Annotated in this window: 36 protein-coding genes; 8 read left to right on the forward strand and 28 right to left on the reverse strand. The window is 63.0% G+C overall.

Going from position 1 to position 41376, the window contains the following annotated elements:
* Positions 1-75: 75 nt before the first annotated feature.
* The 3 genes from AC25Y4_RS04465 to AC25Y4_RS04475 all read right to left on the reverse strand — a co-directional run bounded on the left by AC25Y4_RS04465 (position 76) and on the right by AC25Y4_RS04475 (position 3081).
* Complete coding sequence (locus AC25Y4_RS04465; protein ID WP_488119156.1) at positions 76-690, reverse strand: FMN-binding negative transcriptional regulator; 615 nt, start codon at positions 688-690, stop codon at positions 76-78.
* 63 nt (positions 691-753) lie between these two features.
* A complete protein-coding gene (locus AC25Y4_RS04470; protein ID WP_488119526.1) occupies positions 754-2352 on the reverse strand; it encodes an ABC-F family ATP-binding cassette domain-containing protein in 1599 nt (532 codons plus the stop codon).
* A gap of 93 nt (positions 2353-2445) precedes the next feature.
* On the reverse strand, positions 2446-3081 hold the full coding sequence (locus AC25Y4_RS04475) for a TetR/AcrR family transcriptional regulator (RefSeq protein ID WP_488119527.1): 636 nt from the start codon (positions 3079-3081) through the stop codon (positions 2446-2448).
* A gap of 143 nt (positions 3082-3224) precedes the next feature.
* On the opposite strand from AC25Y4_RS04475, the gene AC25Y4_RS04480 reads away from it, so the two are divergent.
* The gene (locus AC25Y4_RS04480; RefSeq protein ID WP_488119157.1) at positions 3225-4415 is read left to right on the forward strand and encodes a flavin-containing monooxygenase; all 1191 of its coding nucleotides are present in this window, start codon (positions 3225-3227) and stop codon (positions 4413-4415) included.
* A 32-nt stretch (positions 4416-4447) separates the two neighbouring features.
* Here the strand turns inward: AC25Y4_RS04480 and AC25Y4_RS04485 are convergent, their stop codons facing one another.
* From AC25Y4_RS04485 to sufB, 6 genes are all read right to left on the reverse strand, one after another.
* Positions 4448-5656, reverse strand: a complete 1209-nt coding sequence (locus AC25Y4_RS04485) for a lipase family protein (protein ID WP_488119158.1) — start codon at positions 5654-5656, stop codon at positions 4448-4450.
* Positions 5657-5793: 137 nt separating this feature from the next.
* On the reverse strand, positions 5794-6123 hold the full coding sequence (locus AC25Y4_RS04490; protein WP_488119159.1) for a metal-sulfur cluster assembly factor: 330 nt from the start codon (positions 6121-6123) through the stop codon (positions 5794-5796).
* 4 nt (positions 6124-6127) lie between these two features.
* Entirely contained in the window at positions 6128-6892 is a 765-nt protein-coding gene (gene sufC / locus AC25Y4_RS04495) for a Fe-S cluster assembly ATPase SufC (RefSeq protein ID WP_488119160.1), read from the reverse strand.
* 76 nt (positions 6893-6968) lie between these two features.
* Positions 6969-7295 carry a non-heme iron oxygenase ferredoxin subunit gene (locus AC25Y4_RS04500; RefSeq protein WP_488119161.1) on the reverse strand — a complete coding sequence of 109 codons (327 nt, stop codon included), beginning with the start codon at positions 7293-7295 and terminating at the stop codon, positions 6969-6971.
* A 3-nt stretch (positions 7296-7298) separates the two neighbouring features.
* On the reverse strand, positions 7299-8510 hold the full coding sequence (gene sufD, locus AC25Y4_RS04505; RefSeq protein ID WP_488119162.1) for a Fe-S cluster assembly protein SufD: 1212 nt from the start codon (positions 8508-8510) through the stop codon (positions 7299-7301).
* Positions 8511-9929 carry a Fe-S cluster assembly protein SufB gene (gene sufB / locus AC25Y4_RS04510; RefSeq protein ID WP_488119163.1) on the reverse strand — a complete coding sequence of 473 codons (1419 nt, stop codon included), beginning with the start codon at positions 9927-9929 and terminating at the stop codon, positions 8511-8513.
* A 264-nt stretch (positions 9930-10193) separates the two neighbouring features.
* On the opposite strand from sufB, the gene AC25Y4_RS04515 reads away from it, so the two are divergent.
* Positions 10194-11132, forward strand: coding sequence for a COX15/CtaA family protein (locus tag AC25Y4_RS04515; protein ID WP_488119164.1), 939 nt, complete (start codon positions 10194-10196; stop codon positions 11130-11132).
* Here the strand turns inward: AC25Y4_RS04515 and AC25Y4_RS04520 are convergent.
* Positions 11129-11674, reverse strand: a complete 546-nt coding sequence (locus AC25Y4_RS04520; protein WP_488119165.1) for a dihydrofolate reductase family protein — start codon at positions 11672-11674, stop codon at positions 11129-11131. The genes AC25Y4_RS04515 and AC25Y4_RS04520 overlap by 4 nt on opposite strands.
* A 32-nt stretch (positions 11675-11706) precedes the next feature.
* Positions 11707-12627, reverse strand: coding sequence for a heme o synthase (locus tag AC25Y4_RS04525; protein WP_488119166.1), 921 nt, complete (start codon positions 12625-12627; stop codon positions 11707-11709).
* Positions 12628-12920: 293 nt separating this feature from the next.
* On the opposite strand from AC25Y4_RS04525, the gene tkt reads away from it, so the two are divergent.
* The 6 genes from tkt (at position 12921) to pgl (ending at position 21107) form a co-directional block, all read left to right on the forward strand.
* A complete protein-coding gene (gene tkt, locus AC25Y4_RS04530) occupies positions 12921-15014 on the forward strand; it encodes a transketolase (RefSeq protein ID WP_488119167.1) in 2094 nt (697 codons plus the stop codon).
* A gap of 66 nt (positions 15015-15080) precedes the next feature.
* Positions 15081-16193 (forward strand): transaldolase, encoded by a 1113-nt coding sequence (gene tal, locus AC25Y4_RS04535; RefSeq protein ID WP_488119168.1) that lies wholly within the window; start codon positions 15081-15083, stop codon positions 16191-16193.
* Positions 16190-17797, forward strand: a complete 1608-nt coding sequence (locus AC25Y4_RS04540; protein WP_488119169.1) for a glucose-6-phosphate isomerase — start codon at positions 16190-16192, stop codon at positions 17795-17797. The genes tal and AC25Y4_RS04540 overlap by 4 nt, the downstream gene beginning before the upstream one ends.
* A 34-nt stretch (positions 17798-17831) precedes the next feature.
* Entirely contained in the window at positions 17832-19373 is a 1542-nt protein-coding gene (gene zwf, locus AC25Y4_RS04545) for a glucose-6-phosphate dehydrogenase (protein ID WP_488119170.1), read from the forward strand.
* On the forward strand, positions 19370-20335 hold the full coding sequence (locus tag AC25Y4_RS04550) for a glucose-6-phosphate dehydrogenase assembly protein OpcA (protein WP_488119171.1): 966 nt from the start codon (positions 19370-19372) through the stop codon (positions 20333-20335). Before zwf ends, AC25Y4_RS04550 begins: the two co-directional genes overlap by 4 nt.
* A gap of 1 nt (position 20336) precedes the next feature.
* Positions 20337-21107 (forward strand): 6-phosphogluconolactonase, encoded by a 771-nt coding sequence (gene pgl, locus AC25Y4_RS04555; protein WP_488119172.1) that lies wholly within the window; start codon positions 20337-20339, stop codon positions 21105-21107.
* Positions 21108-21174: 67 nt separating this feature from the next.
* Here the strand turns inward: pgl and AC25Y4_RS04560 are convergent, their stop codons facing one another.
* The 17 genes from AC25Y4_RS04560 to AC25Y4_RS04640 form a co-directional block, all read right to left on the reverse strand.
* Entirely contained in the window at positions 21175-21543 is a 369-nt protein-coding gene (locus AC25Y4_RS04560) for an RNA polymerase-binding protein RbpA (protein WP_488119173.1), read from the reverse strand.
* Positions 21544-21605: 62 nt separating this feature from the next.
* Positions 21606-21857, reverse strand: a complete 252-nt coding sequence (gene secG / locus AC25Y4_RS04565; protein ID WP_488119174.1) for a preprotein translocase subunit SecG — start codon at positions 21855-21857, stop codon at positions 21606-21608.
* A gap of 111 nt (positions 21858-21968) precedes the next feature.
* Positions 21969-22769 carry a triose-phosphate isomerase gene (gene tpiA, locus AC25Y4_RS04570; protein WP_488119175.1) on the reverse strand — a complete coding sequence of 267 codons (801 nt, stop codon included), beginning with the start codon at positions 22767-22769 and terminating at the stop codon, positions 21969-21971.
* Positions 22763-23974 carry a phosphoglycerate kinase gene (locus AC25Y4_RS04575; RefSeq protein ID WP_488119176.1) on the reverse strand — a complete coding sequence of 404 codons (1212 nt, stop codon included), beginning with the start codon at positions 23972-23974 and terminating at the stop codon, positions 22763-22765. The genes tpiA and AC25Y4_RS04575 overlap by 7 nt, the downstream gene beginning before the upstream one ends.
* Positions 23975-23989: 15 nt before the next feature.
* The gene (gap, locus tag AC25Y4_RS04580) at positions 23990-24997 is read right to left on the reverse strand and encodes a type I glyceraldehyde-3-phosphate dehydrogenase (protein ID WP_488119177.1); all 1008 of its coding nucleotides are present in this window, start codon (positions 24995-24997) and stop codon (positions 23990-23992) included.
* Positions 24998-25099: 102 nt separating this feature from the next.
* Entirely contained in the window at positions 25100-25726 is a 627-nt protein-coding gene (locus AC25Y4_RS04585) for a superoxide dismutase (protein WP_488119178.1), read from the reverse strand.
* 111 nt (positions 25727-25837) lie between these two features.
* Positions 25838-26818 (reverse strand): DNA-binding protein WhiA, encoded by a 981-nt coding sequence (whiA, locus tag AC25Y4_RS04590; protein ID WP_488119528.1) that lies wholly within the window; start codon positions 26816-26818, stop codon positions 25838-25840.
* A 40-nt stretch (positions 26819-26858) separates the two neighbouring features.
* Positions 26859-27734 (reverse strand): RNase adapter RapZ, encoded by an 876-nt coding sequence (gene rapZ / locus AC25Y4_RS04595; RefSeq protein WP_488119179.1) that lies wholly within the window; start codon positions 27732-27734, stop codon positions 26859-26861.
* Positions 27735-27817: 83 nt separating this feature from the next.
* On the reverse strand, positions 27818-29719 hold the full coding sequence (gene uvrC / locus AC25Y4_RS04600) for an excinuclease ABC subunit UvrC (protein WP_488119180.1): 1902 nt from the start codon (positions 29717-29719) through the stop codon (positions 27818-27820).
* A gap of 43 nt (positions 29720-29762) precedes the next feature.
* Positions 29763-32633: an excinuclease ABC subunit UvrA gene (gene uvrA / locus AC25Y4_RS04605; RefSeq protein ID WP_488119181.1), complete on the reverse strand. Its 2871-nt coding sequence runs from the start codon at positions 32631-32633 to the stop codon at positions 29763-29765.
* Between the two features lie 94 nt (positions 32634-32727).
* A complete protein-coding gene (gene uvrB, locus AC25Y4_RS04610) occupies positions 32728-34794 on the reverse strand; it encodes an excinuclease ABC subunit UvrB (RefSeq protein WP_488119182.1) in 2067 nt (688 codons plus the stop codon).
* A gap of 9 nt (positions 34795-34803) precedes the next feature.
* Positions 34804-35424 carry a dephospho-CoA kinase gene (gene coaE, locus AC25Y4_RS04615; protein ID WP_488119183.1) on the reverse strand — a complete coding sequence of 207 codons (621 nt, stop codon included), beginning with the start codon at positions 35422-35424 and terminating at the stop codon, positions 34804-34806.
* A 31-nt stretch (positions 35425-35455) separates the two neighbouring features.
* Positions 35456-36208, reverse strand: a complete 753-nt coding sequence (locus AC25Y4_RS04620) for a class I SAM-dependent methyltransferase (RefSeq protein ID WP_488119184.1) — start codon at positions 36206-36208, stop codon at positions 35456-35458.
* 157 nt (positions 36209-36365) lie between these two features.
* Positions 36366-37823 carry a 30S ribosomal protein S1 gene (gene rpsA / locus AC25Y4_RS04625; RefSeq protein ID WP_488119185.1) on the reverse strand — a complete coding sequence of 486 codons (1458 nt, stop codon included), beginning with the start codon at positions 37821-37823 and terminating at the stop codon, positions 36366-36368.
* Positions 37824-37957: 134 nt separating this feature from the next.
* Complete coding sequence (locus AC25Y4_RS04630; RefSeq protein ID WP_488119186.1) at positions 37958-38935, reverse strand: epimerase; 978 nt, start codon at positions 38933-38935, stop codon at positions 37958-37960.
* Positions 38932-39579, reverse strand: a complete 648-nt coding sequence (locus tag AC25Y4_RS04635; protein ID WP_488119187.1) for a DUF4166 domain-containing protein — start codon at positions 39577-39579, stop codon at positions 38932-38934. The genes AC25Y4_RS04630 and AC25Y4_RS04635 overlap by 4 nt, the downstream gene beginning before the upstream one ends.
* Before the next feature lie 17 nt (positions 39580-39596).
* On the reverse strand, positions 39597-41273 hold the full coding sequence (locus AC25Y4_RS04640; protein ID WP_488119188.1) for a DUF885 domain-containing protein: 1677 nt from the start codon (positions 41271-41273) through the stop codon (positions 39597-39599).
* Between the last annotated feature and the right edge of the window lie 103 nt (positions 41274-41376).

The raw sequence follows: 41376 nt of genomic DNA on the forward strand, positions 1-41376 counted from the left end.
CGGGCTTGCACCTGCTGATAACCTGCGCCGGTCATCCGCAGGCGCTGCCATCGGGTCAGTCTCAACAAAACGCGCTCACTTGTCGTGCACCCGGCGCATCTCCGCTGCGAGGTCGGGGTGAGCGTAGTTCTCGCCGTGTTCGAGCTCGGCAACAACATGGCCGACGATCTCGTCTGTCTTGTCCTGGCTGAGCTTTGCACGAGCCTCGAACCTGTCGACGAGCAGCCGGAACCCGACAGTGCCAGACACGATGCGGCGGCCGTACTCTTCGTTGTCCTCGAGCAGGTTGGGCTCTGGCAGCTTGTGTTCGAAGTGCTGCACGAGCGTGCTGAGCATCCGCCAGTTCTCCTCATCGCTCAGCACCTCTGGCGTGCCGTAGAGGTGCGCCGTGACGTGGTTCCACGTCGGCACAGCCGGCTTGCCGTCGTACCAGCCAGGCGACACGTAGCCGTGCGGGCCCTGGATGATGATCATGACCTCGTGCTCCCCCAGCTCAAGGGCGCGGTCGTCTGGACGACCGACATGACTGACGATGCTGATGCCGTCGCTATCCTCTTCCAGAATGACCGGATAATGCGACGCCACCAGTCCTTTTGCGGTACTGGAGACGATGGTTGCCCAGGGGTTCTCGCGGATCAACCGCTTGACTTCCTCAGGGTCTGTGACGATGTAGTCGGGGGTATAACGCATGGCGCCATCATGACAGAAAGGGCCGGGAATCAGATTCCCGGCCCTTCGTGTTGCTACACCCTGCTACGCAAGCGTGATCAGGTCGAGGTAGTCCTTGTTCCAGTGGTCTTCAACACCGTCAGGCAGGATGAGGACGCGCTCGGGGTTCAGCGCCTCGACGGCACCCTCGTCGTGGCTGACCAGGACAACAGCGCCGGCATAGTTCGCCAGGGCGTCGAGGATTTCCTCGCGGCTGGCTGGGTCGAGGTTGTTAGTCGGTTCGTCAAGCAGCAACACGTTGGCGCCGGAGACAACGATCATGGCCAGGGCGAGCCTGGTCTTCTCGCCACCAGACAGCACGCCGGCCAGCTTGTTGGAGTCATCACCGGTGAACAGGAACGAGCCGAGCACGCGCCTGGCTTCCATCTCAGTGATGTTGGGCGACGACGACACCATGTTCTGCAACACGGAGCGCTTGACGTCGATCGTCTCGTGCTCCTGGGCGTAGTAGCCGATACGCAGGCCGTGGCCGGGCAGGATCTCACCGGTGTCCGATTTGTCGACGCCGGCGAGCATGCGCAAGAGGGTGGTCTTTCCGGCACCGTTCAGGCCCAGGATGACGACCTTGGAGCCACGGTCGATCGCGAGGTCGACGGCCGTGAAGATCTCGAGGGAACCGTAGCTCTTCGACAGGTTGGTCGCCATAAGCGGCGTGCGCCCACAGGGAGCAGGCTCTGGGAAGCGCAGCTTGGCCACGCGGTCGACAGCGCGCACTTCTTCCAGTCCGGAGAGCATCTTCTCAGCGCGAGCAACCATCTGGTGCGCTGAGGCAGCCTTGCTGGCCTTGGCGCCGAACTTGGCAGCCTGCAGCTGCAGGGTCGAGGCCTTCTTTTCGACGTTCGTGCGCTCCTTGCGGCGACGCTCCTCGTCAGATGCACGCTGGCGCAGGTAGTGCTTCCAGCCCATGTTGTACACGTCGATGACGGTGCGGTTCGCGTCGAGGTAGAAGACGCGGTTGACCGACTCACCGACGAGCTCGATGTCGTGGCTGATCATGATGCATCCGCCGCGGTAGTTCTTGACGTATTCGCGCAACCAGACCACTGAATCGGCGTCGAGGTGGTTGGTGGGCTCATCGAGGATCATCGTCTCTGCGGCAGAGAACAGGATGCGTGCGAGTTCGATGCGTCGACGCTGTCCACCGGAGAGCGTCTTCAGCTGCTGGTCGAGGATGTGGTCTGGGAGGCTCAGGTTGCTGGCAATCGACGCAGCTTCCGCCTCGGCTGAGTAGCCACCGAGCGCGTTGAACTGGTCGGTCAATCGGGAGTACTTGCGCATGGCGGCTGAGCTGACAGATTCATCCGAATCGCCCATAAGCAGGCTCGACTCATGCATTCCGAGCGCGATCGTGCCGAGGCCACGCGCGTCGAGGATGCGCGTGCGGGCGAGCATCTCCGGGTCGCCTGAGCGCGGGTCCTGCGGCAGGTAGCCGATCTCACCGATGCGATCGATCTTGCCCTTGGTGGGCAGGGTCTCCCCCGCAAGCGTCTTGGTCAGTGTGGTCTTACCCGCACCGTTACGCCCGACCAGACCGATTTTGTCGCCTGCGGAGACGCGGAAATTCACGCCCTCCATGAGCACGCGTGCTCCAACTCGGATTTCGAGATCTTGCACACTGAGCACAGCAATAGTCCGTTCGAAGGTGATGGTGAGGTTCGGGTCCGACTGGACCAACTCTCTAGTATATTTCCTCGCGCGGCTGCCCGAGTACGCGCACTATGCCAACAGTGCCGTCAGGGACGTTCTGACCCACTGGCGATACGCATCCGCTGACCAGCCGATGTCGCCGACTAGAGACCGATAAATCTGCGGATGTCCGATGGACCAGAGCGCTGCAGCCGCCTCGTGGTCGCTCAGGCCGCTCCGCAACCCACGCAGCGCACGGAGGCGTGAGGCGGCTTCCCCATAGTTGTGCAGCCGCCGCGCAGAACGTCGCTGCTCCAGCTCTGCCACATCGGGGTCAACGGATGCCGCCTGGCTGATGACCTGGTTGATGCGAGCCGTGCGCTGGTTGACGTCAACGAACCAGTTGGTCATGATCGTCACCACGTCGGCCGGTGTGCGCGCCTCACTGACCCTCGCGCGCATGACATCCGGAACGAGGGCAGGAGCATCTGGACCAGCTGCGAGGTGGTCGAGCACCGCGGCCAGCAGCTCCGCTTTGCCGCCGATCGAGTTGTAAATGGTCTGCACCGCAACGTTCGCTTCCCGTGCGATAGCGGTGATGGATGTCGGGATGTACCCGCGCTCGAGCATCAGCGCACTGGCTGCCCTGACCACAGCATCCCTCGTCGCCGCGCTCTGCAGATCGCGCCTTGACGGTCGAGTCGGCCGGGATTCCGCGGTTGTCATCACTTGATTAGCATACCGTTCCAGTGAATGGAGTGGTATTCTAATCACTGATGACGCGGCACCGGACTGCTGTTGATGGCTGTCCCCTGAGCGCCGTGCCAGATACTGTGTGCCACGAATCGGTCCACCGGCTGGAGGGCATCATGCACGACGATCACGCACCGCGTCTGCTCCACACCATTATTATCGGCGGCGGCCAGGCAGGCCTCGCCGTTGCCCACGCACTACAGAGGCAGCTCGTCGCCGCGCGTGTTCATGCCAGCGACACGTCCATGCTGCCGACGGCGTGGATGCGCACAGAGGCGTCGCTGCTCCCCGCAGAGCCGCTCGTGCTCGAGGCGCGGGACAGGGTCGGCGACGTGTGGCGCGATCGATGGGACTCGCTGGCGCTCTTCACACCGGCCAGGCATGATGGCCTCCCCGGACTCAGGTTCCCCGCCCCACCAGACAGCCTGCCAGGCAAAGACGCTGTTGCGGCGTATCACCAGTCCTATGCGGATCGGTGGGGCCTGAATATTCGCACGGGCACCGTCGTGAGCAAGGTGACCATGACGCCCGAAGGGTGGCAGGTGAGCATTGCAGGACCAGCAGCTGGGCCGATCGCCGGTCCAGCGGAATTTGTCACAGAGAACGTCGTCGTCGCGACCGGCTCCCATACTGTTCCACACATTCCAGCACTAGCGGGTGAGCTGGATCCCTCGATCGCCCAACTGCACACAACGGATTATCGTCGACCGTCGCAGCTCCCGGACGGTCCTGTGTTGGTCATCGGCGCTGGAACCTCAGGCTCAGAGATCGCACGCGAGCTGGCCCACACACATCCGGTCACGCTGGCCGGTCGCCCGACACCCCATGTTCCCGAAGCAGCGCTGCGGTATGCGAGTGGCGCGTACTGGCGCTTCATCAACTCCGTGCTCACCCGCAGCACGCCCATTGGCCGTCGCGCCGCGGTCGGCTTCACCCAGAAGGGTGCCCCGCTGATTGGCATTTCAACACGTGATATCGATGCCGCCGGCGTGACCAGGGTCGGCAGGATCGAGAGAGTGGATGACGGCCGGCCCGTCACAGAGGACGGCCAGCGCCTGACTCCCACCACCGTGATCTGGGCGACGGGATATCGCCCTGACTTCCGCTTCATCGACGGGCTGCCGCTTCGCCAGGACGGTTGGCCAGACCAGGATCGCGGCGTGCTGCCCGACCTGCCTGGTCTCTACTTCGTGGGGATTCCGTTCCAGTACGCGTTGACCTCTGCGCTCATGGGCGGGGTCGGTCGCGACGCAGCCTATGTCGCTGACCACATCGTGCACCGATCCGGCGCACGGCTCACGGCATAGCCAGGCGGCCGGCATAGCAGGCAGGCAACACATCAGGGACAGGTCGAGGCTGGCGGCGCTCCAGCGCTGGCGGCCGCAAAGAACTCCACGACCGTCGTCACAGCATCAAGAGCAACCGTGCCGTGCGTGGCCTTCGGAATCGTGTCGTAGATCACATGCTCCCCCGACGCACACTCTGCAGCGACGAATGCTGCAGTGGCAGCGGGAAGAACGAGAGTGTCCTTCTCCCCCTGCGCGACGAGCAAGGGAACGCCAAGCGGTTTTCCCCCTGGAGTGTTCAGAGCGAGCAGCGTTGCCCACGGTTCGATTGAGGTCGGGTTCACCGTGGTGTAATTCCCCACCAGCTTCTCGGCATCGGCGTGCAGCCAGGGGTGCTGACTGATCAGGCACAGCTGCGCCATAGCCGGAGTCGCTTTCGCGCCGGCCTCCGTGAGAATCGACGTCAGCGAGAGGCCTGGATACTCAGCCGCGTATACAGAGACGTAGGCCGAGAATGCATAGGAGCCGATCGTGACGCCTGAGGCATCGCTGAGATGATCGGCGAATAGCTGAGCAAGGTTTGCCGCCGGTGCCGCGACAGCGACGGCTGTGAGGTTCAGCTCTGGAGCGTACGACGCCGCATCCTGCCCGGCGAAGAGCGCGGCCTGGCCACCCTGCGAGTGTCCCCACAGCAGAAGATCGGCTCCGGCGTGTGCGTCTGGAATAAGCCGAGCCGCGCGTGCCACGTCAAGCACGCTGTTCCCCTCACTTGTACCGATGAGGTATGAATCGGGGCCGGCCACCCCGAGGCCCGGGTAGTCGGTGGAGACAACGACGTACCCGGCCTTCACCATGGCACGTGCCCCTTCGACCAGGAGGAACGGATCAACGCCTCGTGACGGCGCACAATGCTCGGCCGCACCGGTCGTTGGATGCGCCCAGGACACGATTGCCCGGTCCGACACCGCGCCAGACACATCAGGGGCCAGCACCGTGCCGGAGACCACGATGTCAGACCCGTGAACATCCCGCGAGTGATAGAGCACGCGCCACGCCTTGGTGCCGTCAGGCGCACTCTCAATGGGTTCAGTGCGCACGATGTCGCCCGGTTCCCCTGGGGCTACAGGCTCAGCAAGTTCATAGAACGACGCATCGGTCAGCTGTTCTGCTTCGCCCTCGACGAGACGCCTGTCCGTCGATAACGAACAGGCAGACAGTGTGGCCAGCGCAAGCACGAGCACGACCATCACGCTGGGCGTCACACGTCGACGATGCCGCACAATTCCCCATTTCGCACAAAACGGCGTGTGCGCCGTTTCCACAAGTATGAAACTTATGGAAACGGCGCGCACGCCGAATTGGTGAAACAACGGACATCCGCCCGCTCACAGAACGAGTGTTAGATGGCGAACCCGAGGGCACGCATCATGTCACGGCCGTCATCGGTGATCTTTTCAGGACCCCACGGCGGCATCCACACCCAGTTGATGCGGAATTGATCGACAACGCCATCGAGCGCCTCAGCCGTCTGCTCTTCGAGCACATCGGTGAGAGGGCAGCCAGCGGAGGTCAGGGTCATGTGGATGATGAGAGCGTCGTTCTCGTCATCCCAACCAAGGTCATAGATCAGACCGAGGTCGACGACGTTGATGCCGAGCTCTGGATCCATGACGTCTTTGAGCGCTTCTTCGATTTCGTCGTAGCGCGTGGGACTGAGCGTTGAAACCATGCGACTAGCCTACGTTCGACGCTTCGAGATAGCGATCGTATCCCTCATCTTCAAGACGGTCGGCCAGCTCAGAGCCACCCTGCTCTGCGACGCGTCCGTTAACGAACACGTGCACGAAGTCCGGCTTGATGTAACGCAGGATGCGCGTGTAGTGCGTGATGAGGAGAATACCGAGGTCGGAGTTCTCCTTGGCACGGTTGACGCCCTCAGACACGATCTTCAGCGCGTCGACGTCGAGGCCAGAGTCGGTCTCGTCGAGCACGGCGAACTTCGGCTTCAGAAGCTCGAGCTGCAGAATCTCGTGACGCTTCTTCTCTCCACCGGAGAAGCCCTCGTTCACGTTGCGCTCTGCGAAGGACTTATCCATGCGCAGCTTGGTCATTGCCTCGCGGACTTCCTTGATCCAGCTGCGGATCGCGGGAGCTTCGCCGTCGATCGCGGTCTTCGCGGTGCGCAGGAAGTTGGTGACGGACACACCGGGGATCTCGACCGGGTACTGCATGGCCAGGAACAGACCGGCGCGTGCACGCTCGTCGACGGTCATCGTCAGCACCTCTGCGCCGTCGAGCAGGATGGATCCGCTCTCGACGTGGTACTTCGGGTGACCGGCGATCGTGTACGCCAGTGTTGACTTACCTGAGCCATTGGGGCCCATGATCGCGTGGATCTCGCCCTCGTTGATGGTGAGGTTGACGCCCCGCAGGATCTGCTTGGTGCCCTGGTCGGTCTCGACACTGACGTGCAGGTCTTTGATCTCAAGAACAGACATGAAATTCACTTTCTTCGTATAAAAATTGGCGTCTGGACGCCGGATGCTGTGCAGCGGACAGGTGCAGGTCTGGTTCTCAGACGGGAATGGTGACGGCGGGGTCGATGTAGACATCGCCGTCGACCAGCGACACCTGGTACACCGGCACCGGTTCGTAGGCTGGGAGCGTGATCGGCTTACCGGTGCGCAGCGAGAACTTGGACCCGTGGGCCCAGCACTCAAGGGTGTCGTCTTCGACGAAACCCTCAGACAGCGAGATATCACCGTGTGTGCACGTGTCACCGATGGCGAAGACGTCGCCGGCTGAGTCGCGGACGACCGCAATGGGCAGCCCGTCGATCTCGACCTTGACAGCTTCGTTCGGCGTCAGGTCGTCGAGGGCACAAATCTTGACGGATGCCATGATCTACTTCACATCCGTTCCGCGGAGTTCTGCTTCGATCGCCTTCTGCAAGCGCTCTTCGAGCGCCGGCGAACCGATCTGCTGCACGATTTCGGTGAGGAATCCACGCACGACCAGGCGCCGGGCCTCGTCCTCCGAGATTCCACGGGACTGCAGGTAAAACAACTGCTCGTCATCAAAACGGCCGGTCGCACTCGCGTGGCCAGCCCCGAGGATGTCGCCGGTTTCGATCTCGAGGTTCGGGATCGAGTCTGCGCGCGTGCCCTCGGTGAGAACCAGGTTGCGGTTCTGCTCGTAGCTGTCGGTGCCAGGAGCTGAATTGCCGATGAGCACATCGCCGATCCACACGGTGCGCGCACCGTCGCCCTGCAGCGCACCCTTGTACGTCACACGGCTGCGGCTGTGGGGTGCGTCGTGGTTGACGTACACCTGCTGCTCGAGGTGCTGGCCGGCATCCGCGAAGTAGAGGCCGAGCGCCTCGATGTCGGAGCCTGCGCCGGCGAGGTGAATCGACGGGTTGACCCGAACGATGCTGCCGCCGAGGGATACGACAACGTGCTTGAGCCTGGCGTCGCGGCCGACGGAGGCGAAGTGGTTCGCGAGCTGCACGGCCGCGCCATCCCACTCCTGGAGCGTGACGACGGTGAGGTTCGCCGATTCGCCGAGGATGATCTCGACGTTCTCCGTGAGGCGGGCAGATCCGGTGTTCTGCAGGATCACAACGGCCTGGCTGAACGGCTTGGCCTCGATGATCGTGTGGGCTGCACGAGGAGCGTCGCCAAGCTGGGCACGAGTGATCGTGATCTCCTTGGCCTCTTCACCGCTGACGGTGATGGCCATGGCCTGCTCGAAGTTGGTCCAGGCGTTGGCGGATGCGCGCTCTTCAGGGGTGCCGGCAGTGCCGATCCTGACGTCGTCGCGACCGACCCACTCAACGGAGATGCCGGGGGCATCCGTTGACTGGATCTGGTACGGCGAGCCGTCGAGGTCTCCCCCAGTGAGGTCGGTGAACTTGCCGACGGGAGAGAGCTTCCACACCGCTTCGCGGCCGGTGACGGCCTCGAAATCGGTGACGTTGACGCTCTTGAAGCGATCTGACCGTGTCTGAACGGGAACGAACCCGAACCGACCGTCTGAATGCTCTTTGATACCGTGCTGTTCGTTCGTGGGCATAGCTGTTGAAGCGCTTGATGCTGGCGCAGAGGCGGCGGTCATTTAGCCGACGGATCCTTCCATGCCCATTTCGATGAGCTTATTGAGTTCGAGGGCGTACTCCATCGGGAGCTCCCTGGCGATTGGTTCGATGAAGCCACGCACGATCATGGCCATGGCCTCGTCTTCAGGCATGCCGCGGCTCATCAGGTAGAAGAGCTGCTCTTCGCTGACCCGCGAGACCGTGGCCTCGTGGCCGAGCTGCACGTCGTCAACACGGATGTCGATGGCCGGGTACGTGTCTGAACGCGACTTGGTGTCGACCAGCAGCGCGTCGCAGCGCACGGTGTTCGCTGAGTGGTGCGCAGCGGCATCCACTCGCACCTCACCGCGGTATCCGGCGCGGCCGCCGCCACGGGCGATCGACTTGGAGACGATGGATGACTGCGTGTACGGAGCCATGTGGATCATCTTGGCGCCGGCATCCTGGTGCTGGCCGGGGCCGGCGAATGCGACGGACAGGGTCTCACCCTTGGCGTGCTCACCCATCAGGTAGATCGACGGGTACTTCATGGTGACCTTTGAGCCGATGTTGCCGTCGATCCACTCCATGGTCGCGCCTTCAGCAGCCGTCGCACGCTTGGTGACCAGGTTGTAGACGTTGTTCGACCAGTTCTGGATTGTCGTGTAGCGAACGCGGGCGTTCTTCTTCACGATGATCTCGACGACGGCGGAGTGCAGGGAGTCCGACTTGTAGATCGGGGCGGTGCAGCCCTCGATGTAGTGAACGTAGCTGCCCTCGTCGGCGATGATGAGCGTGCGCTCGAACTGGCCCATGTTCTCGGTGTTGATGCGGAAGTAGGCCTGAAGCGGGATCTCGACGTGCACGCCAGGCGGCACGTAGACGAAGGATCCGCCCGACCACACGGCCGTGTTGAGGGCGGCGAACTTGTTGTCGCCGGAGGGGATGACCGTGCCGAAGTACTCTTCGAAGAACTCCGGGTGCTCCTTGAGCGCCGTGTCGGTGTCCATGAAGATGACGCCCTGGGCTTCGAGTTCTTCGTTGATCTGGTGGTAGACAACCTCTGACTCGTACTGGGCTGCGACACCGGAGACGAGGCGCTGGCGCTCTGCCTCTGGGATGCCGAGTTTCTCGTACGTGTTCTTGATGTCGTCAGGAAGGTCGTCCCAGGTCTGGGCCTGCTTCTCCGTCGAGCGGACGAAATACTTGATGTTGTCGAAGTCAATCTCAGAGAGGTCTGCGCCCCACGTCGGCATTGGCTTGCGCTCAAAAAGCTGCAGGGCCTTCTGGCGGCGGTTCAGCATCCATTCTGGCTCGCTCTTCAGCGCCGAAATGTCGGCAACAACCTCCGGCGAAATTCCGCGCCGCGCAGATGCGCCAGCGGCGTCAGGGTCTGACCAACCGAATTCGTAGGTACCCAGCCCCTCAAGTTCGGGGCGGTCAAGCAGGACATCCGACATACTTACCTCTTCTCCTATCCACAACAACCCGGATATCAGTCCGGTCATTCCCGGACAGCACTCCAGAAGGAGACCCTGCGCGGGAACGGATTGTGTGGACGGCTACATTGCGTACCTAAGATGTTCATGGACTATTCGCGCGTGTTGCCCGCCGGGCACATCACTTGCACGATCCATGAAACACCTAATTCTACAGGTTGAATGTGGGTTTAGTAGTGGTCACACGGCGATTTCACAAGTCTTGACGAACAAGGAGTAAAACAGTTGAAGCGGATCTGGGCACTGGTACCCGATCGGGTTGATGTACGACTGCGTGTGATCGCGTGGGTGTACCTCGCCGCTCAGATCCTCTTGATCGGCACTGGCGGACTTGTACGACTGACCAGTTCTGGGCTCGGCTGCCCCACCTGGCCGAAGTGCACGGACGAATCGATCGTGAACACCCCTGAAATGGGCATCCACGGCATCATCGAGTTCGGAAACCGCCTGCTCGGCGTTGCACTCGGCCTGCTTGCGATTCTTGCGTTCATTGCCATCCTGCGCGTGCGGAAGTCTCGCCCCGACCTGTTCTGGCTCACCCTGCTCGCCGGCCTCGGCATCCCTGCACAGGCCGTCATCGGCGGCATCAGCGTACTGACGCAACTGAACCCGTACGTCGTCGGGCTGCACTTCGTCGTCTCTGCTGTGCTCGTCGGCCTCTGCACCACGTTCCTGCAGCGCACGTACACGACGCCCGGCCCACGTGCTGCCGCGGTCCCCCGCTGGTACCTGATCGTCACTCACATCACGAGCTTCGTGGTGGCCATCACCGTGCTCGTCGGCATCATGACGACCGGCTCAGGCCCGCACGCCGGTGATGCGGACGCTCCTCGCAACGGCCTGAACTCCGAGCTGATGCAGCACTTCCACGCCTGGCCCGCATACGCGACCTTCGTGCTCACCATCGTGCTCGTCGTCGCCGCGATCCGCTTGCAGCTCCCCACCAGGCTGTGGGCGATCCTGCTGCTGGCCATCGAGCTGGTCCAGATTGCCGTCGGACTCCTGCAGGCAAACCTTGGCCTCCCCGCCATGCTCGTCGGCACCCACATGGTACTGGCCAGCGCGCTCGTCGCTGCGATGGTGGCCGTGATCCTGAACCTGAAGCAGCCTGTCGCTTCCGTGCCGGACGCCACCTCAGAGCGCTTGGAGTCGGCCGCCCGCTAGCTGTGGCTGCCTGACAGGCTGTATGCGAGTTCCAGGGCGCCGTTCGACAGCGCCCTGGTCCGCTGCAGCGTGAGCGGACTCGTTGGGCCTGAGAGCGGCAGCAGGCGCTTTCCGGCGCCAAGCAGGATCGGAACGATGCTGAGCAGCAGCTCGTCGAGCAGGCCGGCATCCGCGAACTGCGCAGCGACGTTGCCGCCGCCCATCACCCAGACGTTCTTGCCGGCCGCCGCCTCGAGCGAGGCAGAGTGCACGGCCGTCACATCACCGTGGTGAAAGCGGATGTCGGCGCCGGGTACCGCAGGCAGCGTGCGTGACGTGAGCACCCACACTGGCAGCACGCCATATGCCCACGACTCGTCGGCACCAAGGAGGTATTCGTAGGTCGTGGCGCCCATAACGATCGCGCCGACCCAGCGCATGAAGTCGTCATAGCCGGCCTGAAAAGGCTCGAAGCCGAACTGCAGCAGCCACTCGATGCGGTCATTCTCGTCGGCGATGAAACCGTCAATCGTCGACGCGACGAAGTACTGAGTGATTCCCATGCCCGGACTCTAGCCCGGACTCACGGTGCTTTCTAGAAAGGCAGCAGTGGGTCGATGGCCACCGCGAGGAACACCAGCGTGAGGTAGGTGATCGAGCCGTGGAACACACGCATCGGTGAAACGTGCTCGTGACGAATGGCCAGGTTGTACAGGCGGTGCGTCTCGTAGATGAACCAGCCACCGCTCGCGAGAGCGACGACGGTGTAGACCACGCCCATCTGCGCGATCGGAGTCAGCAGCAACGAGCACGCGACAGTCGCCCATGCGTACAGGATGACCTGCAGTCCGACCTGGGTGCGCCCGCGGACGACGGCCAACATCGGCACGCCGGCTGCCTGGTAGTCGTCGCGGTACTTCATGGACAGCGGCCAGTAGTGCGGCGGGGTCCAGAGGAAGATGATCGCGAAGAGGATGAACGGCGGCCACGACAGATCGCCGGTCACGGCAGCCCAGCCGATGAGTACCGGCATGCAGCCGGCCACTCCGCCCCAGATGATGTTCTGCGCGGTGCGGCGCTTGAGGATAATCGTGTAGAAGACCACGTACAGCAGGATGGCGCCGAGTGACAGCGCTGCGGCCTGCCAATTTGTGAAGACAAGCAGCCACACGATGGATGCGATTCCGAGCACCCACGCGAAGACGAGTGCCTGGCGGTCGGTCAGCTCTCCCGTCACCAACGGACGATCTTTGGTCCGCTTCATGATGCGGTCGATATCGCGGTCGATGTAGCAGTTGAAGGCACCTGCAGACCCGGCACTCAGCGAACCACCGATGAGAGTGGCAAGCATGAGCCACAGGTTCGGGATGCCCCGCTCCGCCAGAATCATGGTGGGTGCGGTGACAACGAGTAGCAGTTCGACAACACGCGGCTTCGTCAGGGACAGATAGGCCTTGAAAGTCTGCCGGACGCTTGTCGATCCGCTTGTGGTCCGGGTCTCTACAGCGACGTCCATTGCTCCTCTTACGTATTGCATTTTCACTAATCCTAAGTCATCTCGGCACCTTGTGTGTGCGCTCCGAATTGCTCAAAGTGTCGCTGAGAGACGGCCGATTCTGACACGAACTTCTCAGGGTTCCCTATACTGAATGTGCTCGCCAATCAACGCGACTGGATCAATGCGCCCTTGTGAGCGCTCGGTTCAGCGCCGCTGAGATGCCGAAGATGTCTACCGGCGCGCTACACCTCTATTCGGAGCGCGGGTCATTGACCACCTGCCCTCTTTGTACTCAGAAGGGTCGATTTCAAGTGGCAGCATTGCAGTGGGATTCCATTGACAGCAAGGCAGTAGACACGGCGCGCATCCTTGCGGCAGACGCCGTGGAGAAGGTTGGAAATGGGCACCCTGGCACAGCCATGAGCCTCGCACCCGCCGCCTATCTGTTGTTCCAGAAGGTCATGCGGCGCGACCCGGCCGACAACGAGTGGATCGGTCGCGACCGCTTCATCCTCTCCGTCGGTCACAGCTCGCTGACCCAGTACGTACAGCTTTACTTCGGTGGCTACGGCCTCGAGCTCGACGACCTGAAGGCGCTCCGCACGTGGGGCTCCAAGACTCCGGGACACCCGGAGTACGGACACACCGATGGTGTCGAGATCACGACGGGCCCGCTGGGCCAGGGCCTGGCATCCGCTGTCGGCTTCGCATACGCCGCACGCTTCGAGCGTGGACTGTTCGACCCCGAAGCACCGGCGGGCACCAGCCCGTTCGATCACTTCACCTACGTCATCGCCGGTGATGGCGACCTGCAGGAAGGTGTCACCAGCGAGGCATCATCGCTCGCCGGCCACCAGAAGCTCGGCAACCTGATCGCGATCTACGACAGCAACCAGATCTCCATTGAAGACGACACCAACATCGCCTTCACCGAAGACGTCAAGGCTCGTTACGAGGCGTACCACTGGGACGTCCAGGTCGTTGACTGGAAGAAGACCGGCGAATACGTCGAAGACATCCAGGCACTGAACGACGCCATCGAGGCAGCCAAGGCCGTCACGGACAAGCCGTCGCTCATCATCCTCAAGACCATCATCGGATGGCCGAGCCCGAAGAAGCAGAACTCTGGCAAGATCCACGGTTCAGCCCTCGGTGCAGAGGAACTCGCCGCAGTGAAGACGGTTCTGGGCTTCGACCCAGAGCAGAGCTTCGAGGTCGCTGACGAGGTCATCGCCCACACCCGCAAGGCCCTCGTCCGTGGCGCAGAGCAGCACGCAGAGTGGAATGTCTCCTTCGAGGCATGGGCAACGGCCAACCCCGACAAGAAGGTCCTGCTTGACCGCATCCTCACTGGCGACCTGCCGGATGGCGTCGAAGAGGCACTGCCCGTCTTCGAAGGTGGCAAGGAAGTCTCGACTCGCGCGGCATCCGGCAAGGTACTGAACGCACTCGGCCCGGTCATCCCCGAGCTGTGGGGCGGCTCAGCTGACCTCGCAGAGTCGAACAACACCACCATCGAGGGCGCAGCATCCTTCGTGCCTGCGGAGCACTCCACCGGCGCATGGACGGGCAACGAGTACGGCCGCGTGCTGCACTTCGGAATCCGCGAGCACGCCATGGCCGCGATCCTGAACGGCATCGTCCTGCACGGAAACACCCGCCCGTTCGGCGGAACCTTCCTGATCTTCAGCGACTACATGCGTCCGGCCGTTCGTCTTGCCGCCCTCATGAAGGCGCCGTCGATCTTCGTCTGGACCCACGACTCCGTCGCACTCGGCGAAGATGGCCCGACACACCAGCCGATCGAGCAGCTCGCAACGCTCCGCGCGATCCCGGGTCTTGACGTTGTTCGCCCCGGCGACGCGAACGAGACCGCCTGGGCATGGAAGACCATGCTTGAGCGTCGCAACGGACCAGCCGGCATCGCGCTGACCCGCCAGAACATCCCCGTGTACGAGCGTGGAGAAGGCGCAGCATCCGGTGACGTCTTCGCCTCGGCCAGCAACGTCGCCCACGGCGCATACGTTCTGGCAGAGGCCGCAAACGGCACGCCGGACGTCATCCTGATCGCCACCGGTTCAGAGGTTCAGCTTGCCGTTGAGGCTCGCGAAGCTCTCAAGGCAGACGGCATCAACGCTCGCGTCGTGTCCGCCCCAAGCCTGGAGTGGTTCGAAGAGCAGAGCGCCGAGTACCGCGAGTCGGTTCTGCCGGCCGCCATCACCGCGCGGGTATCGGTTGAGGCCGGAATCGCGTTGACATGGAAGAGCTATGTAGGCGACAAGGGACGCAGCGTCTCGATCGAGCACTTCGGTGCATCGGCCGACTACAAGACCCTGTTCCGCGAATTCGGCATCACCACAGAAGCTGTGGTCGCCGCCGCCAAGGAATCGCTCGCAGCGCACTAATTGCCAACTGGTTTAGCGGGGGCTGGATCCCAGCCCCCGCAGGATTTTCTAGGAGAAACAAAGAACATGACTGAAACATCCCCCCTCGCCCAGCTCTCCGCAGCCGGCGTCAGCATCTGGCTCGATGACCTGTCCCGCCAGCGCATTGCCTCCGGTGGCCTGCAGAAGCTCATCGACGAGAAGAACGTCGTCGGTGTCACCACGAACCCGACAATCTTCGCCAGCGCACTCGCCAAGGGTGAGGCGTACGCAGAGCAGGTTGCAGCCCTCGCCGCAGCAGGCACCAGCGTTCACGACGCTGTCTTTGAGATCACGACCGATGACGTTGCTGCAGCCAGCGACATCTTCCGCCCGGTCTACGACCGCACGAACGGTCTCGACGGCCGCGTGTCGATCGAGGTCGAGCCCGGCCTTGCACACGATGCAGCCGGCACCGTTGCACAGGCAGAACAGCTCTGGGCCAAGGTCAACCGCCCGAACGCCATGATCAAGATCCCGGCAACCCTTGAGGGCCTCGTCGCCATCACAGAGACGATCGCACAGGGCATCAGCGTCAACGTCACCCTGATCTTCAGCCTCGAGCGTCACCGCCAGGTCATCAACGCGTACCTGGCCGGGCTGGAGAAGGCCAAGGCTGCCGGCATCGACATCAGGGCGATCCACTCGGTTGCTTCCTTCTTCGTGTCGCGCGTCGACACCGAGATCAACAACCGCCTGGACGCCATCGGCACCGAGGAAGCCATCGCGCTGAAGAGCAAGGCCGGCATCGCAAACGCGCAGCTCGCCTACCAGGTCTACGAGCAGGAGTTCGCAAGCGAGCGTGCCCTCGGCCTCATCGCCGCCGGCGCCAACAAGCAGCGCCCCCTCTGGGCTTCCACCGGTGTCAAGGACCCGACGCTGCCCGACACGCTCTACATCACCGAGCTCGTCGCACCCGGCGTCGTCAACACCATGCCGGAGAAGACCATGGAGGCGACGTTCGACCACGGCGTCATCCCCGCTGACTCTGTCACCGGCGCATACGCCGAAGCCAACGCTGTGCTCGACTCACTCGCCGGCCTTGGCGTCTCGTACGACGAGATCACGCTGCTTCTTGAAGAAGAAGGCGTCGCCAAGTTCATCGTGTCGTGGGGCGAACTGCTCGAGACCGTCACCGCTGCCCTTGACGGTGCCAAGTGAGCTTCCGCATCGCGGTAACCGGCAAAGCGGCAGACGCCGTTCGCGCCACTGTGCCCACGCTGGTTGACGACCTCGTCGCCTCCGGCATCACAGCGCTCGACCCCGCCCTGTGGGGACCTGACGCCGAAGCTGAGGCGTCGAAGCGCCTCGGCTGGACAGAATCCGTCGCGGTTTCGCGTCCCCTCGTCGCTGAGATCGTCGCGCTGCGTGAATCACTTCACGCAGGCGGCGTGACCCACATTGCCCTCGCGGGCATGGGCGGGTCATCACTCGCCCCTGAGGTCATCACGGCTACGGCCGGCGTCGAGCTCACCGTTCTGGACGCCACGGCGCCCGGCCAGGTGCTCGCCGCGCTGAAGGACCGCCTCGAAGCGACCGCCCTCGTCGTGTCGTCGAAGTCAGGCTCGACTGTCGAGACCGACAGCCAGCGCCGCGTCTTCGAGCGCGCATACCGCGAGGCCGGCATCAACCCCGCAGAGCGCATCATCGTCGTCACCGACCCTGGTTCTCCGCTCGAGGCATCCGCTACGGAAGCCGGCTACCGTGTCTTCAACGCTGACCCGACCGTTGGCGGCCGTTACTCTGCCCTCACGGCCTTCGGACTTGTCCCGTCCGGACTCGCCGGTGTAGACATCGCCGAGCTCCTCGACGAGGCGGAGTCCATCTCCCTCTCGTTGGCCATCGACTCCCCCGAGAATCCCGGCCTCGTGCTGGGTGCCGCAATCGCCGCGACGGCTCCTCGTCGCGACAAGCTCGCACTGGTGTCAGACGGTACACACATCGTCGGCTTCCCCGACTGGGCAGAACAGCTGATCGCTGAGTCAACCGGGAAGCTTGGCACGGGCATCCTGCCCGTCGTGCTGGAGAAGAATGCCCCAGAGCTGACGGAGAACCTCTCCGACGTGCAGTTGGTGCGCATCGTTGACGACGCTGGGGAGAACATCTTCCCCCGCCACGACGACACCGACGAGATCCGCGTCAGCGGAACCCTCGGTGCGCAGTTCCTGGTCTGGGAATACGCCACCGTCGTTGCGGGTCGCCTGCTTGGCATCAACCCGTTCGACCAGCCCGATGTCGAGTCGGCAAAGATTGCGACCAGGGGCCTGCTTGACGCTCGCCCTGAGCCGCAGCCGGCGTCATTCGTCTCTGACGGCATCGAAGTTCGCGGTACGCCTCATGTGATCGGTGCTGCAAGCGATCTCGCTTCTGCCATTGACGCATTGCTGGAAGAACTCGGGCCTGACGGCTACGTGTCGGTGCAGGCGTATGTCGACCGTCTGGCACTGCCAGAACTGGCCGAGATCCGTCCGCTGCTCGCCACGCTCGCCAAGCGGCCTGTCACCTTCGGGTGGGGTCCGCGATTCCTGCACTCCACCGGCCAGTTCCACAAGGGCGGCCCCGCTAACGGAGTCTTCCTGCAGATTCTGGCCACCCCGACGGAAGACCTCGATATCCCGGGTCGCCCGTTCACCTTCGGTGAGCTCATCGAAGCCCAGGCAAGCGGAGACGCCAGCGTTCTCGCCGGCCAGGGACGCCCTGTGCTCACCCTGACGCTGACCAATCCCGCAGCCAACGTCATTACCCTGTTCGACGCGCTGCGCTAGATCACCGTCTTAGTAACAAACTCAAAGGAGTTGCATGTCCCCGGTGGAAATTACCCCGGAGTTCAACCCGCTGCGTGCGCCGAATGACTACCGCCTGAATCGCATCGCTGGTCCGTCCAGCCTTGTTATTTTCGGTGTCACCGGCGACCTGTCGCGTAAAAAACTCATGCCGGCCGTTTACGACCTCGCCAACCGGGGGCTCCTGCCCCCGGGCTTCGCCCTCGTTGGTTTCGCCCGTCGAGACTGGGACGACCAGGACTTCATGAAGGTCGTCTATGACGCCGTCAAGGAGAACTCACGAACCGAGTTCGTGGAAGAGGTCTGGGCTCAGCTGGCCGAAGGCATCCGTTTCGTTTCGGGTACCTTCGACGATGACGACGCGTTCACGCGTCTCAAGGAGACCATCGACGAGCTCGACGAGGTGCGCGGAACCATGGGCAACCATGCGTTCTACCTGTCGATCCCGCCGAAGGCCTTCCCCGTCGTCACCGAACAGCTGCGCCGTTCGGGCCTTGCAGAGCAGGTCGAAGGCCAGTGGCGACGTGTCGTCATTGAGAAGCCGTTCGGAAGCGACCTGAAGACGGCGCGGGAACTGAACGCGGTTGTTGAGTCGGTCTTCCCGGCTGACTCCGTCTTCAGGATCGACCACTATCTCGGTAAAGAGACAGTGCAGAACATCCTGGCGCTGCGGTTCGCCAACCAGTTGTACGAACCGATCTGGAACGCGAACTACGTCGACCACGTGCAGATCACGATGGCAGAAGACATCGGCGTCGGCGGTCGTGCCGGATACTACGACGGTATCGGTGCGGCTCGCGACGTCATCCAGAACCACCTGCTCCAGCTGCTGGCGCTGACGGCGATGGAGGAACCCATTTCCTTCGACGCTGCAGACCTGCGGACGGAAAAGGAGAAGGTGCTCGCCTCAGTGCGGCTGCCGGAAGACCTGGCAACCGGAACCGCTCGCGGCCAGTACGCCGGCGGATGGCAGGGCGGTGAAGAGGTGCTCGGCTTCCTGCAGGAAGACGGCATGAACCCTGAATCCGTCACGGAGACGTACGCCGCATTGCGGTTGACGGTTGACACGCGCCGCTGGTCTGGGGTTCCGTTCTACCTGCGTGCGGGCAAGCGCCTCGGCCGCCGCGTCACTGAGATCGCCGTTGTGTTCAAGCGCGCTCCGCAGTACCTGTTCGAAGCCAGCCAGACGGCTGAACTCGGCCAGAACGCACTCGTCATTCGCGTGCAGCCGGATGAAGGAGTCACGATCCGTTTCGGGTCAAAGGTTCCGGGCGCCGGCATGCAGGTGCGCGACGTCACCATGGACTTCGGTTATGGTCACGCGTTCACAGAGGCAAGCCCAGAGGCATACGAGCGACTCATCCTCGACGTTCTGCTCGGCGACCCTCCCCTGTTCCCCCGTCACGAAGAGGTGGAACTCTCCTGGAAGATCCTCGACCCGATCGAGGAGTTCTGGGCGACACAGGGACAGCCTGAGCAGTACCGTCCAGGCACCTGGGGTCCGTCATCTGCCAACGATCTACTGGCCCGCGACGGCCGCGTCTGGAGGCGACCATGATCGTCGATCTGCCCAACACAACGACTGCCAAGATCTCCAAGGCACTCGTCAGCCTGCGTGAGGAAGGCGGGGCTGTAGCCCTCGGCCGCGTTCTCACGCTGGTCATCGCCTGTTCTCTTGGGCGCGAGGAAGAAGCGATCGAGGCGGCGAACGATGCCTCACGCGAGCACCCGATGCGCGTCATCGTGATCTCGACGGCTGCAGAGGAAGACGCGCACGACCCCACAGTCGTGCCCCGTGTCGACGCTGAGATTCGTGTCGGTGGAGACGCCGGCGCGAGCGAGGTCATTGTTCTTCGCGCGTACGGTGCGGCCGCGAGTGACCCGGAAAGCATGGTCACTGGACTGCTGCTCTCTGACGCTCCCGTTGTCGCCTGGTGGCCCGATGAGGCTCCCGCGGTACCCGCAGACTCCCCCATCGGACGCATCGCATACCGACGGATCACGGATGCCTCTGCGCAGCGCGACCCGCAGGCTGCGATTCACAACTTGCGCACCTCGTACCGTCCGGGCGACACGGACTTCGCCTGGACCAGGCTGACCCTGTGGCGCACGCAGCTCGCTGCGGTGCTCGACCAGCCGCCGTACGAGCCCGTCACCGCCATTTCGGTGTCGGGTGCCGCAGACTCGCCATCGACCACGCTGCTCGCAGCCTGGCTGCAGATGGCGCTGCAGGTTCCGGTGGAGTACGAGCTCACTCGTGGACCGCACGCGCAGGGCATCCATGGCGTGCACCTCACCAGGGCATCCGGTGTTATTTCGTTGCAGCGGGAAGTCCCAGGACTGGCCACGCTGAGCCAGCCAGGCCAGCCGACCCAGGACTTGACGCTCAACCGTCGAAACCTGCGCGACTGCCTGTCGGACGAATTGCGCCGCCTCGACCCCGACGAGCTGTACGGTGAGGTCATCACCCGCGGTTTGCCCATGTTGGACACCGCCATCGCAGAGCAGGCCGGAGCCTAACGTGACCAACGAACGACGAGTGCTCATTCACCCGGACAAGCAGGCTCTCGCCGGCTCAGTCGCAGCGCGCTTCATTACGAAGACCGTTGACATCCTCGATGAGCACGGCAGCGCCAACGTTGTACTCACCGGAGGGTCTGTTGGCATCGCGGTGCTGGCAGAGATCAACTCATCTTCTGCCAGGGACACCGTCGACTGGTCGAAGGTGAGCTTCTGGTGGGGCGATGAGCGCTGGGTGCCTAAGGCACACGCCGATCGCAACGAGTTGCAGGCACGGGAAGCACTTCTCGACCACATCGAGGTTCCCGCCGAGAACATTCATCCGTTCCCGGCGTCAGATGAGGGACTCAGTCTCGACGAGGCAGCGGAGAGCTACGCACGTGAGCTCGCCGCTGCCGCGCCGTACGAAGACCCGCTCCCCCGTTTCGACATCACGTTCCTCGGTGTCGGACCTGACGGCCACATTGCGTCACTGTTTCCGCACCAGAGTGGCATCAGGGAATCGGAATCCGCGGTCATCGCGGTGCACAACTCCCCGAAGCCGCCGGCGGAACGGTTGTCACTGACCAGGCCAGTGCTGAACAGCTCTGAGCGGATCTGGCTGGTTCTGGCCGGTCCAGACAAGGCTTCGGCACTCGGCCTGGCGCTGGCCGGCGCCAGCAGGGACGAAGTTCCTGTCGCCGGCATCAAGGGCCGTCGTCGCACCGTGTTCTTCGTTGACAAGGAAGCAGCAGCCGAAGTCCCGGAGAACCTCATCACTCCGAGCTACTGACGCTTCACCCTGTTCACTACGAAAGGCCCAGCTGGATATCCAGCTGGGCCTTTCGTAGTGGTGATGCTTAGTTCGTGGGGGTCAACTTGCCACGTCGAATGCGAAGCTGCTCAAGGGCATCCGCGAGAAGCGAGTCAGCCTCTTCCTCTGTACGACGTTCCTTGACGTAAGCCAGGTGCGTCTTGTACGGCTCGAGCTTGGCCACCGACGGCGGGTTCTCCTTGTCGCGACCTGCGGGCAGTCCAGAAGAGGGGCTGTCGATCGTCTCGGGGATTTCCTCGTCAGGCAGGTTCGCCGCGAAGTAACGGACTGTCTCGTTGCCGAGAGCATCCCAGTACGACACCTTGATCCGGTCTGCGTGGAAACCACGGTCCTGCTCGCCCATGGGGCCTGCTCCGACGCGAGAGCCTCGAATTGCGCTGCCACCAGATGCCATTGTGTTCCTCCGTAGTAAAAAACGGTCAGTTCGGGTAACCGACCAGACGTGCTAAAGCCGAATCAGATGCCGGTGTCGAACTTGGTGATGAGTCCGAGCACAATGATGCTCGCGATCCAGACCAATCCGAGGATGACGGTGATGCGGTTGAGGTTGCGTTCGGCGACGCCTGACGCGCCGAGGTTCGAGGTGACCCCGCCACCGAACATGTCAGACAGCCCGCCTCCGCGACCCTTGTGCAACAGAATGAGCATGGTGAGCAGGAGACTCGTGATTCCGAGCACAACCTGCAACACAACCTGGAGAATCTCCACGCGAAACCTTTCACAATGGGGCGGGCAAACCTGCGCCACCAAGACCATTGGCAATTATAGCGTGACGCAGACGCCCGAAAAGGGCATCTGCGTCACGCGGGGCGATAGGGGTTAGAGGCCGACGTGCTTCTGGTACCTGATGATGCTGGAGAATTCCGCGATATCGAGGCTTGCTCCACCGACAAGGGCGCCATCCACATTGGGCTCGCGCATGAAGCCGGCGATGTTGCTGCCCTTCACCGAACCGCCGTACAGGATACGGGTCTTGCCCGCGACATCCTGGCCCAGGGTTTCGCTGAGTACAGCACGAAGCGCAGCAGCGACCTGCTCTGCCTGTTCCGGCGTTGCAGCCTGGCCTGAGCCGATAGCCCAGACTGGCTCGTACGCGACGACGATGTCGGCAGCGTTCGAGACACCGGCAAGCGCGGCACGAAGCTGCGCGACCGGAACGGCGCTCGGGCCGTGCTTCTCAAGGTCGTCGGCTGTTTCGCCGACGCAAATGATCGGCGACAGGTTGTGCTTGATCGCGGCAGCAACCTTAGCGGCAACCTGTTCGTCGGTCTCACCGTGGAGCGTGCGACGTTCAGAGTGGCCGATGATCACGTAGCGGCACTCGAGTGCAGACAGGAACGCACCTGAGATCTCGCCGGTGTATGCACCTGAATCGTGCGCTGATACATCCTGAGCACCGAAGACAAGCGGCAGCTTGTCGGCAGAGATGAGGGTCTGCACTGAGCGAAGATCGGTGAACGGCGGGAAGACAGCGGCCTCAACGGCTGCGAAGTCGTGACCCGCGTCCTTCAGGCTCCATGCAAGCTTCTGCACGAAGGCGATGGCCTGGAGGTGATCCAGGTTCATCTTCCAGTTGCCCGCAATCAGCGGGGTACGCCTGGGGTTGATTGTTTCTACCATCCGAGGACCTCCAGTCCTGGCAGGCGCTTGCCCTCGAGGAACTCGAGGCTGGCGCCGCCACCGGTTGAAATGTGACCGAACTGGTCATCGGTGAATCCGAGAATACGGACGGCTGCGGCTGAGTCGCCACCGCCGACCACGCTGAGGCCATCGACATCGGTGAGTGCGGCCGCGACGGCACGGGTGCCATCGGCGAATGGCGCGAGTTCGAAAACGCCCATGGGGCCGTTCCAGAACACCGTCTTCGATGAACGAATGATCTCAGCAAAAGCTGCAGAGGTGGCAGGGCCGATGTCGAGGCCGAGCCCTGACGCACCAAATGGGGTCTCTTCGATCGCGTCAGCAGCGGTGACGACGATGTCGGCATCCGCTCCGAACTTGGATGCCACGACGACATCCGTCGGCAACACGATCTTCACACCCAGGCGATCTGCTTCTGCAAGGTAACCGCGCACGGTGTCGAGCTGGTCCTCTTCGAGGAGGCTGGAACCGACCTTGTGGCCCTGGGCCGCGAGGAAGGTGAACAGCATGCCGCCACCGATGAGCAGCGAGTTGACCTTGGGCAGCAGGTGCCCAATGACGCCGAGCTTGTCAGATACCTTCGACCCGCCGAGCACGACGGTGTACGGCGCTTCTGGGTGCTCTGTGAGACGGTCGAGCACGGCGAGCTCTGCCGCGATCAGCAGGCCGGCAGCGCTCGGAAGAATGGTGGCCAGCTCGTAGACGCTGGCCTGCTTGCGGTGCACGACACCGAAGCCGTCGGACACGAGGGCGTCGCCCAGCTCGGCGAGCTCGGCCGCGAAGGCCTGGCGCTCAGCCTCAACCTTGCTGGTCTCCCCTGCGTTGAACCGCAGGTTCTCCAGAACGACCAGCTGGCCGGCCTCAAGCGCCGCAACAGCTGCTGCAGCGGACTCGCCAACCGTGTCCGTTGCAAATGCAACGGGCTGGTCGAGGAGTTCGCCCAACCGTGCAGCGACGGGAGCGAGGCTGTACTTCGGGTTCGGCTCGCCATCAGGGCGGCCAAGGTGGGAGATGACTACCACCTTGGCGCCTTGGGCAAGCAGTGCCTTCAGAGTGGGCAGAGACGCTCGCACGCGACCATCGTCGGTGATCTGGCCGTCACTCAACGGGACATTCAGATCACACCTGACGATAACTCGTGTGTCTCGGAGCGAACCCAACGATTCAATAGTGCGAAGCGTCACTGCTACCTCCGGGGTCTAGAGCTTCTCGGCGACGAACACGGTGAGGTCAACCAGGCGGTTGGAGTATCCCCACTCGTTGTCGTACCAGGAGGCAACCTTGACCTGGTCGCCGATGACCTTGGTGAGGCCAGCGTCGAAGATCGACGAGTGCGGGTCGCCAACGATGTCGCTGGAGACGATCGGGTCTTCGGTGTAGCTCAGGATGCCCTTGAGGGGGCCCTCAGCTGCTGCCTTGTACGCTGCGTTGACCTCTTCGACGGTGACCGGACGTGAAGCCGTGACGGTGAGGTCGGTGATCGAACCGGTCGGGACCGGAACGCGCAGTGCGTAGCCGTCGAGCTTGCCGACGAGCTCGGGGATGACGAGCCCGAGTGCCTTGGCAGCACCGGTGGACGTCGGGATGATGTTGGCAGCGGCTGCACGGGCACGACGGAGGTCGTTGTGCGGGCCATCCTGCAGGTTCTGGTCAGCGGTGTACGCGTGAACCGTCGTCATCAGGCCGCGCTCGATACCGAAGTTGTCGAGGAAGACCTTGGCGAGGGGTGCCAGGCAGTTCGTGGTGCACGATGCGTTGGAGATGACATCGTGGATCGCTGCGTCGTAGGTGTCTTCGTTCACACCGAGAACCAGGGTTGCGACGTTGTCGCCGGTTGCCGGAGCGGAAACGAGAACCTTCTTGGCTCCTGCGGCGATGTGCTTGCGGGCAAGCTCAGCCTTGGTGAAGAAACCGGTCGACTCGATGACGATGTCGACACCCAGTTCGCCCCACGGGAGGTTGGCTGGGTCGCGGTCTGCGAGGACCTTGATTCGCTTGCCGTCAACAACGATGCTGTCGCCGTCAAGCTCGACGGTTGCGTCGAGGCGTCCGGTGATGGTGTCGTACTTCAGGAGGTGGGCAAGGGTCTTCGGGTCTGTCAGGTCGTTGACCGCGACGATCTCGATGTCGGCGCCCTTGGCAAGCGCTGCCCTGAAGTAGTTACGGCCAATACGGCCGAATCCGTTGATACCGATCTTTACGGTCACGAGTGACTCCTGTTGCTAAATGGCGCCGGCGGCGCGGTTACATGGGTATACGAAGAACGGACGGCGGTGTCCAGCGGACGGTTCCCACTGGACACCATCACGCTATGACAGTAGCAGCAGCCCGTTGGTCTTCTCTCGTGCCACGGAGAAGCGATCCTGGACGTTCGCCCAATTGACGATGTTCCAGAATGCCTTCACATAGTCGGCACGAACGTTGCGGTAGTCGAGGTAGTACGCGTGCTCCCACACGTCCAGCATCAGCACGGGCACGAGGCCTGCAGCGAAGTTCGACTGCTGGTCGAAGAACTGCTGGATGACGAGACGCTGCCCGATGGAATCCCAGGCGAGAACCGCCCAGCCAGAACCCTGCACACCGAGGGCCGCAGCGGTGAAGTGTGCCGTGAACTTGTCGAACGACCCGAAGTTGTCGTCGATCGCGCTGGCGAGCTCGCCGGTGGGCTTGTCGCCACCGTCTGCGGACATGTTGGTCCAGAAAATCGAGTGGTTGACGTGTCCGCCGAGGTTGAACGCGAGGTCCTTCTCCAGCTTGTTCACGTTGGCCAGGTTGCCAGAGTCACGAGCCTCAGCCAGCTGTGCGAGAGCGGTGTTCGCACCGGTCACGTATGCCTGGTGGTGCTTGCTGTGGTGGAGCTCCATGATTGCTCCACTGATGCTCGGCTCCAGGGCCGAGTAGTCATAGGGCAATTCCGGCAGCGTGTAATCAACCATTGCGTATCTCCTCTGTTGAGTGCTGGCCTGCTACGCCTGTGCGCACATTCGCCAGCGGTTTGAGCGGCTTTTCGAGTCTACTCAGGTATATGAAGGTGGGATGAATACGGGTCAAACGTCGTCGAGATCGGCGGGGAGGTTCGCATCCGTACCCGGAATGCCCTGGTCGGCAGCTTTCTTATCCGCCATGGCGAGCAGTCGCCTGATGCGGCCGGCAACGGCATCCTTCGTCATGGGCGGGTCAGCGTGGTGTCCGAGTTCATCGAGGCTGGAGTCGCGGAAACGCAGGCGCAGGTCTCCGGCGTAGCGGAGGTGCTCCGGAATATCGTCGGCCAGGATCTCCATGGCGCGTTCGACCCTCGCGCACGCCGCAACGGCGGCCTGGGCAGAGCGACGCAGGTTGGCATCGTCGAAGTTCACCAGGCGGTTGGCCGTTGCCCTGACCTCGCGGCGCTGGCGCAGCTCCTCCCAGTTGAGCACGGTCTCTGCCGCGCCCATCCGGACGAGCATGGCGCTGATGGCTTCGCCGTCGCGGATGACGACGCGGTGCACGCCCCGCACTTCCCTGGCCTTTGCGGCGATGCCGAGGCGGCCTGCGGCTCCGACGAGGGCCATCGCTGCCTCATTGCCTGGGCACATGATCTCGAGGGCTGCGGAGCGACCAGGGTCGGTCAGCGTGCCCTGGGCGAGGAACGCGCCGCGCCAGACAGCTGCGACTTCTTCCTTCGTTCCGGTGGTCAGTCGATTGGGCAGGCCCCTGATCGGACGACGACGAGCGTCGAGCAGACCGGTCTGCCTGGCCAGTGTCTCCCCGCCGTCGAGAACACGAACGAGGTAGTGGTTGGTGCGGCGGAGGCCGCTCGCGGGGATGACGGTGGCGACGCTACGCACTCCGTACAGTTCTGCAAGGTCTTTGCGAACCCGGCGGGCAAGGATCGCGGTGTCGAGTTCTGACTCGACGGCTATGCGTCCAGAGATCAGGTGCAGCCCACCGGAGAAACGGAGAATCGTCGCCAGTTCTGCTGCTCGCACGGTTGTTTTCGATACCTCAACGCGAGATAGCTCGTCTTTGACGTCGGCGGTGAGTGCCAATCGTATTTCCATTCTGTTTTCCGCCCGTGAAGGGCAATTGCTATTCGCGCCCGAGATCGCGGTGCTTGATACTCACCGCGACGCCCGGGAAATTCTCGATCAGGGAAGCCAGTTCCCTCGCCATCGCGACCGAACGGTGTTTACCGCCCGTGCACCCGATGGCAATCGTTGCATGGCGCTTGTTCTCACGCTGGTATCCGGCCAAAACCGGGGCCAACGCTGCCGCATAGTTATCCAGGAATTCACGCGCCCCCGGCTGGTCGAAGACGAACTCCGTGATTTCAGGATCAAGGCCGGTGAAGGCGCGAAGCCTCGGAATCCAGAAGGGGTTCGGCAGAAAACGCGCGTCGGCAACGATGTCGACATCGGTCGGGAGACCGTATTTGAAACCAAAGCTCATGACGGTGACGCGCACTCCGGCTGCGTCTTCGTCAGCGAACCACTCTGTGATGGTAGTCGCTAGTTGGTGAATATTCAGGTCGGACGTGTCGATGACCATGTCGCTCGACTCGCGAACGGCGTTCAAACGGGTGCGTTCGGCTCCGATTCCATCGAGCAGTGTGCCGGCGCCCTGCAGAGGGTGCGGTCGGCGCACAGCCTCGAATCGGCGCACGAGCGCGGCATCCGTCGCTTCGAGGAAGATGACCCTGACCTGGGCACTGGCGCGGAGCGACTGGACGATCTCTTGGAAGTCGCTGAAAAACTCCCCACCGCGGATGTCGACAACGGCCGCGATCTTCGGCAGGTTGGTTCCAGCACGTTCCACAAGTTCGACCAGCGGTCGAAGCATCTGCGGCGGCAGGTTGTCGACGACGTACCAGCCCAGGTCTTCCAGCGCATTCGCGACGGTCGAGCGCCCTGCTCCGGACATTCCAGTGACGATCAGCATCTCCTGCTTTTCGTTGTCGGTCGTCATCTGCCGCAGTGCCTTTGTTCGTGGGATGTGTGACTTCCCAGCCTACCCATCCGCGGGCCCCTCAATCGCGCAAAGGCGGCCCATCATTCGTGTAAATGGGCATGAATGGTGGCCGCGAGGGATTCACCGATCCCCCGGACATCCGCAATGTCTTCCGGTGAAGCTTCTTTCAACCGTGCAACGGAGCCGAAATGGCGAAGCAATACTTTGACGCGGGCAGGGCCGAGGCCCGGGATCTCGCCAAGAATGGACGAAATGTCGCGCTTCCGCCTGGCGCGCTGGTGCGTGATGGCGAACCGATGCGCTTCATCGCGGATGCGCTGGAACAGGAAGAGGGCGTCGCTGTTGCGCGGCAGGATCACCGGATAGTCGGAGTCTGGCAGCCAGATCTCTTCGAGACGCTTGGCAATGCCGCACAGCTGGATGCCCTCGATGCCGGAGTCGCGAAGCGCCCTGGCCGCAGCGGCGACCTGCGGCTGCCCACCGTCGACGATCAGCAGGTTGGGGCGGTAGCTGAACTTCTTGCGCCTGGCGTCGTTGCTGGCGGCGCTCTCCGCATCGACGCCGGCTTCGGCATCCGCTTCTGTGGCAACTGCCTCAGCGTCTGGCTTCAGGTAGGCGAGACGGCGCATCAGCGTGCGATAGATGGAGTCGGTGTCATCCGTTGATTCAGGGATGCTGAACCGGCGGTACTCATCTTTGCGAGGCAGGCCGTCTTCGAAGACCACCATCGACGCCACGATGTTCGTGCCACTCAGGTGCGAGACGTCATAGCACTCCATGCGAAGAGGGGCCTCCGCCATCTCGAGTGCCTCCTGGATGTCTTCAAGGGCCTTCGACCTGGCGACGAAGTCTGAGCTGCGCCTCGTCTTGTAGAGCATCAGCGCGTGCTTGGCGTTCTGGGTGGCCGTCTGGAGCAGGGCGGCCTTCTCGCCGCGCTGGGCTGCGGTGAGCTTCACCTTGTGCCCTGAGCGCTCCCCCAGCCACGCTGCAAGCGCGTCTGAGTCATCGGGCAACTCGGGGACCACGATCTCGCGCGGAGGCACAAGTGTGCCGTCGTAGGCCGTCTGCATGATCGAGTCGATGAGCTCGCCGGTAGTGAGGTCGAGTTCTTTGTCAACCATCCAGCTGCGCACACCCCTGATGCGGCCACCACGCACGATGAAGAGCTGCACGGCAGCGGCAAGCTCGTCTTCCTCGATGCCGTACAGGTCGATGTCGACGTTGTCGCGCAGCACGACGGCGCTCTTCTCGAGAACCGCGTTGAGTGCCACGACCTGGTCACGCCGTTTGGCGGCCAGCTCGTAGTTCTGGTCGGCCGCAGCCACCTTCATCTCTGCGGTGAGTGAGTTGATCAGCTTGCGGTCCTGGCTGGCCATGAAACTGACGAAGTCGTTGACGATCGCGCGATGCTCTTCGAGCGTCACCTTGTGCGAGCACGGTCCAAAGCATCGCCCGATCTGGCTGGCGAAGCATGGCTTCCCCGACTGCATGGCCCGCTTGTAGTTCGAGTTCGAACAGGTGCGGATCGGAAAGGCCTTCAGCATGAGGTCGATGGTCTCGTACACGGCCCAGACCTTGGGATACGGCCCGAAATACCGCGCACCACGGATACCGGTGGTACGGGTCACCAGCGCGCGCGGCGCCTCATCTGCGAGCGTGACAGCTAGGTACGGGTACGACTTGTCGTCCTTGAACTGCACATTGAACGGCGGGTCGAACTCGTTGATCCAGGTCCACTCGAGTTGCAGCGCCTCGACCTCTGTGCCGACAACCGTCCACTCGACGGAGGACGCCGTCGTGACCATCCGCCTCGTGCGCTCGTGCAGGCTGGCGAGTGGGGCGAAGTAGTTGCTGAGGCGCGCCCGAAGGTTCTTCGCCTTGCCGACGTAGAGGACACGCCCCGTTTCATCGCGAAAACGGTACACACCAGGAGTGGTTGGGATCTCGCCCGTCTTGGGGCGATAGCTCAACGCATTAGACATCTGTCTCGTTCTTCACTTTCTGTGTGCTTGGCCCTCTGGCAGGCTAGGCCTTCCCGTTCAGGATCTCCTTCAGGAACGCACCGGTGTGGCTCTTCTTGACGGTGGCGATGTGCTCTGGGGTACCCGTCGCCAGGACCTTTCCACCGCCGGATCCGCCCTCAGGTCCGATGTCGATCACCCAGTCGGCCGACTTGATGACGTCAAGGTTGTGCTCGATGACAATGACAGTGTTGCCCTTGTCGACGAGGCTGTTCAGCACCAGCAGCAGCTTCCGCACATCTTCGAAGTGCAGCCCCGTCGTCGGTTCATCGAGCACGTACACGCTGCGGCCGTTTGAGCGACGCTGCAGCTCTGTCGCGAGCTTCACACGCTGCGCTTCACCACCGGACAGGGTCGTTGCACTCTGCCCAAGACGCACGTAGCCGAGACCGACCTCGACGAGGGTCTTGAGATAGCGGTGGATAGCGGAGATCGGTTCGAAGAAGTCCGCAGCCTCGCTGATGGGCATGTCAAGAACTTCGGCGATGTTCTTGCCCTTGTAGTGCACGGTCAGGGTGTCGCGGTTGTACCGCGCTCCCCCGCAGACCTCGCAGGCCACGTACACGTCTGGCAGGAAGTTCATCTCGATCTTGATCGTGCCGTCGCCTGAGCACGCCTCGCAGCGGCCGCCCTTGACGTTGAAGCTGAATCGCCCAGGCAGGTACCCGCGGGTCTTGGCTTCGATCGTGTCGGCGAACAGGTTGCGGATCCGGTCGAACACGCCGGTGTATGTCGCCGGGTTCGAGCGCGGGGTGCGACCGATCGGCGCCTGGTCGACATGGATCACCTTGTCGAGGTTCTCGAGGCCGGTCACGCGCACGTGCTTCCCAGGCAGCTTGCGCGCGCCGTTCAGGCGGTTGGCGAGCACGCGATACAGAACGTCGTTGACGAGCGATGACTTGCCTGAGCCGCTGACGCCGGTGACGGCGGTGAACGTTCCGAGCGGGAAGCTCACCGTCACCTTCTTCAGGTTGTTGACCTCTGCCCCGACGACGGTGATTTCGCGTTCAGGGTCGAGGGGGCGACGGGTCTTCGGGGTCTCGATCGACTTGCGACCGGCCAGGTAGTCGCCCGTGAGCGACTCCGTGTTCGCGAGCAGATCTTCATACGACCCGGAGTGCACAACAGTGCCGCCGTTGACGCCGGCGCCCGGTCCGATGTCGACGACCCAGTCCGCGGTGCGAATGGTGTCTTCGTCGTGCTCGACGACGATCAGGGTGTTGCCGAGGTCGCGCAGGGCGACAAGCGTCTCAATGAGGCGCCGGTTGTCGCGCTGGTGCAGGCCGATGCTCGGCTCGTCGAGCACGTACAGCACGCCCGTGAGTCCAGAGCCGATCTGGGTGGCCAAGCGGATGCGCTGCGCTTCTCCACCAGACAGCGTCGCTGCGGCGCGGGCCAGGTTCAAATAGTTCAGTCCGACGCGGATCAGGAAGTCGAGGCGAACTTTGATCTCCCGCAGCACCTGGGCGGCGATGGCCTGTTCGCGCTCGGTGAGCGTCAGCGTGTTCATGAATTCACGCGCGTCGGTCAGGCTGAGCTCGCAGACATCCGCGATGCTCGCGTCGTAGACCGTCACGGCGAGAACTTCGGGCTTGAGCCTGGTGCCGTTGCAGACCGGGCACGGGGTCTCACGCAAGTATTCGCCCCAGCGCTGGCGCTGGGTGTCGGTCTCCGCCTGCTCGTACTGGCGTTCGATGTATGGGACGACGCCTTCGAAGCCGGAGGTGTAGCTCATTTCACGGCCGTAGCGGTTCTTCCACTTGACCTTGACCTCGAAGTTGTCGCCGCGGAGTACTGCGTTCTGAACCTCGGGGGGAAGCTCGCCCCACGGGGTGTCCAGGGAGAAGTTGAGATCGCGGGCGAGGCCGTCGAGCAGCTTTTCGTAGTACTGGAACAGGCCCTTGCCCTGGGTGGTCCATGGCAGCACGACGCCCTCTGAGATGCTGAGTGATGGGTCGCCGAGCATGAGGTCCTGGTCGACGGACATACGCGTGCCGAGTCCTGAGCATTCAGGGCAGGCGCCGAACGGGGCGTTGAACGAGAAGGTGCGTGGTTCGATTTCGGTGAGCTGCACCGGGTGGTTGTTCGGGCAGCTGAGCTTCTCCGAATACGACTGCCAGGCTTCATCGCCTTCGAGGTCGACGAAGTTGACCTGCACGACGCCGTCGGTCAGCTTGAGCGCGGTCTCCAGCGAGTCGGTGAGGCGGCTGAGGAGCTCAGGACCTGCGACCAGGCGGTCGACCACGACCGAGATGTCGTGCTTCTGCTGTTTCTTGAGCGTTGGCGGCTCGCTCAGCTGCACCTGCTCGCCGTCGACGATGGCACGCGAGTAACCACTGCCGGCCAGTTCGGTGAAGAGATCAACGAACTCGCCCTTCTTCTGCGACACAACAGGGCTGACGATTTGGTAACGAGTGCCGTCGGGGAGCTCCATGAGCTGGTCGGCGATCTGCTGCACAGTCTGCGACTGGATGACCTCGCCACAGACAGCACAGTGCGGGACCCCGATACGCGCCCAGAGCAGGCGCATGTAGTCGTAGATCTCGGTGATCGTGCCGACCGTGGAGCGCGGGTTGCGGTTCGTCGACTTCTGGTCGATGGACACCGCAGGGCTGAGGCCCTCGATGAAGTCGACGTCTGGCCGGTCGACCTGGCCGAGGAACTGGCGCGCATACGCCGACAGCGACTCTACGTAGCGGCGCTGGCCCTCCGCGAAGATCGTGTCGAACGCCAGTGACGACTTTCCGGAGCCTGATAGTCCGGTGAAGACGACAAGCGAATCCCGGGGGATCTCGAGGTCGACGTTGTGGAGGTTGTGGACGCGCGCGCCACGAACGCTGAGCTTGGACGCGGAAGGTACCTTCGAAACTGACACCCGTTGAGTCTATGCAGTGCCGCTGACAGTCTCGTGACAAAACACCACGCCGTGAGCGAACGAAAGCCACTTTCCGGCCAAACTTAGCTGGGAATTAGCCGAGATGACCGGCCTTTTCCATGTTGCGGAGTTCGCGCTTGAGCTCAGAGACCTCGTCACGGAGTCTCGCCGCCAATTCGAACTTGAGTTCCCCTGCAGCCTCGAGCATCTGGGTGTTGAGATCGAAGATAATCGATTCCAGGTCGTTAGCGCCGTTCGCCGCAAGGCCCACCCGCCTGAGGTTCGGCGTCGGGCTCTTCTTGCGTGCTTCGCGGCCGGCAAGCAGCTCGGCTGTATCGGCCTCTTCCCTGGCCAGCACGTCGGTGATGTCGGCAATGCGCTTTCGCAACGGTGTCGGGTCGATGCCGTGCAGTTCGTTGTATGCGACCTGCTTCTCTCGACGCCTGTCGGTCTCTTCGATGGCCATCTTCATCGACGGGGTGAGCCGGTCTGCATACATGTGCACTTCACCGGACACGTTGCGCGCCGCGCGACCGATGGTCTGGATGAGCGACGTCGACGACCGGAGGAAGCCCTCCTTGTCGGCATCCAGAATCGCAACGAGCGACACCTCTGGCAAGTCGAGGCCCTCTCGCAGCAGGTTGATACCGACGAGCACGTCGTAGAGTCCCTGTCGCAGCTCCGTCAGCAGCTCGACCCTGCGCAGCGTGTCAACGTCTGAGTGCAGGTAGCGCACGCGAACTCCGGCTTCCGTGAGGAAGTCGGTGAGTTCTTCGGCCATCTTCTTTGTCAGGGTCGTGACGAGCACACGCTCGTTCAGTTCGACACGCTTGCGGATCTCTTCAAGCAGGTCGTCGATCTGGCCCTCTGACGGCTTGACGATGATCGCGGGGTCGATGAGGCCTGTCGGGCGAATGATCTGTTCGACGACGCCGTCTGCGATGCCCATCTCGTACTTGCCCGGCGTTGCCGACAGGTACACGGTCTGCCCGACCCGGTTCTTGAACTCGTTGAACTTCAGTGGCCGGTTGTCGAGAGCACTCGGAAGCCGGAAGCCGTGGTCGACCAGGGTGCGCTTTCTCGAGGAGTCTCCCTCGTACATGGCGCCGATCTGCGGCACGGTGACGTGGGACTCATCGATGACGACGAGGAAATCATCGGGGAAGTAGTCGATGAGGCAGTGCGGCGCCTCACCAGGCTGGCGCGCATCGATGTGCCGTGAGTAGTTCTCGATACCGGAGCAGAATCCGATCTGCTCCATCATCTCGAGGTCGAAGTTGGTGCGCATGCGCAGGCGCTGCGCCTCAAGCAGCTTGCCTTCGCGCTCCAACTGCTCAAGTCGCTCGGCCAATTCTTCTTTGATCGTGCCGATGGCGCGGTGCATGACATCGGTGCTCGCCACATAGTGGGAGCCGGGGAACACGGAGACCGCGTCGAGCTTCTTCACGATGTCGCCCGTGAGCGGGTGCAGGCTGTACAACGCCTCGATCTCGTCGCCGAACATCTCGATTCGAATGGCGAGTTCTTCATACATGGGGATGATCTCGATGGTGTCGCCGCGCACCCGGAAATTGCCGCGAGAGAAGTCGATGTCGTTGCGCTGGTACTGCATCGCGACGAATTTGCGCACGAGCCAGTCGCGATCGACTTTCATGCCGACCTGCAGGGCGACCATGGCCTCCAGGTAACCCTCAGGGGTGCCGAGGCCGTAAATGCACGACACCGTTGACACCACGATGACGTCTCGGCGGCTGAGCAGGGAATTCGTGGTTGAGTGCCGGAGCCGCTCAACTTCGGAGTTGATCGACGAGTCCTTCTCAATGAAGGTGTCTGTCTGCGGGACGTACGCTTCTGGCTGGTAGTAGTCGTAGTACGAGACGAAGTACTCAACGGCGTTGTTGGGCATCAATTCGCGGAACTCATTGGCGAGCTGCGCCGCGAGCGTCTTATTGTGCGCAAGCACCAGCGTCGGGCGCTGCACGGCCTCGATGAGCCAGGCCGTCGTCGCCGATTTTCCGGTACCGGTGGCACCGAGGAGCACCACGTCTGTCTCACCGGCGTTGATCCGGGCGCTGAGGTCGGCGATGGCACCAGGTTGGTCGCCACTTGGCGTGTACTCGCTCACAACCTCAAACGGATGAACTGCGCGCGTTGGTTCCATGCCACCAGTCTAAAGAGCACCGCCGACAGGATGGTGTGATCTGATCCACTGCCACGTCTCATCGACCTGTTGGTTGGTGTGCTCCAGCGTGCCGGAGGTATCGATCACGACATCCGCTATCGCCAGCCGCTCGGCATCGGTCGCCTGCGAGCCGATGCGTGACCTGGCGTCCTCCTCCGTCATGCCGCGGACCTCGACCATGCGCGCCACCCTGACGTCTTCCGGAGCCTGCGTGACAACGACAAGATCAAACGGATGCCCTGGGGCGGCTTCGACAAGCAGCGGAACGTCATACACGACGACGGAGTCGGGGTCTGCAGCATCCAGTTCGGCGAACAGTGCGGCTGTGCGGCGCCTGACGGCCGGGTGCACGATGCCGTTCAAGCGTTGAAGGGCGGCGGCATCACTGAAAACGACGGCGCCGAGAGCCTGTCGGTCGAGCCGGCCGTCAGAAGTGATCACGCCGGGGCCGAATTCGCGGGCGATAGCCTCCAGCGCAGGCGTGCCTGGCTCGACGACTTCACGGGCAACCTGGTCTGCGTTCACATGCGCGGCACCGTGTTCGGCGAAGCGGGCGGCGACGGTGCTCTTGCCAGATGCGATTCCGCCGGTCAGTCCAATCAAATACACGCCAGCCACTCTACTGCGCCGGCGATGGGGCTCAGATGCTATCGCTGCCGTGAACCGTGGGCACGGCGATCCAGGTTTCGGTGATGTATGGCAGCTGGATCGGGTCGTGTCGGGTCTCCTCATGGGCGTCGAGCACCACGGTAATGCGCTCGAGCATGGCGGCCTGCTCAGTCACGCTGGCCACCAGATAGTAGCTGCGCGTAGTGGCAAGGTCACGGATGCCGGCGCGTGAGGTCTCAGTCACCCACCGATCGACGCGCTGGTCAGCCAGTTCGAGCCCGGGACCCAGCGTCGGCTCGAAGGCTCCTGCCGCATGCAGCCCCGGATTCATGGCGCGGGACAGCTCGCTGACCCACTGGGCCGATTCGTCCCTGCTGTTCCAGATGAGCGCCAGTCGGCCGCCGGGCCGCAGCACACGCAGCACCTCTGCCGTTGCCGCGTCTACATCCACCCAGTGCCAGGCCTGGGCGAATGTCACCAGGTCTACGGCGGAGTCAGGGAGGGGGATGCTCTCCCCTGTGCCCTCGAGCGTCTGCACTCTGGGGAAGCGCTCTGTGAGCACTCGCAACATGTCGGCTGACGGGTCGACGGCCACAACGCTGGCGCCGAGGCCGAGCAGCGCTCCGGTGAGCTTGCCGGTGCCTGCCCCGATGTCGGCGACGTCGATAGCGTCGCCCAGCAGCCAGTCGACGGCGTCCATCGGATACGTGGGCCGGTGGGCGTCGTACCCGTCAGCGCCGGATTCGAAAGAGGCGGCGTGGGAGTGGAGGCGTTCGTCGTGCATGTCAGCCAGCCTACGGCGGGCGGGCAGCACAGACAGCGAGTTAAAGAACACTGGCCGACCCCGAAGGGTCCGGCCAGTGTTTGCTTCAATGAGCGTTTGCTTCAATGAGCGCGTACTTCAGTGAACGAGCGCTCCGAGGAGCACGCGCTCAAGCGGACTAGTTGCCGCCTGAGAGCTTCTCGCGCAGTGCAGCAAGTGCCTCGTCGTCGGCAAGGGTGCCGGCGCCAGCGGTCTCGCTGGAGAAGGTGTTGCCTGCAGCGGAGGGGACATCGCCAACAGCGAGGACCTCTTCGTTTGCGGTTGCAACCTGCTTCTTGTGCGCTTCCCAACGAGCCTGGGCAGCAGCGTAGTCCTGCTCCCACTTCTCGCGCTGGGTTTCGAAGCCCTCGCGCCACTCGTTGGTCTCCGGGTCGAAGCCTTCTGGGTACTTGTAGTTGCCCTGCTCGTCGTACTCGGTGAGCATGCCGTACAGTGCCGGGTCGAACTCGGTACCTTCGGGGTCAACACCCTCGTTGGCCTGCTTGAGGCTCAGCGAGATGCGGCGACGCTCGAGGTCGATGTCGATGACCTTGACGAAGACCTCGTCGCCCACTGACACAACCTGCTCGGCGAGCTCAACGTGCTTGCCGGACAGCTCGGAGATGTGGACCAGACCCTCGATGCCCTCTGCGACGCGAACGAACGCACCGAACGGAACGAGCTTGGTGACCTTACCCGGTGCAACCTGGCCGATGGCGTGGGTGCGGGCAAATACCTGCCACGGGTCTTCCTGAGTTGCCTTGAGCGACAGGGAAACGCGCTCGCGCTCCAGGTCGACCTCGAGGATCTCGACGGTGACTTCCTGGCCAACCTCGACGACCTCGCTGGCGTGCTCGATGTGCTTCCAGCTGAGTTCTGAAACGTGAACCAGACCGTCAACGCCACCCAGGTCAACGAACGCACCGAAGTTGACGATCGACGAGACGACGCCCTTGCGGACCTGTCCCTTCTGGAGGTTGTTGAGGAACGTGGTGCGGCTCTCAGACTGGGTCTGCTCGAGCAGTGCACGACGCGACAGAACGACGTTGTTGCGGTTCTTGTCGAGTTCGAGGATCTTCGCCTCGATCTCCTGGCCCAGGTACGGGGTCAGGTCGCGAACGCGGCGCAGCTCGATGAGCGATGCGGGAAGGAAGCCACGGAGACCGATGTCAACGATGAGTCCACCCTTGACGACCTCGATCACGGAACCGGTGACAACACCATCGGCATCCTTGATCTTCTCAACGTCGCCCCATGCACGCTCGTACTGAGCACGCTTCTTGGAGAGGATGAGACGGCCTTCTTTGTCTTCCTTCTGGAGGACGAGAGCCTCAACCACGTCGCCGACCTTGACAACCTCGGTGGGGTCAACGTCGTGCTTGATGGAAAGTTCGCGGGAGGGGATTACACCCTCGGTCTTGTATCCCACGTCGAGGAGAACCTCGTCGCGGTCGATCTTCACTACGGTGCCCTCGATGAGGTCTCCGTCGTTGAAGAATTTCAGCGTCTTTTCGACCGCGGCGAGAAAGTCTTCAGCAGATCCGATGTCGTTGATGGCGACCTGCTTGGGTGCCTTGGCGGTCGTTACGATTGTCATGTAGTAGTTGCTCCAGTATGGGCCTGCGCTAGTACAACGCAGTGTGCGGGCCAGTCGCGGTAGTGCCGAAGAAGCTCAGCACCGTCGTGCACCACGAAGGCAATGGATTGATGTCACGGGCGTGACACTCCAGTTTAGCCGCTTACGGGGGCCAGCGGCAAGCTGCGTTGCCGTATGATCTGCGACAATGCGGGCGTGATGACCGGATATTCGAATTTATAGCCGGCTTCACGCATCCGTTCTGGAATTACCCAGCGACTTTTCAGCACGAGTTCGGTTTCTGTGCCAATCATGACCGCCCCTGTCTCCAGCATCCAGCGCGGTGCAGGGATGCCGAATGGCGCCCGCATCATGGCAGCGTTGTCGGTGGGGTCGGGCGCGGCGACGTTCACGACACCGTCGATCTCCGGGTGATCAGCCAGGAAACGGATGATGCCGAGCACGTCCGCAATATGAACCCAGCTGAATTTCTGGCTGCCGCCAGTGGCGCGCATCTCGTGGAAGGTGCCTGCTGCGCGGCGCGACGGCGTCGACACCCAGCGGCCATCGAGCTGGGCGCCGCCAAGTCCCCACTGCGCCATCCGAATGAGCGGCAGCAGAGCGCTGCCGTCACCGAGCACGATGGCCATGCGCAACGCGACCCTGCGGGTGTCTGGCAGGTCGCCGGCGAAGAAAGCAGCTTCCCAGGCCGTCGCGATGCCGACGGAGAAGCCGGTGCCGATCTCGCCGGTGCTTTCCGTCATGGGGCGATCCTCCGCATGCCGATAGATCGTCGCCGTCGAGGAGTTGAGCCACAGCGCAGGAGGAGCGTCGCAGGAGCGGATTGCCTCACGCAGCGCGATCGTCGTGTCGAGCCGTGAACGCATGATCTCGGCACGATTGCGCTCTGTGTACCGGCAGTTCACGCTCTTGCCTGCCAGGTTGATGAGAATGTCTGCGCCATCCAGGACGCGACGGATGCCCTCAGGGTCGTCCCACCGTGCATCTGGGCCGCTGCGCCCGATATGCAGCACCGTAGCGCCCTCCGCTTCGAACGCGTCTCGCAGGTATGAGCCGATGAAGCCGGACCCTCCTGCCAACACAATGCGTCGACCAGTGTCGTGATTCGTCATCCGTTGCCTTCCCCCGTGCGGATCTCATAGCTGAATGAACCCGCGTATTCGTACACCGTACCGATGCCAGGCATGGTGAGGGTCAACGCGATGTGCTGGAGATCGGCCGTGTCATCGAAGCGCTCTGTCAACGCCACCGCCGGTGCGATCCAGCCGGGCACGCGGAACCAGCGACGGCCCACCCGCAGGGCGACGGCCGTCGAGTCGAGGTGCATGGCGCCGTTCCGCACCGATGCGGAGAGGATCGCCTTCATCCGGCGCGCCTGGCCCAGGTAGTCGACCAGGCCATCGGGGGTGGCCGTGATGGCATCCGTCATGACCTTGGCACCGGCCGCCAGGTCGAAGCTGCGGGTGGCACGGATGGCGGGCCACTCCCCCTGCACCGGATAGTTGATGACCGTGAAAGCCACATCGTGCTGCCAGACCGGAAACAGGATGTCGGGGCGCCCTGCCAGCCAGAGGAGCGGCCACAGCCAGCGCCTCGGTGTGCCGACCGTGCTGAAGTGGCCGCGCCCATAACCATGGTGGCCGGCAGGGATCGCGCTGAAGTAGGCGCGGAGCCGCGGATGAAGCTCGTCAGGGATGCCGCCCAACGCCAGCTGGTACGGCGAATCCGAACGTGAGCGAGCATTGTGTGACGGCATCCCCCCGGCCACGTCGGCTACTTCAGCAGCGTCGTAGTGAGCGTGTCGAGGCCTACGCCACCGAGGTCCAGTGCCCTGCGGTGGAACTCCTTGATCGAGAACGCTGCACCCTCGCGTTCCTGGCAGGTGTCGCGCAGCTGCTCCCAGATGCGCTGGCCGACCTTGTATGAAGGTGCCTGGCCCGGCCAGCCGAGGTAGCGGTTGACCTCGAAGTTCACGAATCCATCGTTCATGTTGACGTTCTGGCCGAGGAACTCAAAGGCGTACTCCGCCGTCCATGGGCCCTTGCCGTCTGGGCGCTGCTTCTCGAGGTGCACGCCGATGTCGAGCACGACGCGAGCGGCGCGCATCCGCTGACCGTCGAGCATGCCGAGGCGATCGGCAGGGTCGTCGAGGTAGCCGAGCTGCTCCATGAGGCGTTCGGCGTAGAGCGCCCAACCTTCTGCGTGTCCAGACGTACCGGCGAGCTGCCGGCGCCAGGTGTTCAGTTTCGCCCGGTTGTAGACGGCCTGGCCGATCTGCAGGTGGTGGCCAGGCACGCCCTCGTGGTACACCGTGGTGAGTTCGCGCCAGGTGTCGAATTCGGTGACACCGACAGGAACGGACCACCACATGCGGCCGGGGCGAGAGAAGTCGTCGGTGGGGCCGGTGTAGTAGATGCCGCCCTCCTGCGTCGGGGCGATCATGCACTCAATGGTCTTGATCTCGTCTGGAATGTCGAACTGGGTGCCGGCCAGCTCTGCGACCGCACGGTCGCTGGTCTCCTGCATCCACTTCTGCAGCGCATCGGTACCGTGGAGCTTCCGACTCTCGTCGGTGTCGAGGAAGGCGATGGCTTCGAGCACGCTCGCACCTGGCTTGATCTGGCGGGCGACGCTCTCCTGCTCAGCCACCATGCGGGCAAGCTCGTCGACACCCCACTCGTAGGTCTCGTCGAGGTCGATCTTCGCACCGAGGAAACGCTGTGACTGCAGCTCGTAGATGTCGCGGCCGACGGCGTCACGCTCTGTGGCGGCTGGGGCGAGTTCGTTCTGGAAGAAATCAGCCAGTGCGCCATATGCCTCGGCCGACCGCTGGGCGCCCTCGGCGACGTGCGTGGCCAGCGAGGCAGGAAGCTCACCGTTTGCCAGGCGCGCAGAAGATGCGAAATCAGCGAAGAACCCATCGGGTGCCGCCTGGCGGCGCACCTGCGCCATCACCTCTAGCACCTGGCGGCGCGCGGGAGTGACCCCACGCGCGATGCCGAGCCTCAGGGTCTCCACGTGGCCGTCAAGGGCGTCAGGGATGTTCGAGAGGCGCGACGCGATGTTCTCCCAGTCGTGCACTTCTGCGGTCGGCATGAGGTCGAGTACATCCCGAATCTCCTGCACCGGCGACGCGATCACGTTGAGGTCGCGCAGCTGAAGCTCTGCCTCTGAGCTCTGGATGTCGAGGGTGAGGGTGCTCCGCAGGTCGGTCAGCGTGACCTCATCGACGGCGTCGACAGCGGATGCCGCAGCCAGGGCAGCCAGCGTCGCTTTCGCCGCGTCGACATAGCGTGCGTGGCCGGCAGGTGAATAGTCACCGTAGCGGCCGTCACCCTCCGTGCGGCCGATGTATGTGCCGATGGTGGGGTCCAACTCGACGAGGGTGTCAACCCACTCTTCGGCGATCTGATCAATGGGGCTGGGAGTGCGCTGAATGCCATTCGTCATAATCAGAGCATATGGCAGCGGGCCGCCCAAGGGGGGGCCGCCTCTTGTTTTGTCCCCCCCTTTACCTTTTCTTGTCATTTTGCCCCCGGTAGCACTCTTTTCT

It is taken from the genome of Leifsonia sp. Y878 (genome assembly GCF_057669685.1).

Bases quoted from the DNA above. Each gene is read 5' to 3' on its own strand.
- AC25Y4_RS04465 (WP_488119156.1), bottom strand. From the start codon at position 690: ATGCGTTATACCCCCGACTACATCGTCACAGACCCTGAGGAAGTCAAG.
- AC25Y4_RS04475 (WP_488119527.1), bottom strand. From the start codon at position 3,081: ATGACAACCGCGGAATCCCGGCCGACTCGACCGTCAAGGCGCGATCTG.
- AC25Y4_RS04480 (WP_488119157.1), top strand. From the start codon at position 3,225: ATGCACGACGATCACGCACCGCGTCTGCTCCACACCATTATTATCGGC.
- AC25Y4_RS04490 (WP_488119159.1), bottom strand. From the start codon at position 6,123: ATGGTTTCAACGCTCAGTCCCACGCGCTACGACGAAATCGAAGAAGCG.
- sufC (WP_488119160.1), bottom strand. From the start codon at position 6,892: ATGTCTGTTCTTGAGATCAAAGACCTGCACGTCAGTGTCGAGACCGAC.
- AC25Y4_RS04500 (WP_488119161.1), bottom strand. From the start codon at position 7,295: ATGGCATCCGTCAAGATTTGTGCCCTCGACGACCTGACGCCGAACGAA.
- sufD (WP_488119162.1), bottom strand. From the start codon at position 8,510: ATGACCGCCGCCTCTGCGCCAGCATCAAGCGCTTCAACAGCTATGCCC.
- sufB (WP_488119163.1), bottom strand. From the start codon at position 9,929: ATGTCGGATGTCCTGCTTGACCGCCCCGAACTTGAGGGGCTGGGTACC.
- AC25Y4_RS04520 (WP_488119165.1), bottom strand. From the start codon at position 11,674: ATGGGAATCACTCAGTACTTCGTCGCGTCGACGATTGACGGTTTCATC.
- AC25Y4_RS04525 (WP_488119166.1), bottom strand. From the start codon at position 12,627: ATGGACGTCGCTGTAGAGACCCGGACCACAAGCGGATCGACAAGCGTC.
- tal (WP_488119168.1), top strand. From the start codon at position 15,081: ATGACTGAAACATCCCCCCTCGCCCAGCTCTCCGCAGCCGGCGTCAGC.
- zwf (WP_488119170.1), top strand. From the start codon at position 17,832: ATGTCCCCGGTGGAAATTACCCCGGAGTTCAACCCGCTGCGTGCGCCG.
- AC25Y4_RS04550 (WP_488119171.1), top strand. From the start codon at position 19,370: ATGATCGTCGATCTGCCCAACACAACGACTGCCAAGATCTCCAAGGCA.
- AC25Y4_RS04560 (WP_488119173.1), bottom strand. From the start codon at position 21,543: ATGGCATCTGGTGGCAGCGCAATTCGAGGCTCTCGCGTCGGAGCAGGC.
- tpiA (WP_488119175.1), bottom strand. From the start codon at position 22,769: ATGGTAGAAACAATCAACCCCAGGCGTACCCCGCTGATTGCGGGCAAC.
- AC25Y4_RS04585 (WP_488119178.1), bottom strand. From the start codon at position 25,726: ATGGTTGATTACACGCTGCCGGAATTGCCCTATGACTACTCGGCCCTG.
- rapZ (WP_488119179.1), bottom strand. From the start codon at position 27,734: ATGACGACCGACAACGAAAAGCAGGAGATGCTGATCGTCACTGGAATG.
- uvrC (WP_488119180.1), bottom strand. From the start codon at position 29,719: ATGTCTAATGCGTTGAGCTATCGCCCCAAGACGGGCGAGATCCCAACC.
- uvrB (WP_488119182.1), bottom strand. From the start codon at position 34,794: ATGGAACCAACGCGCGCAGTTCATCCGTTTGAGGTTGTGAGCGAGTAC.
- AC25Y4_RS04620 (WP_488119184.1), bottom strand. From the start codon at position 36,208: ATGCACGACGAACGCCTCCACTCCCACGCCGCCTCTTTCGAATCCGGC.
- rpsA (WP_488119185.1), bottom strand. From the start codon at position 37,823: ATGACAATCGTAACGACCGCCAAGGCACCCAAGCAGGTCGCCATCAAC.
- AC25Y4_RS04630 (WP_488119186.1), bottom strand. From the start codon at position 38,935: ATGACGAATCACGACACTGGTCGACGCATTGTGTTGGCAGGAGGGTCC.
- AC25Y4_RS04635 (WP_488119187.1), bottom strand. From the start codon at position 39,579: ATGCCGTCACACAATGCTCGCTCACGTTCGGATTCGCCGTACCAGCTG.
- AC25Y4_RS04640 (WP_488119188.1), bottom strand. From the start codon at position 41,273: ATGACGAATGGCATTCAGCGCACTCCCAGCCCCATTGATCAGATCGCC.